At 65.4% G+C, this 55,251-nt stretch carries 57 protein-coding genes and 1 tRNA gene (2 of these 58 only partly in view); 23 read left to right on the forward strand and 35 right to left on the reverse strand.

Going from position 1 to position 55,251, the window contains the following annotated elements; genetic code table 11:
• The 3 genes in view from U7114_RS04220 to U7114_RS04230 are tightly spaced (at most 31 nt apart) and all read left to right on the forward strand, a layout consistent with a single transcriptional unit that may run on beyond the window.
• A protein-coding gene (locus U7114_RS04220) for a magnesium transporter MgtE N-terminal domain-containing protein (RefSeq protein WP_104998511.1) crosses the window boundary here: on the forward strand, positions 1 to 873 show its 3' portion. 411 nt of this gene lie to the left of the window's left edge; 873 of the gene's 1,284 nt are visible here — the last part of the coding sequence; the start codon falls outside the window, past its left edge; its stop codon occupies positions 871 to 873.
• 31 nt (positions 874 to 904) lie between these two features.
• On the forward strand, positions 905 to 1,555 hold the full coding sequence (locus U7114_RS04225) for a DUF1003 domain-containing protein (RefSeq protein ID WP_157243059.1): 651 nt from the start codon (positions 905 to 907) through the stop codon (positions 1,553 to 1,555).
• Positions 1,555 to 2,697 carry an Mrp/NBP35 family ATP-binding protein gene (locus U7114_RS04230; protein ID WP_323056617.1) on the forward strand — a complete coding sequence of 381 codons (1,143 nt, stop codon included), beginning with the start codon at positions 1,555 to 1,557 and terminating at the stop codon, positions 2,695 to 2,697. The genes U7114_RS04225 and U7114_RS04230 overlap by 1 nt, the downstream gene beginning before the upstream one ends.
• A 7-nt stretch (positions 2,698 to 2,704) precedes the next feature.
• Here the strand turns inward: U7114_RS04230 and U7114_RS04235 are convergent, their stop codons facing one another.
• The 3 genes from U7114_RS04235 to sigE all read right to left on the reverse strand — a co-directional run bounded on the left by U7114_RS04235 (position 2,705) and on the right by sigE (position 4,703).
• Positions 2,705 to 3,112 (reverse strand): Sec-independent protein translocase TatB, encoded by a 408-nt coding sequence (locus U7114_RS04235; RefSeq protein WP_104998514.1) that lies wholly within the window; start codon positions 3,110 to 3,112, stop codon positions 2,705 to 2,707.
• A gap of 69 nt (positions 3,113 to 3,181) precedes the next feature.
• Complete coding sequence (locus U7114_RS04240) at positions 3,182 to 4,000, reverse strand: anti-sigma factor (RefSeq protein ID WP_323056618.1); 819 nt, start codon at positions 3,998 to 4,000, stop codon at positions 3,182 to 3,184.
• Positions 4,001 to 4,088: 88 nt separating this feature from the next.
• On the reverse strand, positions 4,089 to 4,703 hold the full coding sequence (gene sigE / locus U7114_RS04245; RefSeq protein ID WP_139029816.1) for an RNA polymerase sigma factor SigE: 615 nt from the start codon (positions 4,701 to 4,703) through the stop codon (positions 4,089 to 4,091).
• A gap of 226 nt (positions 4,704 to 4,929) precedes the next feature.
• On the opposite strand from sigE, the gene U7114_RS04250 reads away from it, so the two are divergent.
• Entirely contained in the window at positions 4,930 to 5,562 is a 633-nt protein-coding gene (locus tag U7114_RS04250; RefSeq protein ID WP_157241704.1) for an O-methyltransferase, read from the forward strand.
• A 57-nt stretch (positions 5,563 to 5,619) separates the two neighbouring features.
• Here U7114_RS04250 and U7114_RS04255 read toward each other — a convergent pair whose 3' ends face one another.
• The 4 genes from U7114_RS04255 to U7114_RS04270 all read right to left on the reverse strand — a co-directional run bounded on the left by U7114_RS04255 (position 5,620) and on the right by U7114_RS04270 (position 8,498).
• Positions 5,620 to 5,787, reverse strand: a complete 168-nt coding sequence (locus U7114_RS04255) for a DUF3117 domain-containing protein (RefSeq protein WP_009357720.1) — start codon at positions 5,785 to 5,787, stop codon at positions 5,620 to 5,622.
• Between the two features lie 233 nt (positions 5,788 to 6,020).
• Positions 6,021 to 7,277, reverse strand: a complete 1,257-nt coding sequence (locus tag U7114_RS04260; protein ID WP_416235543.1) for a hypothetical protein — start codon at positions 7,275 to 7,277, stop codon at positions 6,021 to 6,023.
• Between the two features lie 5 nt (positions 7,278 to 7,282).
• A complete protein-coding gene (locus tag U7114_RS04265) occupies positions 7,283 to 7,666 on the reverse strand; it encodes a DivIVA domain-containing protein (RefSeq protein ID WP_321213991.1) in 384 nt (127 codons plus the stop codon).
• Positions 7,667 to 7,715: 49 nt separating this feature from the next.
• Positions 7,716 to 8,498 (reverse strand): TIGR00730 family Rossman fold protein, encoded by a 783-nt coding sequence (locus tag U7114_RS04270; RefSeq protein WP_104998519.1) that lies wholly within the window; start codon positions 8,496 to 8,498, stop codon positions 7,716 to 7,718.
• A gap of 104 nt (positions 8,499 to 8,602) precedes the next feature.
• On the opposite strand from U7114_RS04270, the gene U7114_RS04275 reads away from it, so the two are divergent.
• The 4 genes from U7114_RS04275 to U7114_RS04290 all read left to right on the forward strand — a co-directional run bounded on the left by U7114_RS04275 (position 8,603) and on the right by U7114_RS04290 (position 11,889).
• Positions 8,603 to 9,358 (forward strand): amino acid ABC transporter ATP-binding protein, encoded by a 756-nt coding sequence (locus U7114_RS04275; RefSeq protein ID WP_157241702.1) that lies wholly within the window; start codon positions 8,603 to 8,605, stop codon positions 9,356 to 9,358.
• Positions 9,359 to 9,428: 70 nt separating this feature from the next.
• On the forward strand, positions 9,429 to 10,316 hold the full coding sequence (locus U7114_RS04280) for a glutamate ABC transporter substrate-binding protein (protein WP_157241701.1): 888 nt from the start codon (positions 9,429 to 9,431) through the stop codon (positions 10,314 to 10,316).
• An 86-nt stretch (positions 10,317 to 10,402) separates the two neighbouring features.
• Positions 10,403 to 11,053, forward strand: a complete 651-nt coding sequence (locus U7114_RS04285) for an amino acid ABC transporter permease (protein ID WP_157241700.1) — start codon at positions 10,403 to 10,405, stop codon at positions 11,051 to 11,053.
• Entirely contained in the window at positions 11,050 to 11,889 is an 840-nt protein-coding gene (locus U7114_RS04290) for an amino acid ABC transporter permease (RefSeq protein ID WP_157241699.1), read from the forward strand. Before U7114_RS04285 ends, U7114_RS04290 begins: the two co-directional genes overlap by 4 nt.
• A gap of 78 nt (positions 11,890 to 11,967) precedes the next feature.
• On the opposite strand, the gene dapE is transcribed toward U7114_RS04290, so the two are convergent.
• Positions 11,968 to 13,104, reverse strand: coding sequence for a succinyl-diaminopimelate desuccinylase (gene dapE / locus U7114_RS04295; protein ID WP_323056620.1), 1,137 nt, complete (start codon positions 13,102 to 13,104; stop codon positions 11,968 to 11,970).
• A 50-nt stretch (positions 13,105 to 13,154) separates the two neighbouring features.
• On the opposite strand from dapE, the gene dapD reads away from it, so the two are divergent.
• Positions 13,155 to 14,177 carry a 2,3,4,5-tetrahydropyridine-2,6-dicarboxylate N-succinyltransferase gene (gene dapD, locus U7114_RS04300; RefSeq protein ID WP_321213993.1) on the forward strand — a complete coding sequence of 341 codons (1,023 nt, stop codon included), beginning with the start codon at positions 13,155 to 13,157 and terminating at the stop codon, positions 14,175 to 14,177.
• Positions 14,178 to 14,183: 6 nt separating this feature from the next.
• Positions 14,184 to 15,041: a hypothetical protein gene (locus U7114_RS04305; protein WP_323056621.1), complete on the forward strand. Its 858-nt coding sequence runs from the start codon at positions 14,184 to 14,186 to the stop codon at positions 15,039 to 15,041.
• 38 nt (positions 15,042 to 15,079) lie between these two features.
• Here U7114_RS04305 and U7114_RS04310 read toward each other — a convergent pair whose 3' ends face one another.
• The gene (locus U7114_RS04310; protein WP_157241696.1) at positions 15,080 to 15,691 is read right to left on the reverse strand and encodes a hypothetical protein; all 612 of its coding nucleotides are present in this window, start codon (positions 15,689 to 15,691) and stop codon (positions 15,080 to 15,082) included.
• 101 nt (positions 15,692 to 15,792) lie between these two features.
• On the reverse strand, positions 15,793 to 16,395 hold the full coding sequence (locus tag U7114_RS04315) for a TetR/AcrR family transcriptional regulator (RefSeq protein ID WP_323056622.1): 603 nt from the start codon (positions 16,393 to 16,395) through the stop codon (positions 15,793 to 15,795).
• Between the two features lie 134 nt (positions 16,396 to 16,529).
• On the opposite strand from U7114_RS04315, the gene galE reads away from it, so the two are divergent.
• Positions 16,530 to 17,543 carry a UDP-glucose 4-epimerase GalE gene (gene galE / locus U7114_RS04320; RefSeq protein WP_323056623.1) on the forward strand — a complete coding sequence of 338 codons (1,014 nt, stop codon included), beginning with the start codon at positions 16,530 to 16,532 and terminating at the stop codon, positions 17,541 to 17,543.
• A 162-nt stretch (positions 17,544 to 17,705) separates the two neighbouring features.
• Here galE and U7114_RS04325 read toward each other — a convergent pair whose 3' ends face one another.
• From U7114_RS04325 to fdxA, 3 genes are all read right to left on the reverse strand, one after another.
• On the reverse strand, positions 17,706 to 18,992 hold the full coding sequence (locus U7114_RS04325; protein ID WP_157241694.1) for a citrate synthase: 1,287 nt from the start codon (positions 18,990 to 18,992) through the stop codon (positions 17,706 to 17,708).
• A gap of 241 nt (positions 18,993 to 19,233) precedes the next feature.
• Positions 19,234 to 20,385, reverse strand: a complete 1,152-nt coding sequence (dapC, locus tag U7114_RS04330) for a succinyldiaminopimelate transaminase (protein ID WP_321213996.1) — start codon at positions 20,383 to 20,385, stop codon at positions 19,234 to 19,236.
• A gap of 14 nt (positions 20,386 to 20,399) precedes the next feature.
• Positions 20,400 to 20,726 (reverse strand): ferredoxin, encoded by a 327-nt coding sequence (gene fdxA, locus U7114_RS04335; RefSeq protein ID WP_013601705.1) that lies wholly within the window; start codon positions 20,724 to 20,726, stop codon positions 20,400 to 20,402.
• A 136-nt stretch (positions 20,727 to 20,862) separates the two neighbouring features.
• On the opposite strand from fdxA, the gene U7114_RS04340 reads away from it, so the two are divergent.
• Positions 20,863 to 21,102: a hypothetical protein gene (locus U7114_RS04340; RefSeq protein ID WP_323056624.1), complete on the forward strand. Its 240-nt coding sequence runs from the start codon at positions 20,863 to 20,865 to the stop codon at positions 21,100 to 21,102.
• A gap of 48 nt (positions 21,103 to 21,150) precedes the next feature.
• Here U7114_RS04340 and U7114_RS04345 read toward each other — a convergent pair whose 3' ends face one another.
• Entirely contained in the window at positions 21,151 to 21,960 is an 810-nt protein-coding gene (locus U7114_RS04345; protein WP_323056625.1) for a hypothetical protein, read from the reverse strand.
• Between the two features lie 197 nt (positions 21,961 to 22,157).
• Entirely contained in the window at positions 22,158 to 24,086 is a 1,929-nt protein-coding gene (typA, locus tag U7114_RS04350; RefSeq protein ID WP_157241690.1) for a translational GTPase TypA, read from the reverse strand.
• Between the two features lie 268 nt (positions 24,087 to 24,354).
• Between typA and U7114_RS04355 the strand changes: the two genes are divergently transcribed.
• Positions 24,355 to 25,197, forward strand: a complete 843-nt coding sequence (locus tag U7114_RS04355) for an SGNH/GDSL hydrolase family protein (protein ID WP_321213999.1) — start codon at positions 24,355 to 24,357, stop codon at positions 25,195 to 25,197.
• 67 nt (positions 25,198 to 25,264) lie between these two features.
• Here U7114_RS04355 and U7114_RS04360 read toward each other — a convergent pair whose 3' ends face one another.
• The 6 genes from U7114_RS04360 to ychF all read right to left on the reverse strand — a co-directional run bounded on the left by U7114_RS04360 (position 25,265) and on the right by ychF (position 33,864).
• Positions 25,265 to 26,971, reverse strand: coding sequence for an ABC transporter ATP-binding protein (locus U7114_RS04360; RefSeq protein ID WP_157241688.1), 1,707 nt, complete (start codon positions 26,969 to 26,971; stop codon positions 25,265 to 25,267).
• Between the two features lie 11 nt (positions 26,972 to 26,982).
• The gene (locus U7114_RS04365; RefSeq protein ID WP_157241687.1) at positions 26,983 to 27,927 is read right to left on the reverse strand and encodes an ABC transporter permease; all 945 of its coding nucleotides are present in this window, start codon (positions 27,925 to 27,927) and stop codon (positions 26,983 to 26,985) included.
• Positions 27,917 to 28,846 (reverse strand): ABC transporter permease, encoded by a 930-nt coding sequence (locus U7114_RS04370; protein WP_321214001.1) that lies wholly within the window; start codon positions 28,844 to 28,846, stop codon positions 27,917 to 27,919. The genes U7114_RS04365 and U7114_RS04370 overlap by 11 nt, the downstream gene beginning before the upstream one ends.
• Before the next feature lie 122 nt (positions 28,847 to 28,968).
• On the reverse strand, positions 28,969 to 30,654 hold the full coding sequence (locus U7114_RS04375; protein ID WP_157241686.1) for a peptide ABC transporter substrate-binding protein: 1,686 nt from the start codon (positions 30,652 to 30,654) through the stop codon (positions 28,969 to 28,971).
• Positions 30,655 to 30,921: 267 nt separating this feature from the next.
• Positions 30,922 to 32,694, reverse strand: a complete 1,773-nt coding sequence (locus U7114_RS04380; protein ID WP_321214002.1) for an ABC transporter family substrate-binding protein — start codon at positions 32,692 to 32,694, stop codon at positions 30,922 to 30,924.
• Between the two features lie 84 nt (positions 32,695 to 32,778).
• Positions 32,779 to 33,864 carry a redox-regulated ATPase YchF gene (gene ychF / locus U7114_RS04385; RefSeq protein ID WP_323056626.1) on the reverse strand — a complete coding sequence of 362 codons (1,086 nt, stop codon included), beginning with the start codon at positions 33,862 to 33,864 and terminating at the stop codon, positions 32,779 to 32,781.
• Between the two features lie 115 nt (positions 33,865 to 33,979).
• Between ychF and U7114_RS04390 the strand changes: the two genes are divergently transcribed.
• Positions 33,980 to 35,221, forward strand: a complete 1,242-nt coding sequence (locus U7114_RS04390; protein WP_157241684.1) for a DNA recombination protein RmuC — start codon at positions 33,980 to 33,982, stop codon at positions 35,219 to 35,221.
• Between the two features lie 19 nt (positions 35,222 to 35,240).
• Here U7114_RS04390 and U7114_RS04395 read toward each other — a convergent pair whose 3' ends face one another.
• The gene (locus U7114_RS04395; protein WP_157241683.1) at positions 35,241 to 36,320 is read right to left on the reverse strand and encodes a 4-hydroxy-3-methylbut-2-enyl diphosphate reductase; all 1,080 of its coding nucleotides are present in this window, start codon (positions 36,318 to 36,320) and stop codon (positions 35,241 to 35,243) included.
• Positions 36,321 to 36,329: 9 nt separating this feature from the next.
• Entirely contained in the window at positions 36,330 to 37,178 is an 849-nt protein-coding gene (locus tag U7114_RS04400; RefSeq protein WP_321214005.1) for a hypothetical protein, read from the reverse strand.
• Positions 37,179 to 37,372: 194 nt separating this feature from the next.
• Here U7114_RS04400 and xseA point away from each other — a divergent pair, with 194 nt between their 5' ends.
• Positions 37,373 to 38,713 carry an exodeoxyribonuclease VII large subunit gene (gene xseA / locus U7114_RS04405; protein WP_157241682.1) on the forward strand — a complete coding sequence of 447 codons (1,341 nt, stop codon included), beginning with the start codon at positions 37,373 to 37,375 and terminating at the stop codon, positions 38,711 to 38,713.
• Positions 38,706 to 38,924: an exodeoxyribonuclease VII small subunit gene (locus U7114_RS04410; RefSeq protein WP_321214006.1), complete on the forward strand. Its 219-nt coding sequence runs from the start codon at positions 38,706 to 38,708 to the stop codon at positions 38,922 to 38,924. The genes xseA and U7114_RS04410 overlap by 8 nt, the downstream gene beginning before the upstream one ends.
• Positions 38,925 to 38,934: 10 nt before the next feature.
• On the opposite strand, the gene U7114_RS04415 is transcribed toward U7114_RS04410, so the two are convergent.
• The 6 genes from U7114_RS04415 to U7114_RS04440 form a co-directional block, all read right to left on the reverse strand.
• Positions 38,935 to 39,789: a polyphosphate kinase 2 family protein gene (locus tag U7114_RS04415; RefSeq protein ID WP_157241680.1), complete on the reverse strand. Its 855-nt coding sequence runs from the start codon at positions 39,787 to 39,789 to the stop codon at positions 38,935 to 38,937.
• 51 nt (positions 39,790 to 39,840) lie between these two features.
• Positions 39,841 to 41,061 (reverse strand): pyridoxal phosphate-dependent aminotransferase, encoded by a 1,221-nt coding sequence (locus U7114_RS04420; protein WP_157241679.1) that lies wholly within the window; start codon positions 41,059 to 41,061, stop codon positions 39,841 to 39,843.
• A gap of 167 nt (positions 41,062 to 41,228) precedes the next feature.
• A complete protein-coding gene (locus U7114_RS04425; protein ID WP_157241678.1) occupies positions 41,229 to 42,191 on the reverse strand; it encodes an ABC transporter substrate-binding protein in 963 nt (320 codons plus the stop codon).
• The gene (locus U7114_RS04430; protein WP_157241677.1) at positions 42,188 to 42,934 is read right to left on the reverse strand and encodes an ABC transporter permease; all 747 of its coding nucleotides are present in this window, start codon (positions 42,932 to 42,934) and stop codon (positions 42,188 to 42,190) included. Before U7114_RS04430 ends, U7114_RS04425 begins: the two co-directional genes overlap by 4 nt.
• Positions 42,931 to 43,662: an ABC transporter permease gene (locus U7114_RS04435; protein ID WP_157241676.1), complete on the reverse strand. Its 732-nt coding sequence runs from the start codon at positions 43,660 to 43,662 to the stop codon at positions 42,931 to 42,933. The genes U7114_RS04430 and U7114_RS04435 overlap by 4 nt, the downstream gene beginning before the upstream one ends.
• Complete coding sequence (locus tag U7114_RS04440) at positions 43,662 to 44,759, reverse strand: ABC transporter ATP-binding protein (protein WP_157241675.1); 1,098 nt, start codon at positions 44,757 to 44,759, stop codon at positions 43,662 to 43,664. Before U7114_RS04440 ends, U7114_RS04435 begins: the two co-directional genes overlap by 1 nt.
• A gap of 249 nt (positions 44,760 to 45,008) precedes the next feature.
• Between U7114_RS04440 and U7114_RS04445 the strand changes: the two genes are divergently transcribed.
• Complete coding sequence (locus tag U7114_RS04445) at positions 45,009 to 46,031, forward strand: pirin family protein (RefSeq protein WP_321214008.1); 1,023 nt, start codon at positions 45,009 to 45,011, stop codon at positions 46,029 to 46,031.
• Between the two features lie 5 nt (positions 46,032 to 46,036).
• Here U7114_RS04445 and U7114_RS04450 read toward each other — a convergent pair whose 3' ends face one another.
• Both U7114_RS04450 and U7114_RS04455 read right to left on the reverse strand, forming a co-directional pair.
• Complete coding sequence (locus tag U7114_RS04450; RefSeq protein WP_323056627.1) at positions 46,037 to 46,966, reverse strand: N-acetylglucosamine kinase; 930 nt, start codon at positions 46,964 to 46,966, stop codon at positions 46,037 to 46,039.
• A gap of 66 nt (positions 46,967 to 47,032) precedes the next feature.
• Positions 47,033 to 48,007, reverse strand: a complete 975-nt coding sequence (locus U7114_RS04455; protein WP_323056628.1) for a LysR family transcriptional regulator — start codon at positions 48,005 to 48,007, stop codon at positions 47,033 to 47,035.
• Positions 48,008 to 48,180: 173 nt separating this feature from the next.
• Between U7114_RS04455 and U7114_RS04460 the strand changes: the two genes are divergently transcribed.
• Positions 48,181 to 49,422, forward strand: a complete 1,242-nt coding sequence (locus U7114_RS04460; RefSeq protein ID WP_321214011.1) for an MFS transporter — start codon at positions 48,181 to 48,183, stop codon at positions 49,420 to 49,422.
• A gap of 131 nt (positions 49,423 to 49,553) precedes the next feature.
• Positions 49,554 to 50,057 (forward strand): Lrp/AsnC family transcriptional regulator, encoded by a 504-nt coding sequence (locus U7114_RS04465; protein WP_321214012.1) that lies wholly within the window; start codon positions 49,554 to 49,556, stop codon positions 50,055 to 50,057.
• 17 nt (positions 50,058 to 50,074) lie between these two features.
• On the opposite strand, the gene U7114_RS04470 is transcribed toward U7114_RS04465, so the two are convergent.
• Positions 50,075 to 51,328, reverse strand: a complete 1,254-nt coding sequence (locus U7114_RS04470; RefSeq protein WP_323056629.1) for an MFS transporter — start codon at positions 51,326 to 51,328, stop codon at positions 50,075 to 50,077.
• Positions 51,329 to 51,500: 172 nt separating this feature from the next.
• Here U7114_RS04470 and U7114_RS04475 point away from each other — a divergent pair, with 172 nt between their 5' ends.
• From U7114_RS04475 to U7114_RS04490, 4 genes are read left to right on the forward strand one after another with little or no spacing between them, the layout of a single operon-like run.
• Entirely contained in the window at positions 51,501 to 51,980 is a 480-nt protein-coding gene (locus U7114_RS04475) for an Lrp/AsnC family transcriptional regulator (RefSeq protein WP_157241672.1), read from the forward strand.
• 31 nt (positions 51,981 to 52,011) lie between these two features.
• Entirely contained in the window at positions 52,012 to 52,437 is a 426-nt protein-coding gene (locus U7114_RS04480) for a DUF1761 domain-containing protein (RefSeq protein ID WP_323056630.1), read from the forward strand.
• A 37-nt stretch (positions 52,438 to 52,474) separates the two neighbouring features.
• Entirely contained in the window at positions 52,475 to 53,470 is a 996-nt protein-coding gene (gene corA, locus U7114_RS04485; protein ID WP_157241670.1) for a magnesium/cobalt transporter CorA, read from the forward strand.
• Positions 53,471 to 53,473: 3 nt separating this feature from the next.
• Entirely contained in the window at positions 53,474 to 53,998 is a 525-nt protein-coding gene (locus U7114_RS04490; RefSeq protein ID WP_323056631.1) for a hypothetical protein, read from the forward strand.
• Here U7114_RS04490 and U7114_RS04495 read toward each other — a convergent pair.
• From U7114_RS04495 to U7114_RS04505, 3 genes are all read right to left on the reverse strand, one after another.
• Entirely contained in the window at positions 53,987 to 54,787 is an 801-nt protein-coding gene (locus U7114_RS04495; RefSeq protein WP_323056632.1) for a PKD domain-containing protein, read from the reverse strand. The genes U7114_RS04490 and U7114_RS04495 overlap by 12 nt on opposite strands.
• A gap of 231 nt (positions 54,788 to 55,018) precedes the next feature.
• Positions 55,019 to 55,091: transfer RNA gene (locus U7114_RS04500), tRNA-Ala, on the reverse strand.
• A gap of 129 nt (positions 55,092 to 55,220) precedes the next feature.
• Positions 55,221 to 55,251, reverse strand: the final stretch of a protein-coding gene (locus tag U7114_RS04505) for a hypothetical protein (protein WP_323056693.1). 890 nt of this gene lie beyond the right edge of the window; the window shows 31 of its 921 coding nt (coding positions 891-921); its start codon lies beyond the right edge, outside the window; it ends in the stop codon at positions 55,221 to 55,223.

Below are 55,251 nucleotides of genomic sequence, written 5' to 3' on the forward strand. Positions count from 1 at the left end.
TCCCTTTCCCCCCTGAGCCGGCTCCGCCGCAACGAGACCCTGATCATCGATTGGGCTGACGCCCTCCAGGGCGCGCGTACCGAGCCGCAGGCTGCCACCCAGTTCGTGGCCAACCATGAAGACCTCAAACCCGCGGACTTCGCCGAGGCCCTGCAGGAAATGAGCGATAAACGCCGTTTCGAAGTGGCGAGCGAACTGCAGGATGAGCGCCTGGCAGACGTCCTGCAGGAACTTCCGGAGGACGACCAGGTGGAGATCCTGTCTGCCCTGGACGTCCAGCGCGCCGCCGACGTGCTGGAGGAGATGGATCCCGACGACGCCGCCGACCTCCTCGGCGAACTCCCTTCCGCCCAGGCCGAAGAGCTGCTCCAGCTGATGGAGCCCGAAGGCGCAGAGGACGTCCGGCGCCTGCTGGAATACGACGAAGACACCGCCGGCGGCCTCATGACCCCGGTGCCGGTCATCCTGCCGCCCGAAGCCACGGTGGCCGAGGCCCTGGCGCATGTCCGGCGCGAGGAACTCTCCCCTGCGCTGGCCTCCTCCATCTTCATTGCCAGGCCCCCGCTGGAGACCCCCACCGGCCGTTTCCTGGGCGTGGTCCACATCCAGCAGCTGCTCAGGTTCCCGCCGTTCGAACCTCTCGGCAACCTGGTGGACAAGAACCTCGAGCCGCTGTCGGACCAGGCGCACATCAGTGAAGTCGCCAGGACCCTGGCTACCTACAACCTGAACTCCCTCCCCGTGGTCAATGACGCCGGCCGGCTTGTGGGGGCGGTGACTGTTGATGACGTTTTGGATCATCTGTTGCCGGATGACTGGCGAGCCCATGACGGCGAAGCCCCGATAAGAAGGCTTGGTGGCCGTATTGGCTGACAGCAGCGCTCCCAAGAACCCCAACCAGCGGATGCCGGCCAAGACCGCATCGAAGGGCAGCCTCGACACGCCGCTCAGCGGCCGCCAGCGGATCCTGCCCAAGTTCTCCCCGGACCCCGATGCCTTCGGCCATGCCACGGAAGGCTTCGCCCGCTTCATGGGCACGCCGCAGTTCCTTGTCTACATGACCGTCTTCGTGGTGATCTGGCTGGCCTGGAACACCTGGGCGCCGCTCGAGTGGCAGTTCGATTCCCGCGCCCTCGGTTTCACCCTGCTGACGCTGATGTTGTCCCTGCAGGCCTCCTACGCCGCACCTCTGCTGCTCCTGGCACAGAACCGCCAGGACGACCGCGACCGCGTCTCGCTCCAGCAGGACCGCCAGCGGGCCGAACGCAACCTGTCAGACACCGAGTACCTGACCCGGGAGCTTGCGTCCCTGCGGATTGCGCTCCGCGAGGTTGCCACGCGCGACTACGTCCGTGCCGAACTGCGCTCCCTGCTGGAAGACATGCTGGAAGCCCAGGAAGAGCTTCGGACCCATGATCCCGCCGGGCAGGCGCAGCACGAATCCCCGCGCGACAAAATCAGGGAAAAACTGAAGGAACAGCGTGACCGCCAGCGGAATCCCCGCACCCAACAGATTCCCCGGGTTAAGCCCGGCCACTCCACCCAGGACCGCTAATGAACGCACCGATCGCCAACGCCGCGTTGGCTGACGCAGTCGCCGCTGCCCTGGCCACGGTCATTGACCCCGAGCTCCGCCGCCCCATCACGGAGCTGGGCATGGTTGAGTCCGTCGACATTTCCGACGACGGCAGGGTCAGCCTTGCTGTCCTGCTCACCATCGCCGGCTGCCCGCTCCGGGACACCATCACGGCCGATGCCACAAAGGCGCTGCTGGCCGTTCCGGGAGTGGCCGCCGTCGACGTCGAACTCAAAGTGATGACGCAGGAACAGCGCGATGCCCTCAAGGAGCTGCTCCGCGGCGCCGGCGGCCAGCGCGGCATCCCGTTCAACCAGCCGGATTCACTCACCAAGGTGTATGCGGTGGCGAGCGGCAAGGGCGGGGTGGGCAAATCCTCCGTGACGGTCAACCTTGCCTGCGCCCTCGCCGCCCAGGGCCTGCGGGTCGGGATCGTGGACGCGGACGTGTATGGCTTCTCGGTTCCTGGCCTCATGGGCATCACCCAGCCGCCCACCCGCGTGGATGACATGATCCTCCCCCCGGTGGCCTATGGGGTGAAGGTGATCTCCATCGGGATGTTCGTCAGCGGCAACCAGCCCGTGGCCTGGCGCGGACCCATGCTTCACCGCGCCCTTGAGCAGTTCCTGACGGACGTGTACTTCGGTGACCTGGACGCCCTTTTCCTGGACCTGCCGCCCGGCACCGGTGACATCGCGATCTCCGTGGCCCAGCTGTTGCCGAAAGCCGAAATCCTGGTGGTCACCACACCGCAGGCCGCCGCGGCCGACGTCGCGGAGCGCGCCGGCGCCATAGCCACGCAGACCGGCCAGAAAGTGGCCGGCGTCATCGAGAACATGTCCTACCTGGAAATGCCCGACGGCGGCAGGATGGAATTGTTCGGAAGCGGCGGCGGGTCAGTCCTCGCCGGCCGGCTGACGGCAACAGTAGGCGCAGAGGTGCCGCTGCTGGGGCAGATACCGCTTGATATCCAGCTGCGGGAAGGCGGCGATTCCGGGGTTCCGATAGTCCTCGGGCAGCCGGATACACCCGCTGCCGCGGCGCTGTCCGGCATCGCCGGCCGGCTGGCAGCAAAGCCGCGCGGCCTCGCGGGGATGAAACTGGGGCTGCAGCCCCGCTAAGAAGCGGCTAGGTGGCCTCGGTGTCGAAAGGCGCGGCCTCGCCGGGGGGCAAGGACTGGAGCACCCGTTCCGGCCGCCGCGGCGCCGCCTCCGCTGCCACGGCCGCTGCGCCGGAGACGGCAGCCACTGCAGCGGGCGCGCCGGCGCTCACCGGCTTGGAGTCGTCATCCAGGAGCGCTTCTTTGATAATGCGCCGCGGATCGTACTGGCGGGGATCGTACTTCTTCCAGTCGACATCGTCGATGTCGATCCCCACTTCTTCCTTGATCTGCTCACGGGCGCCGGATGCCATGCGCCGGACTTCCTTGACCAGATTAGCCAGTTTCTGGGTGTATTCGGGCAGCCGCTGGGGACCGATCACCAGAACCCCAATGATCAGCAGAAGAAAGAACTCCGGGCCGTTGATTCCAAACACTTTAGGAAGATTACCCTCTCCGGGCTGCCAGTGACGATTTCCGCCCGTGGTCCGGGAAGACTGTGCGTTCTACGGGGTGAAAAAGGCAACGATGCGGTTAACTCCACGTTGCAGCCGGGTGATGATTGGTTCCTCCGCCGCTTCCGGGGAGGCATCCGGGATTCGGGCCGCAACGCCTTCCTCAGCCTGGTTGCCGAGCCGCTGCAGGATAGGCAGGGCATCGTCAGCCTCCTCGGCGGGCAGGTCGGACTCGTAGAGAAAAGTGTGGCCGGGCGTCCGGTAGGTTGCCGACCACGGCGAGGACCGCCCCACCCGCAGGGGGCTGCTGTCCTGACTGGCCATGTCCGGCCCGGCACCTTCCTGTCCCGCAGCGCTTTGTCCGGCGACGGCCTGCAGGGCGGTCCGCTGTTCGGTCACCGTTGCCTGGTGGATGCCGTCGGTGAGCCGCAGCTCCACTGCCGGCTGGCCATTGAGCACGGTGGCCCTCGCCGACTCGAGACGGAAGCCCATCGCTTCAAGCTCCGGGCAGGCCCATCCTTCAGAACGCAGCTGGGTGAGCTGTTCCCCTGTCAGCAGCCTGCCGTCCGCGGGTGTCCGGGATGAGACGTGGGAGAGTGCGGCCTGGTTGCCTGCAGTGTCCCCCGGCGGGGGATCTCCTGCCGCGGCAAATGCGCCGACGGCCAGCACGCCGGCAGCTGCCATGCTGCCACCGGCAGCCAGGGCCAGGACGCGGACGGCGCTCCGGGACGATGCTGGCCGGTGCGCGCCTGCAGGCGGCATGGCGGCCAGTTCCTGCGTTCGGGCGAGCAGGCGGGCCGTCAGGTCATCGCTGGCCGGAGGGATGGGAGCATCACGGAGCCGCTCCAGGTACTGGCGCTCCCTCCGCACGGCTGAATGGCATTCCTGGCAGGACTGAAGGTGGCTGCCGGTGCGCTGATGCCTGCGTCCGAATGGACTACGGGACCTCATGCGCCGTTCAGAGGATACCGGCGATGCGCGGCATGGACAGTTTCCGGCGGGACTGCTGCGGACGCGGATCCCGGTGGGCCAGCTTTTCCCGCAGCATGGTCCGTCCGCGGTGGATCCGTGAACGGACGGTGCCCAGCTTCACGCCCAGGGCTTCCGCCACTTCGTCGTAGGACAGGCCTTCAAGGTCGCACAGAACGACGGCGGCACGGAAGTCCGGCGGCAGTTCCTCCAGCGCGGCCTGGACGTCCACATCGAGGTTGTTCAGCTCGAAGCTCTGCTCGGGGCCCGGTTCACGGCCGGGAAGCCGTGACTCTGCGTCCTCGGCAAGGGCATCGAACCTGATCCGCGTCTTTCTCCGTGCCTGGTCCAGGAAGAGGTTGGTGGTGATCCGGTGCAGCCAGCCGTCAAGGGTGCCAGGTTTGAAGTTTTCCAGCGAGCGGAAGACACGGACAAACACCTCCTGGGTGAGGTCCTCGGCGTCGTACTTGTTACCGGTCAGGCGGTAGGCGAGCCGGTAAACCTTCGCCGAGTGGTTGGTGACCACTTCTTCCCAAGTGGGACGGACCCACTCCGGATCAGGATGATTTGCTGCAGGGACAGGTGCCACTACTGAAGATGACATCGTCCACTCCCCTCGTGGAATGCTAACGCCCGGATACTGTTGACATCACTGATTCGGCGCCGGTCACCTTTCGGATGAGCGGATAATAATCATTTCAAACTTGTCTGGGAATTTCCTGATTGTTCGGAAGTTCAGCCGTGGGCGCAACCGCCCGCCTCCGCTGCTGTTGCCACCGGACACAGTAGGCTGTAAAGGACATTCCCCTGCCGCCCAGAAAGCGAAACCCATGAGCGCCGACAAGTCCACCAGCTGGTCCTATGCAGAAGATCTGCCCGCTGAGGATGAGGTCATGCTTCGGGCCCGGGAGCGCTCCTTCGAGCTGGGTGTTACACCGGTTGGACCAGGGGTGGGCGCAGTCCTGACCGTGCTGGCGGCGTCGTCCAAAGCCCAGACCGCCGTCGAAATCGGGACCGGCGCCGGGGTGTCCGGCGTCTGCCTGCTCCGCGGCCTCGGCCCGCAGTCCGTCCTCACCACCATCGATGTGGACGTGGAACACCTCAAGGCCGCCCGGGAGGCATTTTCCGAGGCAGGGAGCCCGGCCAACCGCACCCGCACGATTTCCGGACGGGCCGGCGACGTCCTGCCGCGCCTGACTGACAACGCTTATGACCTGGTGTTCATCGACGCCGACAAACCAGGGCTCCCGGGCTATGTGGAGCAGGCCATCCGGCTCCTGAAGCCCTCCGGGCTGCTGATCATCAATGATGCGTTGGACAAGGACAAGGTTGCCAACCCCGCCGGCCGTGAAGCCACCACGGTGGTCTTGCGCCAGGTCGGTAAGGCAATCCGCGACGACGAGAGGCTTGCGTCCGCCATGCTTCCCACCGGCGACGGACTGCTGGTGGCGGTCAAGAAGTAGCCACCAGGATACGGGCAGGGCCCGCAGCCTGCTGGCTGCGGGCCCTGCCCGTCACGATTATTCGGTAACGCCGACGAGGCATTCCTTGAGGTTTGCTGCCTCGGCAGCGTTCAGCTCGACCACCAGGCGCCCGCCGCCCTCGAGCGGGACGCGCATGATCAGGCTGCGGCCCTCCTTGGTGACTTCCATTGGGCCGTCGCCGGTGCGTGGTTTCATAGCCGCCATGAGGAATTCCCCTCCATTTTGTCCCAGGACTGATCAGCCCGGACGGGCTGTGTCCGCATGTCGATCAAGCCGCTATGGCGGAGTGGATGGACACCGCCAAGGCTGAGCGTATTCTGAATGCTTTTTGTCCTTGCTTACTTACCATTATCGCGGAATTACCCGCCCGTAGCTAATCGATGGACATTTCCAACGTCTTGCCATTTGAGTCCTGACCTGCGCGGAAGTCCCATTGGCTAGGGTGGATAATCCCCTCCCCCGGGCAATTGGGCCCAGGCCCACAACCAGACGATCCAGACGATCTGCAGCAGCAGGAACATGGTGACCACCGTCCACCGGTAGGCCCGCGAGCCGGACACCAAAACAGCACCCAGCGCAAGCGGAAACAGCGGCAGGAGCATGCGGAAGGTGCTGGTCTGCGGGTGCAGGAACACCACCAGGTAACCCATGTAGCAGGCGCACCACAGCCGGAGCTCCACGCCGAGTTGCCGTACCGGCGGCAGGAACAGCATGGCGCCGAAAAGCGCCACGAAAACGACCGGCGCCAGCAGGCCCAGGACGGGGCCAAAGAGGTCGACGCCGGTATCGAACCAGGGTTTGAAAGGCACCAGGTCGTGGCCCCGCCACACGGTTTCGGTCTTTGTGTACGCCTGGATATCGCCCGTTGCCGCCCAGGCGGCCGCCGGCCAGGCAAGCGCCATGGCCCCTCCGACGGCGGTGAGGGCAGCCAGCGCCGCGAGGTCGCCGTTCGAGTGCGTTCCTTCCCGCTGCCCGTTGCCGGCCTGCCGGGCACCGAGCCGCTCCCACAGGTGGCGCAGCAGAACCAGCCCGAGCATGGCCGCGAACGGGACGCCCACCGGACGGGACAGGCACAGGAGCACCACCACCGGGATGGCCCACAGGTACTGCCTGCGCACCACCAGCAGCAACGCCGCCGCGAGCAGCAGCAGCGACAGCGACTCGGCATAGGGCACCTGGAGGATGGCGGACACGGGGAAGGTGGCGAAGAAGGCCACTCCCCATAGGGCGGACGCAGGTGCGGCCTTGTGCCGGAAGAGGATGTATACAACCAGGGCGGCTCCCCACCCGGCCAGCATGGCGATGATGGTCAGTGAGGCGGCGGGGACAAGTCCGGTCAGTCTGCTGAGGCCTCCGGCCAGGGCAGGAAACAACGGATAGAAAGCCCACGCATTTTCCTGGACGTTGCCGGCGGCATCAGTCGGCAGGACGGAGGGGTAGCCACCGGCGATGACTTGGCCGTACCAGCGCGCATCCCAGATGTTGATGAAGTTCCAGTAATCGGGCTTGGCCGGGAACCAGGGGTTGGGACCCTGGTGCAGGGCGGCAGCCATGAAGATGCAGGCGCTGACCAGCCGGGCCGCGAAGTAGACGGCGGTGGCCTGCAGCCACCATGGCCAGCCTTGGACAGCCCGCCCGGCCTGTGCGGCCAACGCCTGAAGGGACGGGACAAGACCTGCCCGGCGCCGTGCCATTGTGCTCACAGCCGGTCCTCTTCAGGCGCAGTGCTCTTTTTGTCGGGTTCCGGTCCAAGAGGAGCTTCCATAGCCGCCAGCGCTGCCCGGAGCCCGTCGATTTCCTGCTGTTTGGAGGCGAGCTGGTCCCGCAGTTCATCCAGGACCTGGTCCACCTGGTCCATCCGGTAGCCACGGAGGCCAAGGGAGAAACGCACGCGGTCAACGTCCTCCGGGGCTGCCTGTGCGGGCAGCAGGACCGGAGGAAGGTTGGCTGGCGGCTGCTCGAAACCGCCGCCGGGCAAGCCGGGCAAGAGGCCGTCGCCCGTTTTGCCGGAACGCAGCCCCGGGCCAATCCAGAAGACCACCCCAATCAGCACGATGGCCAGGAAAACCAGAAAAAAGCTCACCGCTCCATCGTGCCAGACGGGATGGAGCGCCGCCGTCCGGACGCTCGGGCTACTCCGGCCGCTGCTCCCCGTTAAGCGAGGGGGTAATGGCCACGTGGAGCACCCTGTCCACCGCCTCTGCTGGATCATCAACCACCTGGATCAGGTCCAGGTCCTTTTCGGAGACCATGCCTTCCGCAACCAGGGTTCCCCTGATCCACTCGATCATGGGGCCCCAGAATTCGACGCCCAGCAGCACGATGGGGAACGAGGTCACCTTTCGCGTCTGCACCAGCACCATTGCCTCAAAAAGTTCGTCGAGCGTGCCCAGACCGCCCGGCAGGACGATGAACCCCTGCGCGTACTTGACGAACATGGTTTTGCGGGCAAAGAAATACCTGAAATTGATGCCCAGGTCCACCCACTGGTTCAGGCCCTGCTCAAAAGGAAGTTCGATGCCCAGGCCGACGGACACACCGTTGCCTTCAACGGTGCCGCGGTTGGCGGCTTCCATGGACCCGGGACCGCCGCCGGTGATGACGGCAACGCCGGCCTCGGCCAGTTTCCGCCCCACTTCCACACCCATTTCGTAGTAGGGGCTGCCGGGTTTGGTGCGCGCCGAGCCGAAGACGCTGACGGCCTTGCCGATGTCCGCCAGGGCGCCGAAGCCTTCAACGAACTCGCTCTGGATGCGCAGGACGCGCCAAGGATCGGTGTGGACAAACTGCCCGGGGCCCTTGGTGTCGAGCAGATGCTGGTCAGACATGTCCACGGCCGCCTGCTTGCGGCGCAGTTCAAGGGGGCCCTTACGGCGCGGCTGGGAATTTCTGGCCGGATCTGCGTTGATGCTCATTCACCAAGGCTAACCTCCCCCGGGAGGTATCTCTTGAATCACGATCCGCAGGAAGTTGCGGTGATTCGCGTCATAAACAGTTGTTGTTCGCTAGATTCTTTCCTATGACTACTCATGTGCCCGGAGATGCGCTTGTCTCCCTGAACGGCGTAAATAAGCACTACGGCCAGCTGCACGTTTTGAAGGACATCAACCTGCAGGTCCGCAAGGGCGAGGTTGTTGTGGTCATCGGGCCCTCCGGCTCCGGTAAGTCCACCCTCTGCCGTGCCATTAACCGCCTGGAGACCATCGAGGCCGGAACCATCAGCATCGACGGGAAAGTGCTTCCTGAGGAAGGCAAGGAACTCGCCCAGCTCCGCGCCGACGTCGGGATGGTTTTCCAGTCCTTCAACCTCTTTGCGCACAAAACCATCCTGGAGAATGTGACGCTCGGCCCCATTAAGGTCAAGGGCGTCGCCAAGGCCACGGCGGACAAGGACGCCATGGCCCTGCTTGAACGCGTCGGCGTAGGCCACCAGGCCCCCAAACTGCCGGCACAGCTCTCAGGCGGGCAGCAGCAGCGCGTGGCCATCGCACGGGCTTTGGCAATGAAGCCGAAGGTCATGCTGTTCGATGAGCCCACGTCAGCCCTGGACCCGGAAATGATCAACGAGGTTCTGGACGTCATGGTCCAACTGGCCAAAGAGGGCATGACCATGATTGTGGTCACGCACGAGATGGGCTTTGCCCGCAAGGCCGCGGACCGCGTCGTCTTTATGGCCGACGGCCAGATCGTCGAAGACGCAACCCCGGAAGAATTCTTCACCAACCCGAAGAGCGATCGTGCCAAGGACTTCCTTTCCAAGCTCCTGACGCACTGATTCACACCTGAACAAACACTCCCAGTTCGCACCGAGGCCGTGACCCACGGCCATCAATGAAAGGAATGTCATGAAGGCATTTATGACCCGGCGGAAATCATTCGTCGTGGCGGCCACCGCTGCCCTGGCCCTGTCCCTGAGCGCCTGCGGCGGAGGCGGCACGGGCACCACCACCAATCCCACTGTGGCCGAGAAGCCGTCCTTCGCTGCGGGCACCACCATGGAGAAGCTCTCCAAGGCAGGCAGCATCAAGATCGGCACCAAGTTCGACCAGCCGCTCTTCGGCCAGGTCGGCCTGGACGGCAAGCCCGTCGGATTCGACGTTGAAATCGGCAAGCTTATCGCTGCCAAGCTGGGCATCGCCGCGGACAAGATTGAATGGTCAGAGACCGTCTCCGCCAACCGCGAACCCTTCATCGAGCAGGGCAAGGTGGACCTGGTGATCGCCACGTACACCATCAACGACAAGCGCAAGCAGGTTGTCAGCTTCGCCGGACCGTACTACGAGGCCGGACAGGCCCTCATGGTGAACAAGGACAACGACTCCATCAAGAAGCCTGAAGACGTCAAGGGCAAGAAGGTCTGCTCGGTGACGGGTTCGACGCCGGCCGCCACCATCGTGGAGAAGTACGGAGCAGAGCTGGTCCCCGCCGCAACCTACTCCGCATGCCTGGAGCCGCTGCGCAACAAGCAGGTTGAAGCGGTCACCACCGACAACGTCATCCTCGCCGGCTTCGTGGACAAGGAACCGGACGCCTTCAAGCTGGCCTCCGACGAAACGTTCACCAAGGAGCCCTATGGCATCGGCCTGAAGAAGGACGACACCGAGTTCCGCAACTGGATCAATGACCAGCTGGAGTCCTTTGAAAAGGACGGAAGCTACAAGAAGGCCTGGGAGGCCACTGCCGGCGAGGTCATCAAGACTGCGCCCAGCCTGCCCGCAATCAACCGCTACTAGGCTGCCCGTACGTTGCCGGGACCGGCCCGCCGGTCCCGGCAACGCCACGCCTTCACTTCCGTCCACTCCCAGAGCCGAAGGATCCTATGGACGTCATTCTTGAAAACCTGCCCCTGTACTGGAACGGTTTTCTCCGTACCCTCTTTCTTTCAGCCGTATCCGGGATCATCGCGCTGGTGTTGGGCACGCTCCTTGCGGCTGCCAGGGTTTCCCCGGTTGCTGCCCTGCGCGGCTTCAGCACCGTCTACGTCGAGGTTCTCCGGAATACACCCTTGACCATCGCCTTCTTCTTCGCGGCCGTCGTGCTCCCCCGCCTCGGGGTCAAGTTTGAGCAGTTCGAGATTGCCGCGATCATTGCCCTCAGTACCTACACCGCAGCGTTCATCGCCGAAGCTGTCCGCTCTGGTGTCAACAGTGTCCCGGTGGGACAGGCTGAAGCCGCCCGCAGTATTGGCATGAAGTTCAGCCAGGTGCTGTCCCTCATCATCCTGCCGCAGGCCTTGAGGACGGTGATCCCGCCGCTGATCAACATCCTGATCGCCCTGGTGAAAAACTCGTCCGTGGCCGGTGCGTTCTTTGTGCTGGAACTTTTCGGCTACGGCCGGCAACTGGCCAACGCCAACGGTGACGCCGTCATCGCGGTGCTGCTGGGTACTGCGTTCTTCTATCTGCTCCTCACCGTTCCGCTGGGCATCCTCGCCAGCACGGTGGAACGAAAGGTGGCGATTGCCCGATGAGCTCAGTCCTTTATGACGTTCCCGGCCCCAAGGCCCGGCGCGTCTCCCTGATCGCTTCGATCGCCGGTTCCGTGCTGATCCTCGGCCTGCTGGCGTGGATTGTCATGACCCTCGCGCAGCAGGGAATTTTCGAAGGCCGACGCTGGCAGATCTTCACCCGCGGCGACGTGTGGACCCTCCTGGCCAACGGCCTCGGCGCCACCCTGAGCGCAGCAGCCCTGGCGGCGGTTATCGCCTTCCCCCTGGGCCTGCTCCTCTGCCTGCTGCGCATCTCTGATGCGGCCTTCATCAGGATCCCCACCCGGGTGGTGCTGGAGTTCCTCCGCGGCATGCCCGTGGTCCTGATGATGCTGTTCGTCCTGCTGGGCTTCGGTACCTCGCCGTTCATTGCCGTTGTCACCGGCCTGGTGCTCTACAACTCAGCCGTGTTCGCCGAAATCATCCGGGCCGGCATCCAGTCGCTGCCGAAGGGGCAGCGTGAGGCCGGGCTGGCCATTGGCCTGACGAGCTTCCAGTCCCGCATGCAGGTCGAGCTTCCGCAGGCGATCCGTCGCATGATGCCCTCCCTGGTGGCGCAGATGGTGGTCCTGCTGAAGGACACTTCGCTCGGCTACATCGTGGCGTACGGCGAGCTACTGCGCGCTGTGCAGGTGATGGCGGACTTCCTGGGCACCCAGTTCCTGTTCCCCATCTTCTTTGTCGCCGCCGCCATCTACATCGCCATCAACATCGGCGTTTCCCGCCTCGCGGTGTGGATCGAGCGCCGCGGATCCAAGAAGGCCGCGGGCGGAATGGCCAAGGCGGAGCCCGCCGCAGTTGAGGCCGGAGCGCCCTAGGCGGTCCCACCGAAAGCAGTGGCCCGGATCGTAGGATCCGGGCCACTGCTTTTTAACGGGGTGCGAGGCCTGGCGGACCTAGCCTGCCAGCCAGTCCTTCAGTGCCCGCAGGCACGTACGAATGGCTTCAGCATCGACGTGCTCGTTGTCCTTATGCGCCAGCAGCGGGTCGCCGGGGCCGAAGTTCACCGCCGGGATCCCCAGCTCGCTGAAGCGCGCGACGTCGGTCCAGCCGTACTTGGGCTTCGGCTCGGCCCCCACCGCCGCAACGAAGGATGCCGCGGCGGGGTGGTGGAGGCCGGGCCGGGCCCCGGCGGCGGCATCGGTACGGACCACGTCGAATCCCTCAAGGAGTTCCCGCACCACGGCTTCGGCCTGGTCCGGCGTCTTGTCCGGGGCGAAGCGGTAGTTGATCTCCACCACGCACCGGTCCGGAATGACGTTTCCGGCAGTGCCGCCGTTGATCCTTACCGCGTTGAGGCTCTCCCGGTACTCCAGCCCGTCCACGTTGACTGTTGCCGGCCGGTAGGCTGCGAGCCTCTCCAGGACGGGCGCCGCAGCGTGGATGGCGTTGCGGCCCATCCACGCGCGTGCTGAGTGGGCAGACTCCCCCACCGTCGTTACCTCAAACCGGCTGGTGCCGTTGCAGCCGCCTTCCACCGTCCCGTGGGTTGGTTCCAGCAGGATCGCGAAATCGCCGCCCAGCAGGTCGCCGTGGTTCCGCACCAGCCGCCCAAGGCCGCTCTTGACGGCCTCGACTTCCTCGTGGTCGTAAAAGACAAAGGTGACGTCCCGCTTCGGCGAGGCCCCGTCGTCGAACATTGTGGCGGCCAGCGCAAGCTGCACCGCGACGCCGCCCTTCATGTCCGTCGCGCCGCGGCCGTACAGGATCCCTTTGCCGGGAACACCGGATCCCCAGGTGGAGGGCACGGTCCCCTTCGCACCATCCGCCAGGGGCAGCGGGACGGTGTCCAGATGCCCCGCCAGGATGACCCGTTCCGCACAGCCCAACTCAGTCCGGGCGATCATCGAATCCCCGTCCCGGAGCACGCTCAATTGGGGAATCCCCTGCAGCGCGGCTTCTATGGCGTCCGCCAGTTCAGTTTCATTGCCGGACACACTGTTGATGTCCATGATGGCGGCTGTAAGGAGCGCAACGTCCTGGCGGAGGTCGAGCGTCAAGGTGGAAGGGTCCGGAGTGGTTTCGGCAGTCACGAAGCCAGTCTAGTTCGGACCCTGTCGCTGCCCCTCGATAGACTGGGGCCATGACTGAGACTGCTTCTTCCGCCGTGCCCGAAACCTCGAACGCAACCACCGACGAACGCTCTGCCTACGGGTTCGGCGTGGCCACCATTTCCACCGGTGACGCCACCGTACTGGACGTGTGGTTTCCGGCACCGGCCCTCGGTGTTGCCGCCGAAAACCTGCGTTCCGTTGAGAACGCTGATGAGTCCCTCACCCTGATCGCCAAGAACGGCGCCGATGAGGACCGCGGCACGGAACAGAAAGTGGTTTTTGTCCAGATCCACCTCGATGAGGCCCCGGCCGATACCGCCGATGCGTACCTGCGCCTGCACCTCCTCTCGCACCGCCTGGTCAAGCCCAACACCATCAACCTGGACGGCATCTTCGGCAACCTGCCCAACGTCGTGTGGACCAACTTCGGCCCCGCCCCGGTGGAGGGCTTCGAGCTCACCCGCGCGCGGCTGCGGCGCCGTGGCGCCGTCACTGTCTACGGCATTGACAAGTTCCCGCGGATGGTGGACTACGTGGTGCCCACCGGTGTAAGGATTGCCGACGCCGACCGCGTGCGCCTCGGTGCCCACCTGGCCGAAGGCACCACCGTGATGCACGAAGGTTTCGTCAACTTCAATGCCGGAACCCTGGGCACCTCCATGGTGGAAGGCCGCATCTCGGCCGGCGTAGTGACCGGCAACGGCAGTGACGTCGGCGGCGGCGCCTCCATCATGGGCACGCTGTCCGGCGGGGGCAAGGAAAAAATCACCATCGGCGAGCGGGTCCTGCTGGGCGCCAATTCAGGCGTCGGCATCAGCATCGGTGACGATTCGGTGGTTGAGGCCGGGCTGTATGTGACGGCGGGAACCCGCGTCCGCATCCCGGGACCAAAGGATGAGGTGGGTGAAGACACCACCAAGATCGTCAAGGCCGCGGAACTGTCCGGCGTGCCCAACCTGCTGTTCCGCCGCAACTCCACCACGGGCGCGGTGGAGGTCCTCCCCCGCCAGGGCCAGACCGTGGAGCTGAACGACGCCCTGCACGCCAACTGATCCTTCATGGCACGAAGACGCAGCCTGCGCACCCTCGCGGTACTGGTGCTCACCCTGGCACTCGTAGCCGGCGGCATCTACTCGGCCGTGTTCTTCCTGCAGCGTTCCGAAACCCTCGTTTCGGAACGCTGCAGGGCCGTCATTGACGAACGGACATCCGAGCTGGCCCCGGACCAGGCCGTCTATGCCTCGCTGATCACTGCTGTTGCCGTGCAGCGCGGACTTCCGCCGCGGGCAGCAAGCATAGCGCTGGCCACCGCCATGCAGGAGTCCAAGCTGCGGAACATTGAGCACGGAGACCAGGCCGGCCCGGATTCGCGCGGGCTGTTCCAGCAGCGTCCTTCCCAAGGGTGGGGAACCGAGGCGGAGATCATGGATCCGTACTATGCGGCGAACGCCTTCTACGACGCCCTGGTGAAAATCCCCGGGTATGAGTCACTGGAGATTACCGAGGCAGCCCAGCGTGTTCAGCGCTCCGCCTACCCCGCCGCCTACGCGCAGCACGAGGAAATGGGACGGACTTTTGCCTCCGGCCTGAGCGGCCAGACGCCCGAGGCCGTCCAATGCACCCTTCGGGCGGCCGGCACCGGCGGCGACGCCGCAACGGTGTCCGCCGAGCTGGACCAGGCGTACGGCCCGCTGGAAACAACTGTCGACGGTGAGACCCTGGTGGTCGAGGCCGCGGGAAGCCAGGCGTGGTCCGTGGCCCAATGGGCGGTTGCCAACGCCAAAGGCTTTGAGGTCACCCGGGTCGAGGTGGCGGGCAGAAGCTGGAACCGTGCATCGCGGGACGGCTGGCAGGAATCTGCGGGTCCGGAGGGCGGGGTCCGGATCACGGTGGCGGCGGGAGACGCCCGCAGCTGAGGACCGGCGGGCTGCGGGCAGGTGGAGGCGGAAGGTCCCTAGACCAGGATCTCCACCACTGGCTGGACGTAGCTGCGGAATAGCTCCGGCTCGCCCATCAGCTTGTTGCTCATGATGATTTTGTCCGGCTCCATGTACCAGGCCCGCTGTTCGTTCAACGGCAGCTCGATGATGGTCAGCTTGAAGTCACGGGAATCACGGCCCACCTCCATCAGCCTGTCATCCACCATGTCCTCAAGAATCTGGTCAGCTCCAGTGGCAGCACGCTCCGCCTCAATCTCGGCGTACTCACTCCTGCGCTCCCGCGCCCAGGTAAGGGCAGCACCGAAGTGTGCCTGCAGCACCCGCTGCAGCGCGGGCGAATTGCCGAAGGCCTCGAAGTTCGGCGGTGACAATTCAGGGGACGTCTGGGGGTGGGCTTTGAGCAGCTGTTCCCACCAGGCTTCCCACTCCGTCTTCAGGGCACTCAAACCACCAACGTCGGCGGTCAGGTGCGAATGGTCGGCGCGGCGGACCTTGGGCGCTGCATGCGACAACGATGGCTGACCTGCCCCGTCAAGCCCTGCAGTATCCCGGACGTACAGGGCTATCATCATGGGCCCTGACGTGTCCGTGGTGATTTGCCACCTGGTGCCGCTTGTCTGATGCATCCGACGTCCTTCCGTGGTGTGCCCGCACCGGGGTTGGGTGACCGGGCAGCGCCCCCTGCTAATCAGTGTATTCCCCTCAATGCCCACGTTAGTGGCTGGCATCACATCCCGTCGAGGTGCCGTTCCAGGACGTCAACGCACATTTCGCGGGTCATCCATCCGGGTTGCAGCAGCGCATGCATGCACAGCCCGTCGAGCGTCGCCAGGAGGCGCTCCGCCTCCAGCACGAGGCTGTCCTGCGGCTCGTCCTGCGGCATTAAGGCGCTAACCACCCGCCCCGCGATGACAGCCACCTCGCGGTGGCTCCGGTCTGCCTCAGTGGCAAGGAACGGCCTGATCCGTGCAGCATTCTTGAACGCCATCCAGGCGCACGCCTCCAGCGCCCGCTGCTCATCCAGAGGCAGGATTCCGCACAGCAGGGTTAACACTGCCTCGCGGTGCTCTGGGGAACCGGGCACTGCATCGTGTACCGCAGGCAGGGATGCTCCAAGGCGGCCCACGATGCGGTCCACTACCACTGCGAAGGAGAAGGAGAGCAGTTCCTCGCTCCCGGAGAAGTAGTGCCGGACGGAACCGACAGCCAGCCCGGCCTCATCGGCCACTTCCCGCAGCGAGGCCCGCTCCAGCCCGTCACCTGCGATGATCCGGAGAACGGCTTCGACCACGTCCTGGCGCCGGGCTTCGGCATCTACGATTTTGGGCACTACTTCTATTTAGCACGGATGTGTTCTTCCGCGGGGCGCGGCATGCCGTGCGGCCGCACTTCGGGCACTGTCCTTCTTGCCCGGCATCCGGGACGCAGCGGCGGCGGCACGTGTTGTTGGGATAGCGTTGAGGCATGAAAATTCTCGTCACCGGAGGCACCGGCTACATTGGTTCCCACACTGTTTTGTCCCTGCAGGAAGCCGGCCATGACGTCGTGGTCATCGACAACCTGGTCAACTCCAGTGAAGAGTCCCTCCGGCGGGTAGCCGAACTCAGCGGGAAGACTGCCGAGTTCCATAATGTCGACCTCGTGGACGAGGCCGCCGTCGAAAAGGTCTTCGCCGCCGGCGCCATTGACGCCGTGATCCACTTTGCAGGGCTGAAAGCCGTGGGCGAGTCCGTCCGTGAGCCGCTCAAGTACTACTACAACAACCTGGTAGGGACCCTGAACCTCATCCGGGTGATGGACCGCCACGATGTCCGGTCCATCGTCTTCAGCTCCTCAGCCACGGTCTACGGCGAGCACAACCCCATCCCCTATGTCGAAAAGATGGAGATCGGGGCCAACAACCCTTACGGCCGCACCAAGGAGCAGATCGAGGACATCCTCTCGGACCTCGGGTCAGCCGACACCCGCTGGCACATTGCCCTGTTGCGCTACTTCAACCCGGTGGGCGCCCACCCCTCCGGCCGGATCGGCGAGGACCCCCAAGGGATCCCCAACAACCTGGTTCCGTTCATCGCCCAGGTGGCCGTGGGCCGCCGCGAAAAGCTCATGGTGTTCGGCGGCGACTATGACACCCCCGACGGCACATGCCTGCGCGACTACATCCACGTCGTCGACCTTGCCGAGGGCCACGTGGCCGCACTGGACCACGTGGCGGACCGCGCCGGTGTGTTCCGCTGGAACCTGGGCTCCGGCAAGGGCTCCTCCGTCCTGGAAGTCCTCCGCTCGTTCGAAAAGGCTGTGGGCAGGCCCATCCCGTATGAGATCACCGGCCGCCGCGCCGGCGACCTCCCGGCATTCTGGGCCGACGCAACTTCCGCCCTGGCCGACCTCAGCTGGTCCACCACCAAGACAGTGGACCAGATGTGCGAGGACCACTGGCGCTGGCAGAAAAACAACCCCCAGGGCTACGCCTCCTGACCTGCCCACCGATTGCTCCGCAGTTGTCGTTTTGGGACGCCTAAACGACAACTGCGGAGCACTCGATGGGATTACCGCCGTCGGCCGCCCACCTCCGGACGGTGGGCGGCCGTCGTCGTAATGGAGCCGGTGGGCGGGCCCGCACCGGCGAGGGAGTGGGGACTAGCGGACCGGGTAGTCGCGCTCGGGCTCACCGATGTAGAGCTGGCGGGGGCGGCCGATCTTGGTGTTGGGGTCGCTGATCATTTCGCGCCACTGGGCAATCCAGCCCGGAAGGCGGCCGATGGCGAACAGGACCGTGAACATCTTCTCCGGGAACCCCATGGCCTTGTAGATCAGGCCGGTGTAGAAGTCCACGTTCGGGTAGAGCTTGCGCTGGATGAAGTAGTCATCGTTCAGCGCCTTCTCTTCCAGGCGGAGGGCGATGTCCAGCAGTTCGTCGTTGCCGCCGAGCTTGGTGAGGATCTCGTGTGCCGTGGCCTTGACGATCTTGGCGCGCGGATCGTAGTTCTTGTAGACGCGGTGCCCGAAGCCCATGAGGCGGACGCCGTCTTCCTTGTTCTTGACCTTCTCCATGTAGTCCTCGGGCTTGGTGCCGTCGGCCTGGATCTGTCGAAGCATCTTGAGCACGGCCTCGTTGGCGCCGCCGTGGGCGGGGCCAAAGAGCGCGTTGATGCCTGCGGACACTGAGGCGAAGAGGTTGGCGTTGGAGGAACCCACCAGCCGCACCGTGGAGGTGGAGCAGTTCTGCTCGTGGTCCGCGTGCAGGATGAGCAGCAGGTCCAGTGCCTTCGCGACGACCGGGTCCACCTCGTACTGCTCCGCCGGAAGCCCGAAGCTGAGGCGCAGGAAGTTCTCCACAAGGTTGTGGGAGTTGTCCGGGTACAGCATGGGCTGGCCGATGGACTTCTTGTGCGCGTACGCCGCGATGACCGGGAGCTTGGCCATGAGGCGGATTGTGGAAACTTCCACCTGTTCTGCATTGAACGGGTCCAGCGAGTCCTGGTAAAACGTGGACAGCGCGGATACGGCCGAGGACAGGACGGGCATGGGGTGCGCGTCGCGGGGGAAGCCGCCGAAGAAGCCCTTGAGCTCCTCATGCAGCAGGGTGTGCCGCCGGATCTTCTGGTCGAACGTGTCCAGTTCCGTGGGCGTGGGCAGGTTGCCGTAGATCAGCAGGTAGGACACTTCGAGGAAGCTGGAGTGCTGCGCCAGCTGCTCGATGGGGTATCCGCGGTACCGCAGGATGCCCGCATCGCCATCGATGTAGGTGATGGCCGAGGTGGTGGCTGCGGTATTCATGAAGCCGGGGTCGAAGGTGACTGCGCCCGTCTGCTTCAGCAGCTTGGAAACGTCGTAGCCTTCGTTCCCTTCAATAACCTGGATGCGCGGGAGCTTAAGCTCGCCTCCTGCGTGGAGCAGGGTCGCTGCGTTGTTGGTCTCAGTCATGGAGTCCCCTTCATGAGGCTTCTGGGCCTCTGTCGAAAGCTTGATCCAACATCAGGTGAGCCGCGCACTGACCCTGAGAACACAGGTTCCAACACCCGGGCTGCCTTCTTGTAGAGGGCCACCATTGATAGTCACTTAAAAAGTACCCGCTCCTTGGCGGGTGTCACTAATCCAAGACGTGGCTGAAGCCCCTAAAATAGGGCTCTTGTGGCGCGAGTCACACCATTGTTACGGTGCTGTTTTATTGTCGCGCCGCTGCCAGACGTGACACTGCGGCGTCGATGCGCTCGTCCGAACCCGTCAAAGCCACGCGGATGTAGCCGTTGCCCGCCTCGCCGTAGAAAACCCCGGGGCCCACAACGATGCCGCGCTCAGCCAGCCGTGCCACCGTGTCCCACGTGCTCTCCCCCGCCGTGGACCAAAGGTACAGTCCGGCGTCGGAATCCTTGATCTCCAGGCCGAAGTCCAGCAGGGCCGGGACCAGCCGATCGCGGCGTCCGCGGTACAGGTCCTTCTGCGCCTCAACGTGGGCGTCGTCGCCAAGCGCTACGCGCATGGCCTCCTGGACCGGGTACGGGACAATCATGCCTGCGTGCTTGCGGCTGTTGACCAGGTTGGGCATTAAGTCAGGATCTCCGGCCACAAACGCTGCACGGTAACCTGCCACGTTGGACTGCTTGCTGAGGGAGTAGACGGCCAGGAGCCCCCGATGGGAGCCTCCCGCGACCCGGGGGTCCAGGATACTGGGAACGGCCTGGCCGCCGCGCTGGACGTCCCAATCGCCCCATCCCAGCTCGGCGTAGCATTCGTCCGAGGCCACCACGGCGCCCAGCCCACGGGCCTGTTCCACGAGCGCTTTCAGGGATTCGACGCCCCGGACGCTGCCTGTGGGGTTGCCGGGCGAGTTGACCCAGATGAGCCGTACCCGCGCCCGCGTCTCGTCGTCGAGTTCATCCAGGTTGTCGGTCGCCACGGACGCGGCACCGGCGAGGGTGGCCCCGATGTCATAGGTAGGGTATGCCACCTTCGGGCGCACGACGACGTCTCCGGGCTTAAGCCCCAGCAGGAGCGGCAGCCATGCCACGAGTTCTTTGGAGCCCACGGTGGGCATGATGTTGCGGGGATCGAGGCCGGTAACGCCGCGGCGCCGCTCAAACCACCCGGCAATCGCTTCACGGAGGGCCGGGGTGCCATGGACGGTGGGGTACCCCGGGGCGTCGGCGGCCGCCTTCAGAGCATCCTGGATCAGGGCGGGGGTGGGGTCAACCGGGGTGCCAATGGACAGATTGACCGCCCCGTCCGGGTGCTGCCCGGCCTTGGCGACATACGGCGCCATGGCCTCCCACGGGTAGTCAGGCAGGTCCAGGCCAAAGGTTCTTGCTGCTGCGGTCACGGTCCCTGCCCGGGTCAGTGGTCTTGGTTCTGCGGCGGCAGCGCGGCGATCATCGGGTGGTCCTTGCCCGTGTTGCCGATCTTCGCGGCACCTCCGGGGGAACCGAGGTCATCAAAGAACTCGACGTTGGCCTTGTAGTAGTCCGCCCATTCCTCCGGGGTGTCATCCTCGTAGTAAATGGCTTCAACCGGGCAGACCGGTTCACAGGCGCCGCAGTCCACGCACTCGTCCGGATGGATGTACAGCGAACGCTCACCTTCGTAGATGCAGTCGACGGGGCATTCCTCAATACATGCCTTGTCCTTGACATCTACACACGGCTGCGCGATTACGTACGTCACGTCCCTGGCCTCTCCACGTTGGTTCCGGCAACCCGCCGGTTCTTGCATCCGGCAACTGCGGCCGGACTCTTGACATCTGAGCCTATTATCTCCCAGCCCGTTCCCGCGAACCTAGCCGGGCACCTAGTATGAACTGGTGAGTCAGCCTATACCCGCTCCTTCCGGGTTCCTCTCCACCGCAACGCCTGGAACGAGGGTTGTGGTGCGCTACCGCATCGAGGACGGGCTCACGGATGCCCTCGGGCACCTCCTGGCCTGCGACGCCGGTGCGTGCACCATCCGCACCCGGCTGGCCGACGTCGTCATTCCCTTGGACCTGGTGGTGGCTGCCAAAGAAGTGCCACCGGCGCCGGAGCGGCGCCGGCCGCGCGCCTAGGGCGACCCACGCTGCGCAGGGACAGTCCCTGCGCAGCGAACCCGGGCTTCACTGCGCAGGGCGGTACGTCGCGAGTGCCTGATGCACCATGTGCACGAACTCCGTGGGCTCGACGAGCAGCATCTCGAACGTCACGCGAAGGGTGGGAACGCCCCGGACAACGGTAACGTTCCAGCGCCGCCTGTCCTCCCGGTACGCTGCGCGGCTGCTGTGATGGGTGTAGCCATCCGTCTCGATGCCCAGCAGTCCGTCCACAAGAAGATCCAGGTGGCCCATCCCCGGAATATTGACCTGAAGTTCGACTGTCAGCCCCGCTTCTTCCAGCAGGTACCGGGCCATCGTTTCAATGATGGAACCCGATTGCGGCCGGATTCTGCCCACAAGTGCAAGAACGCTCTTCTCCCGCGCCGCTGGAAAGCGTTCCCTCAACGCCGGAAGTTGAACCACCCCCTTCTTCACCGCAGATTCCGCGATGGTCAGCGCCTCAAGCGGCGGCAGGCAGCGGAGGGATTGGCACACAAAATCCAAGGGCGTCAACGGAAGGCTGCTTCGATGGACCACGCAGCCCGGAACCGGCCTCCCGTGCCGGGCGGCCAGATGCGGTTTCTCCGGTTCCCTGACTACCCACAGCCCCGCTGCCAAGGCGGCCGTGACACAACCCGGAACCGCGTAATGGCGGCCGGCATGGATGAGCACGGGTTCTGCCTGCGGCAGCGCGTACATTCCCCTGGCAACCCTCTGGACGGAGGCGTCAAGCACACCGGCTTCAATGAGGCGGCGGGGAACTCCGGCTTGCCTGAGTGAGCTTGCGCTGGCGACTCCCCCCAATGCCGCCAATGCATCAATGACAGTTCGCATGGGTGCATGCTGCCCGGTCCGAGGAGTCCGACCCAGGGCCCGTGCCGGCCATGTGGAAAACCTCCGGGTGCGGTGAAGGCGCCGGTCAGTGTACGGGGACTGCCCCTGCGCGCCGAACCCGGATATGACTGCGCAGGGGGAACGCAGAATGCCACCGGCACGGGGCCGGTGGCATTCTGTGGAAGAAACTAGAGTTGCTAGACCTTGGCGCGGGCGCGGTTGGCCTTGGCACGCTCGTTGGTGTCCAGGATGACCTTGCGGATGCGGATGGCTTCCGGGGTGACCTCGACGCACTCGTCCTCGCGGGCAAATTCCAGGGACTCTTCGAGGGTGAGGTCGCGCGGCGGCGTCAGGTTCTCGAAGGTGTCGGAGGAGGCTGCACGCATGTTGGTGAGCTTCTTTTCCTTGGTGATGTTGACGTCCATGTCGTCGGCGCGGGAGTTCTCGCCCACGATCATGCCCTCGTAGACCTCGGACGTGGGCTTCACGAAGAAGGAGCCGCGTTCCTGCAGGTTGATCATGGCGAACGGAGTCACGACGCCGGCGCGGTCAGCGATCATCGAACCGTTGGTGCGGTACTCGATGGGGCCGGCCCACGGCTCGTAGCCCTCGGAAATGGAGGCTGCGATGCCGGCGCCGCGGGTGTCCGTGAGGAACTTGGTGCGGAAACCGATCAGGCCACGGGCCGGAACGATGAACTCCATCCGGCACCAGCCTGTGCCGTGGTTGGCCATGTTGGTCATACGGCCCTTGCGGGCTGCCATGAGCTGCGTGACGGCGCCGAGGTACTCTTCCGGTACGTCGATGGTCATGTGCTCCATCGGCTCGTGGACCTTGCCGTCGATGGTCTTGGTGACCACCTGCGGCTTGCCTACGGTCAGCTCGAAGCCTTCGCGGCGCATCTGCTCAACCAGGATTGCAAGGGCGAGCTCGCCACGGCCCTGGACTTCCCAGGCGTCGGGACGCTCGGTGGGCAGAACCTTGATGGAGACGTTACCGATCAGTTCCTTGTCCAGGCGGTCCTTCACCTGGCGGGCCGTGACCTTGGCGCCCTTGACCTTGCCGGCCAGCGGCGAGGTGTTGATACCGATGGTCATGGAGATGGCGGGATCGTCCACGGTGATCAGCGGCAGCGGCTGCGGGTTCTCGGCATCGGTCAGCGTCTCACCGATGGTGATTTCCTCGATGCCGGCGACGGCGACGATCTCGCCCGGTCCGGCGGATTCTGCCGGCACGCGGTCCAGCGCCTTGGTGGCCAGGAGCTCGGTGATCTTGACGTTCTTGAGTTCACCGTTGGCGCGGGCCCAGGCAACTGTCTGGCCCTTGCGCAGGGTGCCGTTGTAGATGCGCAGCAGCGCCAGGCGGCCCAGGAACGGGGACGCGTCCAGGTTGGTGACGTGCGCCTGCAGGACACCGTCGGGGTTGTAGGTGGGAGCCGGGATGTGCTCGATGATGGTCTTGAACAGCGGCTCAAGGTCCTCGTTGTCCGGGGCTGCACCGTTGGCGGGCTGCTCCAGCGACGCGCGGCCAACCTTGGCGGCAGCGTAGACAACCGGAACTTCCAGGACCTTGTCCAGGTCCAGGTCCGGCACTTCATCGGCAAGGTCGGAGGCCAGGCCCAGGAGCAGGTCCATGGACTCGTGGACCACTTCGTCGATGCGGGCATCGGGACGGTCGGTCTTGTTGACCAGCAGGATCACGGGAAGGTGTGCGGCGAGGGCCTTGCGCAGCACGAAGCGGGTCTGGGGCAGCGGGCCCTCAGAGGCATCAACGAGGAGGACGACGCCGTCAACCATGGACAGGCCGCGTTCCACCTCGCCGCCGAAGTCGGCGTGGCCCGGGGTGTCGATGACGTTGATGGTGATGGTTTCGCCGTGGGAGGACGGACCGTTGTAGGCCACCGTGGTGTTCTTGGCCAGGATGGTGATGCCCTTTTCGCGCTCCAGGTCACCGGAGTCCATGACGCGGTCTTCGAGGTGGTTGTGCTCGGCAAAGGAGTTGGTCTGCTTGAGCATGGCGTCGACCAGGGTGGTCTTGCCGTGGTCAACGTGGGCCACAATCGCGACGTTGCGCAGGTCACTGCGCGATGCAGTGGCTACCGCAATGTTGGTGGTGGTTTCAGACATGCGTTATTGCTCGATTCAGTGGGTCAGCTGTAATGTATCGCGACATTTCCAACTGGAACGCACGACGGATCAGGCCCTTAGCACAGGGCACCTTCCCCAAGTCTAGCCGGTGTGCCTTTTATTGGCCTAAATTTTTCCGCCGACCGCGGATCCGGTGGCCGGCCAACCGCCGCGCCACGATGCTTATTTGTGGGCAAAATCACTGGCGGATCCGGCGGCGATGCCACATGATTGCTCTGACATACAGCGCAAGCCCGAAAGACACCAGATGCGAAATGCCTTGGCCGCTGCGGCCCGGTACCGCCGCCGTACCGTCGCGGCCGCCGTTGCGGTTATCGCCGTGGCAGGCGCCCTTGTCCTCTCCGGCTGCGCCCTGCCCGCCACGTCGGGCGAGGGTCCGGCCCTGGTGGACGCGGCGCCTGCCGTTTCGCGTGTCCTCAACCCCGGCAACGGCCGGCTTGAGGCGGTGGTCCCGGAGATCGGCAGGACCGTCCTCCTGATCGGCGATTCACAATCGGAGCCGGCCGACGGCTGGCCGCGGCTGGGCCTGGCCGCCGCGGGATACCGGGTGTACTTCTGCGGCAGGGGCGGCACCGGTTTTGTCACGTCGAAGGGTGCCACGGGCAACTACATCGATGCGCTCCTGCGCGGCGACTGGCTGCTCCCGGCCGGCACGCCCGCGCTGATCGTGGTGCAGGGCGGCGGCAACGATGCCACCAGCGGAGCCAGTGACAGCGACATCGTTGCCAACGCTGAGCGGCTGATCGGGGAGCTCCAAAGGCGGTACCCGGGCACGCGCCTGGCGATGATCGGGACTCTGGCCCGCGGCGAAGGCCATGGCGGAGGCCGGCGAAGCGAGGTGGACGCCCTGCTGGGATCCGTGGCGGCGGACCACGGCCTGCCCTTCGTAGCCGTGGGTGACTGGCTGACCAAATACGGCCTGGTCCAGGATCTCGCGGACTCCGTGCACATGAACCCGGGGGGCCGCCGGGCGCTGGGTACGCTCCTTGAGCGCCGCCTCCGCGAACTGGGCCTGGAGCGAACGCCGACGGCGGACGTTGCCCCGCTCCTGGATGCCCGCACCGGAGGCGCAGGCGCGGGCCAGGACTGAAAACAGCAACGGCCGGCGCCGGAGTCCAATACCCCGGCGCCGGCCGTCGCGCGTTGGTGCCGCGTCGCTAGGCTACTTCCGGCGGCAACATCAGCTTGGCACCGGGAATGGCATTGAGCAGGGCCTTGGTGTACTCCTGCTGCGGCGATTCGAAGACGTCGTCCGTGGATCCGGTCTCCACCAGCCGCCCCTTTTCCATGACACAGACGTGGTCCGCGATCTGGCGCACCACCGCAAGGTCGTGCGTGATGAAGAGGTACGTCAGTCCGAGTTTGGATTGCAGGTCCGCCAGCAGGTTCAGCACCTGCGCCTGGACCAGGACGTCGAGGGCGGACACCGCTTCGTCACAGATGATCACTTCCGGATCCAGCGCCAGTGCACGGGCGATGGCCACGCGCTGCCGCTGGCCGCCGGACAGCTCGTTGGGGTAGCGCTGCATGGCCGACTGCGGAAGGGCCACCTGGTCCAGGAGTTCCCGGACCTTTTTCTCACGGCTGGCTTTGTCGCCGATCTTGTGGACGCGCAACGGTTCTTCAATAGTGCGGAAGATGTTGTACATGGGGTCCAGGGAACCGTATGGATCCTGGAAGATGGGCTGGACCCGGCGACGGAACTTGAAGAGTTCCGCCGGCTTCAGACCTGACGTGTCCACGCCATCGAACAGAATCCTGCCCTCGGTCGGCTTCTCCAGCTGGAGCACCATCTTGGCCACTGTGGACTTGCCGGAACCCGATTCCCCCACGATCGCCGTCGTGGTTCCGCGTTTGACGTCGAAGCTCACACCGTCAACGGCGGCGAAGTCCGAAGCTCTCCCGAAACCCTGCCGGAGCTTGTAGACCTTGCGCAGGTCCTGGATCTGCAAGACGTTGTCTGCCGTTGCCGCCTCTGCGGCCGGGGCCAGGAGATCGGCCGTTTCCACGCCCTGTTCCTTGGCAGCCTGGATCCGCCGGCTGGCGAGGGAAGGTGCAGATTCGACAAGCCTCTTGGTGTAAGGGTGCCGGGGGTTTCGCAGCAGTTCCAGGGAGGGCCCTGCTTCCACGACCTGTCCCTGGTACATCACCACGACCTTGTCCGCCCGTTCCGCAGCCAGGCCCAGGTCGTGCGTGATCAGCAGTACCGACGTGCCCAGTTCCGTGGTCATGGTGTCCAGATGGTCGAGGATCTGCCGCTGCACGGTCACATCCAGCGCCGAAGTCGGCTCGTCGGCAATGAGCAGCCGCGGCTGGCAGGAGAGGCCGATGGCAATGAGGGCGCGCTGCCGCATACCGCCGGAGAACTCATGCGGATACTGGTTGGCACGCCTGTGCGCATCCGGGAGGCCGGCTTCGGCAAGTACCTTGGCAATGTCCTCCGGCCCGCTCGGCCTGCCGTTGGCGCGCAGGGTCTCCTTGACCTGGTAGCCGATTTTCCAGACGGGGTTGAGGTTGGACATGGGATCCTGCGGCACCATGCCGATGGTGTTGCCGCGCAGTTCGATCATCCGCTGCTCGGTGGCGTGGGCAATGTCCTCACCGTCCAGCAGGATCTGGCCACCGGACACACGGCCGTTATTGGGCAGCAGCCCGATGGCCGCCAGCGCCGTCGTGGACTTGCCGGAACCCGACTCCCCCACGATGGCGACGGTCTCACCGGGCATGATGCTCAGGTGCGCATTCCGGACTGCCTGGATGTCCCCGCCGCCGGTCTTGAACGTAATGGCCAGGTCGCGGATTTCCAGCAGCGGCTGGACGCCGGTGGCGCCGGCCTCGTCGATGCGGATTTGTGGAGTGGTCATCTCGTTATCTCTCATCGCTGACGGCTCTTGGGATCGAGGGCGTCACGTACAGCATCGCCCAGCATGATGAAGCTCAGGACCGTGATGGACAGGGCCGCGGCCGGATACAGCATGATTTCCGGCCTGGTTCGAATGGACGCCTGGGCGCCGGCGATGTCATTGCCCCAGGACATGATGCTTTGCGGCAGGCCGATACCCAGGAAGGACAGCGTGGCTTCGGCCACGATGAACACGCCGAGTTCCAGCGTGGCAAGGACGATGATCGGCGCGAGGGCGTTCGGCAGTACGTGCCGCACAAGGGCCCCGAATTTGGAGACGCCCAGGGCCCGCGCCGCAGTGACGAAGTCAGCGTTGCGTACCTCAATGACGGCACCGCGCGTGATGCGTGCCATCTGCGGCCACGCCAGCAGCGAGATGACAAAGACCACCGTCCAGACGCCCCTGTTCTCGCGGAACATGGGAAGCTGGGTGATGACCAGCGCGCCAAGGATCAGCGGCAGGGCGAAGAAGATGTCACCCAGGCGTGCGAGCACGGCGTCGATCCAGCCGCCGTAGTAACCGGCCAGGGCACCGATGGTGACACCGATGACCAGGACGCACAGCACGGAGAGAAGGCCCACTGACAGCGAGGCCTGGGTCCCGTGGATGACGCGGGAGTACACGTCGCAGCCCTGGAAAGTGAAACCAAAGGGGTGGCCGGCCATGGGTCCGCCCTCGGAATTGGCCAGTTCGCAGCCCTCGTTGGGAGCCACGGAGGTAAAGAGTCCGGGGAACAGCGCTATCACGGTCAGCATCACGATCAGCAGCGCGGAAATGATGAACAGCGGACGACGGCGGAGCTTGCGCCAGGCGTCGGACCACAGGCTGAGCGGGGCCTGGTCAGTCTTTACGGCATCCGTTGCCAGCAACGGGGTTTCGTCGATGGGCGCCACAAAGTGGCTGTTATTACTGGTCATAGCGGATCCTCGGGTCAAGCCAGGCGTAAAGGAGATCGACAAGCAGGTTGGCCACTACGAAGACCAGCACCAGCACGCTGACGATGGAAACGATGGTGGGACCCTCGCTGCGGAGGACCGCCTGGTAGAGCTTGTTGCCGACGCCGGGCACGTTGAAGATACCCTCCGTCACGATCGCGCCACCCATGAGGCCGCCGAGGTTGGCACCGAGGTAGGTCACCACGGGAATCAGGGAGTTGCGCAGGATATGGGCCAGGACCACGCGGGGCCGCGACAGGCCCTTGGCAGTGGCAGTGCGCACGTAGTCGGCATTCATGTTTTCGCTGACCGAGGCGCGGGTGAGGCGGAGGACATAAGCGAAGGACACCAGGCCCAGGACAATGGCGGGCAGCAGCAGGCTCCCCCAGTCGGCGTTGGCGCCGACGGTGGGTTTCGCCCATCCGAGCTTGACGCCGAAGACGAGCTGGAAGACGAAGCCCAGGACGAATGTGGGCACGGCGATGACCACGAGCGACGCCACCAGGACGGTGGAGTCGAACCAGCCGCCGCGGCGCAGGCCTGCGAAAACACCGAATGCCACGCCGAAGATCGCCTGGATGGCCAAGGCCTCAACGGCCAGCATCGCGGTGACCGGGAAGACGCGGGCCAGGCTTGCCGCAATGGGCTGGCCGGTGAAGTCGTTGCCAAGGTTGAACGTAAAGAGGTTCTTGAGGAACAGGCCGTACTGGACCCAGAACGGCTCATCAAGGTGGTACTGGCTGCGCAGCGTGTCGATGACGGCCTGCGGAGGCTGACGGTCCCCGAAAAGCGCAGCGATAGGGTCACCCGGGAGGGCGAACACCATGTAATAGACCAAAAGGGTGGTGCCGATGAAGACGGGGATCACTTGAAGGAGTCGGCGCAGAATAAAGCGGACCACCGGATCACCAGCCTTCCGGTTGGGAAGAAAACAGGTTCATTGGTGCCTTCCTGCCGTGCAAGCCAATGGGGGCCCGGCGGTAGCCGGACCCCCATGTGCTTACCGACAAGTTAGTTCTGGGACTACTTTGCGGTGATGCCGTAGTAAAGGATGCTGCCGTTCCAGCCGGTTTCAGCCTTGGCGACGTTGTTGCTCCACACGATCGGCCGTGCCTGGTCCCAGAGCGGCAGGCCGGGAAGGTCCTCGAAGAGGATCTCCTGTGCCGCGTTGAACTTGGCGTTGGCCTCATCCGTGGTCTTGGCTGCCAGGCCCTCCTTGAGCAGCTTGTCGAACTCGGGGTTCGAGTACTTCTCGTAGTTGGAGGATGCGCCCGTGGCCCAGACCGGCCCCAGGAAGTTGTAGAGCGACGGGTAGTCGCCCTGCCAGCCGGCGCGGCTCAGGCCCGGGAGGGACTGGGACTTGCGCAGGTTCAGGACCTCAGCAAACTTGGCGAAGGGCTGGATTTCAGCCTGGATTCCCAGGTTGTTCTTGAAGCCGTTAGCTACGGCGTCGATCCATTCCTTGTTGCCGCCATCGGTGTTGGATGCGATCTGCAGCGGCTTGGAATTGTCGTACGGCTGGATCTTGTCAGCCTGTGCCCAGAGGTCCTTGGCCTTTGCGGCGTCGAACTTCAGGACTTCGCTGCCCTTGAGGCCTTCCTTGAATCCGTCAATGACCGGCGGGGCGAATGCCTTGGCCGGGGTGCGGGTGCCGTTGAAGACAACCTTGGCGATCTCCTCGCGGTTGATGGCGTAGGAGAGTGCCTGGCGGCGGAGCTTGCCGGCTTCACCCTGGAAGTTCGGGTTGTAACCCGGGATGTTCAGGGTGGAGTTGGTGGCAACGGGCTTGGTGGCATTGCGGTCCGGGAAGTCCGAAACGTACGTCTTAAGCGCATTCGACGGGAGGACGTCGGTTACGTCCAGGTTGTCCGACTGCAGGTCGGTGTACGCGGGGCCCGGATCCGTGTAGAACTTGAACGTCACGCCACCGTTCTTCGACTCGCGGGGACCGCTGTAGTCCGGGTTCTTCACGAGGGAGATGGACTGGTCGTGAACCCAGGCGCCTTCTTTCTCCATCTTGTACGGGCCGTTGCCTACCGGGTTCTCGCCGAATGCCTTCGGGTCTGCCAGCGCAGCGGAGGGAAGCGGGAAGAAGGCGGAGTAGCCGAGTCGCAAGGACCAGTCAGCTTCGGGCTGGGCCAGCTTGACGGTAAGGGTGGAGTCGTCCTTGGCTTCGAGGCCGGACATGGTTTCCGCGGTGGGTGCGGGAGTGGTGGTGGTCTTGCCGTCCGCAGACTTCTCTTTGGTAACCGCCGAGACTTCCTCATAGCCGGCGATGGATTCAAAGAAGAACCCGTTGTTCTGCAGGTTCTTCGAGTTCGCCGCGAAGTTCCAGGAATCCACGAACGTCTTGGCCGTGATCTCTTCACCGTTCGTGAACTTCTGGCCCTGCTTGATCTTGATGGTCCAGTTCTGGGCATCAGGCGACTCGATGGATTCTGCCAGCGCGTTCACCGGCTTGCCATCAGCGTCGTAGGTCCGCAGGCCTTCGAACAGAAGCTCGACGACGCGGCCGCCGTAGACTTCGTTCGTGTTCGCCGGCAGCAACGGATTTTGTGGTTCGTTGCTGTAGGCAGTGATGACCTTGTTCGGGTCGCCGGCGGCGTTGCTGGCTCCGTCAGTGCTGCCGCCTCCAGCGCCGCAGCCGGTCAGGGCAAGCGCGGCTATTGCCACTATGCCCAGTGCTTTGGAAGTGCGCGTAAAACGCATTCCGCCTCCTATGAGTTGTGGGAGATAACGAGGGGGAATCTTGTGCTCCCCCGCAGGCGAGACCCAGCTGTCCGCTGTGACGCAGCCTACATATACGAGTAGCCTAACTGCACGAAGTCCAGATACTGGTACTCCGTTGCCAAACCGTGACCGGCCAGCCCTGAACGCTTAGTCGGTCAACAGAAGTTGTGCACGTCACATGCTACTCGCCGGTAGCCGCGGCGGCGAATCGGGACAACCGGGAGCTGCCTCTCCCGCGCTCCGGCGTCATGACGGGTTGGCCAGCCGCCAATCCCACACGTTCCACCAGATGCCCAACGGACCTGAACTGGTCTTGACGCCGGCAACCCGGGCGTTGAAGGCAGTGGTACCAATCGTCTGGTACAGCGGGAGACCATAGGCGCTCTCCCAGATCTGCCTGTCGATCTCCGCCAGGAGTTCATCCTGCTTGCCCAGATCGGTTGTTCCGGCAAGCTGCTCCATCGCCTTGTCCGCGTCGCCGTCGGAGAAACCGTTGAAGTTGCTGCCCGCGCCGGTGCGGAAGATTTGGGGGACACGGCTGACGCCTGCACCCGTGCCGATCCATCCGAGCAGCGCGGCATCGTAGCCCCCGCCCCCGAGTGACCGTGCCCAGTCCGCACTTGCCTGCCCGCCGTCAACCACCTGGAACCCTGCCCGCGCTGCCGAGTCGCGGATCAGGGCAAACGCTTTGGCGCGGTTGGGGTTGTCGCGGTTGTACAGGATCCGGACGGTGGGGGTTTCGCCCTCCAGGAGCGCCTTCGCCCCTTCGATGTCGACTTCGGCGTAATCGGCCGAGCCGTTGTTCTTCACGGTGTCGTTGTACTTGGGCTGGGCAGGCAGGAAAACGTGGGAATCCAAGGGCTTCGCGTCCGGCAGCAGGTCCCCCACCACGGCGTCGACGATGGCCTGCCGGGGAACCGCTTTGAGAAACGCGCGGCGGACGTTGTCGTCCAGGAAAGGCCCGGAGAAGTTGAGGTCCAGGTGGTCGTAGCCGGACTGGTTGTACCGTTCAATGGTGATGCCCTGGCCAGCCAGTCCTGCAAGGAGCTCCTCGGTGTCGGCGGAAGGCTGCGGGGAAATGATGTCGGCCTGGCTGTTCCGGAGCGCATCGACTGCCGTAGGAACGGAGCCGGTGAAGCGCACGTTGATTTCATCCAGCCATGGTTCCTGCCCCCAGACGTAGTCACGGTTCCGGACGAGTTTCATGGAGACTTCCGGGATGATCTCACGCACGATGTACGGGCCGCTGGAAAGGAACACGGCAGGATCCCCGGGAAGGCCCTTGGAGTCGAATCCGGAGTTCCAGAAGTCGCTGACCTGCTTCAGCGGTGCGTTCAGGGCCGGCTTTTCCTCGTCCCCGCGGGGTGAGTTCCTGATCAGGTCGATCAGGTCTTCTTCGTCGTTGAGGCCACCTTTGGCTGCAACGACGTGCGCCGGCAGTCCGACGTCGAACGCCACTTCCCAGTCGGCGAAGGGCACGGTGTACTCCAGGGTGATGGACCGGCCGTCCGCCCCGATTTCGGGGAGCACGGTGCCGGCGAGGCCGCTGGTGTCGGAGGCAGTGGAAAAGTATTTGGTGCCCGTCCCCGCCAGGGGGTCGGCATCGTCAAAATACCCCGAACCCGCGGCCCAGCTGAGAAGGAGGTCGCCGGCGTCGATCGCTTCGCCGTCGGACCACGTGACGCCCTCGTTGACGGTATACCGCACCTTGAGCGGCTGGTCCGAAACCTTCTCGAAGCGCCCGAACTTTTCGTTCCGCACCACCTTGGCGGCATCATCGAGGTAGTAGAAGCCCGAATGGGTGATGTGGCCGATTTTGGAGTTGATATCGGTGTTCCCGTCCGCACTGTACGGGTTGAAGGACGAGAAGGCGTTGACCTCAGCGACGGTGACGCTGCCGCCGCGTTTGGCCTCCCCCACCACCACGGGTGCGCTGCCTTGACTGCCGGAGCAGCCCGACAGGACCATGGCAGCCGCGACCGCCGCGGTGATGTACTGCATCAGACGCCTGACCGGCATGCCGCCTCCTTGTTTGCTTCTGCGGGAGGGGCTCCTGGAATCGCCAGGATCACGCCCTTTATTCAGGATAAGGCGTCCGCCGGATCAGACGTTGAAGCGGAACTCCACAACGTCGCCGTCGGCCATGACGTATTCCTTGCCCTCAATCCTGACCTTACCGCGGGCCTTGGCCTCAGCCATGGATCCGGCCTCGATGAGGTCGTTGAAGGACACCACCTCGGCCTTGATGAATCCGCGCTGGAAGTCGGAGTGGATTACCCCTGCTGCCTGCGGTGCAGTATCCCCCTGACGGATGGTCCAGGCACGGGTTTCCTTGGGGCCTGCCGTGAGGTAGGTCTGCAATCCCAGGGTGTGGAACCCGACGCGCGCCAACTGGTCCAGGCCGGATTCGTCCTGGCCGTTCATCTCCAGCATTTCGCGGGCCTCTTCCTCATCGAGCTCCACGAGGTCGGCTTCGAGCTTGGCGTCAAGGAAAACGGCGTCGGCCGGGGCAACCATGGCCCGCAGTTCTTCCTGCTTTTCCGGGCTGCCCAGGATGGCTTCGTCGGCGTTGAAGACGTAAATGAACGGCTTGGCCGTCAGGAGGCCGAGCTCCTTGAGGTGTTCCATTTCCAGCGTGTCGCTCTCAATCGAAGAGAAAATGGTGTCGCCGCGCTCCAGGACCACCTGGGCTGCCTTGATGGCGGCAAGCTCGGCAGCCTCCCGCTTCTTGATCTTGACTTCCTTTTCGATCCGCGGAATGGCGTTCTCGATGGTCTGCAGATCGGCGAGGATCAGTTCGGTGTTGATGGTTTCCATGTCGGAACGGGGGTCCACCTTGCCGTCCACGTGGATGACATCCGGGTCATCGAACACGCGCACCACCTGGGCGATAGCTTCGGCCTCGCGGATGTTGGCCAGGAACTTGTTACCGAGGCCCTCACCCTCGGACGCGCCCTTGACGATGCCGGCAATGTCCACGAAGGACACCGGCGCGGGCAGCAGGCGCTGCGAGCCGAAGATATCGGCCAGCTTCTGAAGGCGGGGGTCGGGCAGGTTCACGACGCCGACGTTGGGTTCGATGGTGGCGAACGGGTAGTTCGCGGCCAGGACCTGGTTGCGGGTGAGTGCGTTGAAGAGAGTTGATTTGCCGACGTTGGGCAGTCCGACGATGCCAATAGTAAGAGCCACGAGTATTGATTCTACCCGCAGGGCGTCCACGCACAGTAACGGCCGGGGAGCCCTGTGCACGCCAGGGGAAATGTCGCTTCGGCAAAATGTCACAGCCCCGTGCGACAGTGAGGGCATGGATGCTTTCGCCTTAATTCTTGCTTTGTTTATGCTGCTGCTGGGCGCCTTCGCGGGTGCGGCGGCTGCGTTCTTTGTGCTTCGGAGAAGCGCCAAGGGCCTGGAGGAGGATTTCGACGCCGTATCGTCCCGGCTTTCAGAGGTCAGTGCGCAGTTCGCCGCGGCCGACGCCGAGCGGCGCCTTTTGGCGGCACAGAACAGGGAGTTGGGTGAAGCCAGGTCCCAGGACGGCAGCGTGCTGCGGGCGCTTGCCCCGGTGGCGGAGAAACTGACGGCCGTTCAGCAGCAGGTTGCGCTGCTTGAGCGTGACCGGGTGGAACAGTACGGCCAGCTTGCCCAGCAGCTTCAGGAAGCCCGGCTCTCGGATGAACAGCTGATCCGTTCCACCCATGCGCTGGAGTCCGCACTCCGGTCCAACAGCGCGCGGGGGCAGTGGGGCGAAGTCCAGCTGCGGCGCGTGGTGGAAGTGTCCGGGATGCTCCGGCACGTGGACTTCGTGGAACAGGTCCACAGTCCCGGGGGCGATTCCAGCGTGCGGCCGGACCTGGTGGTGCAGCTGCCCGGTGAAAAGCAGCTGGTGGTCGACGCCAAGGTTCCGCTGTCCTCCTACCTGGAAGCCCAGGAACTGGGCCCGGACGTCCGCACCGCGGGTGGTTCCAGCGCCTTCCCCGCCGGTCCGGCCCCAAGCAACGGCCACCGCAGCCAGCAGGCGCTGCTGCAGGCCCATGCCAAAGCGCTGCGGGCACACGTGGATTCCCTGGGCAATAAGAAGTACTGGGACATTCCCGGCAACTCCCCGGAACTGGTGATCTGCTTCATCCCGGCTGAGTCAATTCTCGCCGCGGCCCTCATGGCCGATGCCGGCCTCCTTGACCACGCACTCTCGAAGAACGTTGTCCTGGCCTCGCCCAGCACGCTCCTGGCCGTCTTGAAGTCGGTGGCATTCACGTGGCGTCAGGATGTCCTGACAGACAGTGCGCGGGAGCTGTTCGAACTGGCGCGGCAGCTGTACGACCGGATGGGAACCCTGGGCGAGAACGTCACCAAACTCGGGTCGTCGCTGAAGTCATCCGTGGACCGCTACAACGCCATGGTGGGGACGCTGGAAGCGCGTGTCCTTCCTACCGCCCGGAAACTGAACTCACTGGAAGAGTCCGGACTTGCCGCGCCGCCGGTGGTGGAAGCCACCCCGCGCGCCCTTGCTGCACCGGAACTCCAAAGCGATGACGAAGCCGCGTAAGCAGCGGGCTTCCCGGTGATCAGCTGCGCGCCCGGCGCCCGCCGAGCGCGCGGCTGACGTCGCCGGCCTGCTTGAGGGTGGCACGGAGTTCCTTGGGCAGCGAGAAGAGCAGGTCTTCCTCCGCCGTGACGACTTCCTCCACGGTTCCGTAGCCGTAGTCGGCCAGCAGGCGCAGCACCTCCTGCACCAGCACTTCCGGGACGGACGCTCCAGACGTCACGCCGACGGTGGCAACCCCTTCAAACCAGGTTTCGTCGACCTCGTTGGCGAAATCGACCCGGTACGACGCCTTCGCCCCGTACTCGAGGGCCACCTCCACCAGACGGACGGAGTTTGAGGAGTTGGCCGAGCCCACCACGATGACCAGGTCTGCCTGCGGCGAGATCTTCTTGATGGCCACCTGCCGGTTGGTGGTGGCATAGCAGATGTCGTCGCTGGGCGGATCCTGCAGGGTGGGAAACCGCTGCTTGAGCAACCGGACCGTCTCCATGGTTTCGTCAACGCTCAGGGTGGTCTGCGAGAGCCAGATGACCTTTTCCGGGTCCCGGACCGTCACCTTGTCCACCTCGTGGGGACCATTGATGATCTGGATGTGTTCCGGTGCTTCGCCGGCCGTGCCTTCCACTTCCTCATGGCCGTCATGGCCGATCAGCAGGATGTCGAAATCGTCCTTGGCAAACCGGACGGCCTCCTTATGCACCTTGGTAACGAGGGGGCAGGTGGCGTCGATCGTGCGCAGGCCGCGGTCCTCGGCAGACTGGACCACGGCCGGGGAGACGCCGTGGGCGGAGAAAATGACCAGGGCACCCTCGGGCACTTCGTCTGTCTCGTCGACGAAGATGGCTCCCTGTTCCTCCAAAGAGCTGACCACGTGCACGTTGTGGACGATCTGCTTCCGCACATAGACCGGCGGACCGTAGTGCTCCAGGGCCTTCTCCACGGCGATGACGGCGCGGTCAACGCCGGCGCAGTAACCGCGGGGAGCAGCGAGCAGCACCTTCTTGGTTCCCGGCACCGGGGCTGCGGCAGCTACTTCCTCAGGTGACCGGCGCCGACGCGGGATGGTGGGCATCGAAAGGGAAACAGCTGAGGGGGTCATTCCTCCATGCTACCGGTTTGCCCGCTGCGGCTTCCGCGAGGTGAACCCGGCCACGACGCCCAGCACCAGCAGCACGCCGCCGGTGACCGCCGCTGCCAGGGTCCAGGCCTGGAAATCCGCCGCGGAGGCGGCCACAAATTCGTCCCGGAACATGTTGGCAACTTCATTTCCGCTGTCCGCGGACACGACGGCGGCGGACGCCGCCTGTGAGCCCGCCGCCCAGGCAGCCGCCAGGAGCAGCGCGCCGGCGCCCGCCCCGGCCAGCACTGTCCAGCGGCGGCGTGCAGCCACCAGGGCAAGGAGCAGCGCTACGGCGGATCCACCAGCCAGCAGGTAGCCCGCAGGCGCATAGGTGGTGAGCCGTTCAGTCCACTCCTTGTACATAGGCTGGCCCACGTTGATCAGGGTTTGTTCAGGTGGGTCCAGGGGCAGCCTGGTAGTGCGCGAAATCTCCTCCGCGCCCAGCGCCACCAAGGGGGCGACGTCCAAAGTGAGGGACGAAGCCGAGGCCGCCCCGCCGTCGTCCGTTGCCGGGGCGAAGCTGAGCCGGTGGCTCCTGCGCAGCGTTTCCTCCCACGCGGCTGGATAGCCCGGCAGGCCTGTCAGTGACGAAGCCGCGTCTTCCAGCACCGGCTGGACGAGGTCGGAGAGGAAACCGGGAACGGCGCTGGTGTCGATGGTGCCCACCGCCGCTACAGCCAGCTCCTGCTGGAACGCTGAATTTGTTGCGAGCGGGGCCGCCAACTCCACGAAGCCCTGTTCCTGGACGATGTTGCGGTCCAGCCAGATGGCCGGAACTGCCACGGCTGCCAGCAGGACTGCCAGCACGGTGGCGGCAGCAGAAACAAAAGTTCGCACGGCGGTTCCTTCGTCGTTGGTGGGGTTATCCCATCCTAGGCAGGCTTGGCGGCGGTTCTTTGTCAGCCCCGGGTGGTACAGCTTATGGATAAGGTTGAATGACCGCCGACCTCAGCCCACAGCCCGACACCAGGCAGCCAAACACCGGACGAAGGACCCCATGCCCGCAGCTCCAGCCCCGCGAGGGCGTTCGCATGTCTGAACAGGCGTCACTCCCGGGCACCGGCCAGCAATCCACCGCGCCCACCACGCTGCCCGCCACGGCCGCCGAAACCACCCCTGACAATCCGTGGCCGCTCCAGTTGCTGTCGCAGAAGCTCAAGGCGCACATCGACCGCACGCCGTCAGCTTGGGTTGAGGGCCAGGTCATCGAGCTGAACCGCCGGGGCACCAATGCCTACCTCACGTTGCGGGACGTGGACGCCGAAGTTTCCCTGCCCGCCTCCGTTTGGACCAAGGTACTGGAACGCCAGGACCTGCCGCTGGAGCGCGGATCCCGTGTGGTTGCCCTGCTGAAGCCGGAGTTCTGGATCAAGACCGGACGGCTGAACATGCTGGTCCGTGACATCAGGCCGGTGGGCCTGGGCGATCTCCTTGCCCGGATTGAACGGCTGCGCCAGGCGCTCTCCGCCGAGGGCCTTTTCGCTGACTCCCGCAAGAAACCCCTTCCCCTGCTGCCGCACCGCATCGGGCTCATCACGGGGCGCGATTCGGATGCCAAAAAGGACATCCTGCGCAACGCCGCCCTGCGCTGGCCCGCGGTTGAGTTTGAAATCAGGGAGGTGGCCGTGCAGGGGAACACCGCCGTCGCCCAGGTGGTCCGTGCCCTGCGCGACCTGGACGCCCTGCCGGAGGTGGACGTCATTGTGATCGCCCGCGGCGGCGGCGCCCTGGAGGACCTCCTGCCGTTCAACAGTGAAGAACTGATCCGCGCCGTCGCAGCAGCCGTTACCCCGGTGGTGAGTGCCATCGGCCACGAGGCGGACAGGCCACTGCTCGACGACGTCGCAGACCTGCGTGCATCTACCCCCACGGATGCCGCCAAGCGGATTGTCCCGGAAGTTTCCGAGGAACTTGCGGGCGTCCGCCAGGCCCGGGAGCAGCTGCGCCGGTGCATCGAGCGGCTGGTGGACCGGGAATCGGACCGGCTGGCGTCCCTGCATTCACGGCCCGTGCTGGCTGCGCCGGAAGGACTGGTAACCGTCCGTTCAGAAGAAATCGAGCGGCTGCTGAGGAGGTCATCGGCCGCAGTCAGTTCCACCGTGGTCCGCGCGGCTGACCAACTGGACCACCTGAAGGCGCAGGTGCGGGCGCTGTCGCCGCAGAAAACCCTGGACCGGGGGTACGCCGTCGTCGAACTCGCCGCGAAGCGCGCTGCGCAGTCAGGCGCCGCGGGCCACGCTGTGGTCCGCCGCCCGGCTGAGGCTCCCGCCGGCGCCCCGCTGTCCATCCGCGTGGCGGAGGGCCGCTTCGGCGCAACCTCCACCGGAACACCTGAAGAGACCACTACCGAAACCGGAGAACTACATGACTGAGCAGACGGCAGGGGCCGGAATCGCGGCCCTGAGCTACGAAGAGGCCCGCGAGCAGCTCATCGCGGTGGTGGGGAAGCTCGAGGCCGGCGGGGCCAGCCTTGAGGAATCCCTGGCGCTCTGGGAACGGGGCGAAGCCCTGGCCGCCCGGTGCGAGGAATGGCTGGAAGGTGCCCGGAAGCGGCTGGCAGCCGCCCGCGACCAGCCGCTCTGACAGCAAGGGCTCAGGAGCGCGCGGCCAGTTCCCGTTCCATCGCTACATCAAACTCCGCTTTGGGCCACTCAAGGTTAAGGTCAGTGAGCGCGCCCAAGAGCAGCTGCTGGACGGCAATCCTGGCAAACCATTTCTTGTTCGCCGGGACAACATGCCAGGGAGCTGCAGCGGTGCTGGTCTCCTCGATTGCCGCCTGGTAGGCGCTCATGTAGTCGTCCCAGAAGGCGCGCTCCTCCAGGTCTCCCCGGCTGTACTTCCAGTGTTTGGCCGGGTTGTCCAGGCGGGCCAGCAGCCGCTGCTTCTGCTCCTCGCCGCTGATGTGCAGCATGACTTTGACCACCTTCGTCCCGGAGTCGGTCAGCCGCGTCTCGAACTCGTTGATGGCCACGTACCGCCGCTTGATTTCCGCGGGAGTCGCCCAGGCACGCACCCGGTGGATCAGAACGTCCTCGTAGTGTGAGCGGTCAAAAACACCCACCATCCCGGCGGCCGGCACCTCCTTTTCGATGCGCCACAGGAAGTCGTAGGACTTTTCCTCCTCCGTGGGCGCCTTGAAGGCTTTGAACTGGACGCCCTGGGGGTTCATGGCGGCCATGACGTGGTTGACGATCCCGCCCTTGCCGGCGGTGTCCATGGCCTGGAGGATCAGCAGGATCCGCTTCCGTCCGCCGAACCGCGACTCGGCGAACAGCTTTTCCTGCAGTTCCGTCAGTCCGTTGTCCATTTCGGCGAGCAGGGCCTGGCCGTCCTCCTTGGTGCCGCTGTAGCCGGGGGTGGCGTCAGGATCGACTTTGCTCAACAGGAACCCCTTCCCCGCCCGCAGGGTTTCAGAGGGGTGCTGGTCGAAGCCAACGGCGTCGGGCATGGGAATCCTTTCAGCGAAGTTCCACGGGTCCGGGGTGCCCGTGGACACAGGCTAGTTCCCCTGGTACCTGCTTAGGAAGTCCCCCATCCGGCCCACGGCTTCCTCGATGTCCTTGACGTTGGGCAAGGTCACCATGCGGAAGTGGTCCGGGCGCACCCAGTTGAACGCCCGGCCGTGGGAGACCAGGATTTTTTGCTCCCTGAGGAGGTCCAGGACGAACTTCTCGTCGTCACGGATGTGGTACACCTCGGGGTCGAGCTTCGGGAAGAGGTACAGGGCGCCCCGGGCCTGCTGGGTACTCACGCCCGGAATGGCGTTGAGCATGTCGTACGCCTTGTTGCGCTGCTCCAGCAGCCGCCCGCCCGGCAGGATCAGGTCGTTGATGCTCTGGTAGCCGCCCAGTGCTGTCTGGATCGCATGCTGGGCAGGCACGTTGGCGCAGAGGCGCATGTTGGCCAGGAGGCTAATGCCTTCCAGGTAGTCGGCTGCATCCTTCTTCGGCCCCGAAATGGCCATCCAGCCTGCCCGGTACCCGCACACCCGGTAGGCCTTGGACAGGCCGCTGAAGGTGAGGCACAGGACGTCGTCGCCGGTAAGCCCCGCAAGGTTTACGTGGACGGCGTCCTCGTAGAGGATCTTCTCGTAGATTTCGTCGGCAAAGAGGACCAGGCCGTGCTTCTCGGCGAGGGCCACGATCTTCTTCAGCGTCTCTTCCGGGTAGACGGCTCCGGTGGGGTTGTTCGGGTTGATCACCACAATGCCCTTGGTGCGGGGCGTGATCTTGGCTTCCATGTCCTCCAGGTCGGGCTGCCACCCGGACTCCTCGTCGCAGAGGTAGTGGACTGGCTTGCCGCTGGCCAGCGCCACCGAGGCCGTCCAGAGGGGGTAGTCCGGCGTGGGGATCAGGACCTCGTCGCCATCGTCAAGGAGGGCCATCAGGGACATAGTGATGAGCTCGCTGACGCCGTTGCCCAGATAGATGTCGTCCACATGGATGTTCTGGATGCCGCGGGTCTGGTAGTACTGCGACACTGCGGTCCGGGCGGAAAAGATGCCGCGGGAGTCACTGTAGCCCTGGGCATGCGGCAGGTGGCGGATCATGTCCACCAGGATGGCGTCCGGCGCTTCAAATCCGAACGGCGCCGGGTTTCCGATGTTCAGCTTGAGGATCCGGTGACCCTCCGCTTCCATCTGCTGGGCGGCCTGGAGGATCGGTCCACGGATGTCGTAAAGCACGTTGTTGAGTTTCGTGGACTGCCTGAATTCTGCCATCCCTCAAATATGCCACAGGAAGGATGGGCGGCAGCTGAGACGTCAGCCACACGGTGCGGCGGGTTCCGGCAGGCAGGACGGACGACGGCGGCTGCCGGACCTCCGAAGGTCCGGCAGCCGCCGTCGTACTGCTGAGCCATCGCACCGATGGCGGCGCGATGCAGTTGCTACTTCACGATGCCCTTTTCCTTCAGCCACGCCTGCGCGGCTTCCTTGGCACCCTGCTTCTGGCTGCCGCTGACGGCCCTGTTCAGGTTGATCAGGTCCTCGGTGGTCAGCACGCGGGACACCGAGTTGAGGGCTTCCTTCGCCTTGTCCGTCATCTTCGCCTCGTTGTACAGCGGAACCACCTGCTGGGCAATGAAGTTGTTCTTGGGGTCCTCGAGCACCACAAGATCGTTGTCCGCGATGGACGGGGTAGTGGTGTAGATGTCCGCCACCTGCACCTGGTCCTCCAGGAGTGCCTTCAGGGTCACGGGACCGCCGCCGTCACTGAACGGCTCCAGCTTCTTGGGCTCGCAGTTGTAGTTCTTCTTCAGGCCCGGCAGGCCGTAGGCGCGCTCAGCGAAGGTGGCCGGAGCTCCAACCACGATCTCGCTGCAGACCTTGGCCAGATCCTCAATGGACTTCAGCTGGTACTTTTCGGCGGTTGCCTTGGTGACCACCATGGCGTCCTTGTCTTCTGCCTTGGCCGGTTCCAGGATGGCCAGCCCGCCGGGCAGCTTGTCCGGCAGCGCCTTGGCGATGTCTTCCGCTGACACCTCGGAGGCTTCCTTGTCCACGTGCAGCAGCAGGTTGCCGGTGTAATCCGGAATGACGTCCACGGAACCGTCCTGGACTGCCTTGAAGTACACCTCGCGGGAGCCGATGTTGGGCTTGGTGGTGGCCGTGACGCCGGCCGCGTTCAGCGCCCCGGCGTACAGTTCGCCGATGATCTGGCTTTCGGTGAAGTCGGCTGAGCCAATCACCAGGGATGTTGCTCCCCCGGAGGCCGCTCCGCTGCTGGCCGGCGCCTTGCTCAGTGGATCCGAGGATCCGCCGCAGGCAGACAGCGCCATGGCCAGGCCGAGTCCTGCGGCGAGGCCGCCGAATGCCCGCCTGCCGGGATGGTATGGACGGCTTTCTTTCATGATTTACCTCCTGGTACCACAGCCTCCGTGAGGACGGGGTCTGTGAGATCGGCCGTAGCCTGCTGGCTGCGGCGGGACTGCCCCGAGGCGCCTGTTGCCAGGAACAGCCTCTGGAAAAGGGAGAGGACAAGGTCGACGGCGATCGCCAGCGCCGCGATGAGCAGGGAACCGCCGAGCATCTGGGGGAAGTCGCTGAGGACCAGTCCGTCGAAAAGGTACCGGCCCAGGCCGCCCAGGTTGATGTACGCCACCACGGAAACCGTGGCGATCACCTGCAGCACGCCGGTGCGGAAGCCGCCGAACATTACGGTGAGCGCGTTGGGCAGCTCCGCCCGGAAGAGGACCTGCAGTTCGGTCATGCCCATGGCACGCGCGGCGTCCACCACGTTGCGGTCCACGCTGGAGATGCCGGCATAGGTGCCCGCGAGCAGGGGCGGGACAGTGAGGATGACCAGCGCCCAGATGGGGGGCATCAGCCCGATCCCGGCAAGCAGCACAAAGAGCGTCAGCAGGCCCAGTGTGGGCAGCGCACGCAGCGCGCCGGCGAGCGCAACCACCGCAACCCGTCCCCTGCCGGTGTGGCCTACATACATGCCTACGGGGACGGCGATGGCGGCCGCGATCAGCATCACCAGGCCGGTGTACTGGAGGTGTTCGCCCAGCCGGGCGGGGATCCCGGCGCTTCCTGTCCAGTGCAGGGGGTCGGCCAGCCAGGCGAAGGTATCGGCGAAAACGTTGCTCATGCGTTTCCGCCTCCCGTCTTGGGCCGGGCCAGCCCGAGGGCCGGGTCAAGTGCCTCGCCAACGGTCCCCGCTTCCGGCTGCCGGTCCGGCCGCTTCCCCGCCCGCTCCCATGGAGTGAGGATGCGTTCCAGCAGGACCAGGACCGCATCCATCAGCAGCGCAAGGATGAGGATGGCGATGATGCCCACCACGATTTCGGTCACGAAGCCCCGCTGCAGTCCTGATGTGAACAGCATCCCCAGGTTTCCGATGCCCAGCAGGGCTGCCACGCTGACAAGGGAGATGTTGCTGACCGACACCACCCGGAGCCCTGCGAACAGGACCGGCAGGGACAGCGGAAGGTCCACGCGGAGGAACCGGGCCAACGGCTTGAACCCCATGGCGACGGCGGCCTGGCTCACGTCCTGGCTGACCGAATCGAAGGCGTCCAGGGCGGCCCGGACCAGCAGGGCAACGGCATAGATGGTCAGGGCCACCACCACGTTGACCGGATCCAGGATCCTGGTGCCCAGGACGGTGGGCAGGATGATGAACAGCGCCAGCGAAGGAATGGTGTACAGGAGCGAGGAGGCTGTGAGCAGCACCGAGCGGAGCGCCCGGTTCTGCCGCGCCAGCTGCGCGAGGGGGATGGAGATGACCAGCCCCAGGACCATGGGGACGAGGGCCAGCACCAGATGCTGGCCGGCGCGCTCCAGGACCATGCCGCTGTTGGCGAGGAACCACTCCATCAGAGTGCAGCCTGCCGGAGCTGGCGTGCCTCTTCAATGAGGGCCAGCACTTCTCCGCCGCGGATCACGCCCATCACCTTGCCCTCTCCATCCACTGCCACGCCCAGGCCCGACGGCGAGGAAAGCGCGGCATCAAGCGCGCGGCGCAGGCTTTCCCCCGGGCGGAACAGGGAACCGCCGGGGATGAGGCCTTCGTCAGTGCCGGGAGTGGACCAGCCGAGCGGGCGCATCTCCTCGTCCACCACCAGCTGCCAGCCGTCGGCGGCGCCCGGATCCGTGTTGACGCTGCGGCCGCGGACGAGCGTTGGCACCGGATGGATGGTGACGCCGTCGGACGGGGTGAAGCCCAGGTGCCGGAAGCCACGGTCCCGTCCCACGAATGAGGCCACGAAGTCATTTGCCGGCGCGCGGAGGATTTCCTCAGGGGTGGCGTATTGGGCGAGCTTCCCGCCCACCGCGAAGACCGCCACTTTGTCCCCCAGGACGGTGGCCTCGTCGATGTCGTGGGTGACGAACACGATGGTCTTGGCCAGGTCCTTCTGGAGCCGCAGCAGTTCCTGCTGGAGTTCATCGCGGACCACCGGGTCCACGGCGCTGAAAGGTTCGTCCATAAGCAGGACGGGAGGATCGGCGGCGAGCGCACGCGCTACCCCCACGCGCTGCTGCTGGCCGCCGGAGAGCTGCGACGGGTAGCGCCTGCCGAGCGGGCGGGCCAGGCCCACAACGTCCAGGAGTTCCTCGGCGCGCCGCCGGGCTTCGGACTTGGACACGCCGTTCAGCCGGGGAACGGTGGCGATGTTGTCCAGCACCGAGCGGTGCGGCAACAGCCCTGCTGACTGCATCACGTAGCCCATCGAGCGGCGCAGTTCAGCTGCCGGGACGGCGGTCACGTCCCTGCCGCCCACCGTGATGGTCCCGGAAGTGGGCTCCACCATCCTGTTGATCATGCGCAGCGTGGTCGTCTTGCCGCAGCCGGACGGACCAACCAGAACGGTGATGGAGCCTTTGCTGATGGACATGGAGAGGTTGTCCACGGCCGGCTGTCCGCCCTGGTACTGCTTGGTAACGCTCTCAAACTCGATCATCGCCTGGTCCATGGTGCGGACTTACCTGTTCTCTGGGACGGGCTCCTGGAAGCACCGCGACATTGTCATCAGGACGCTGATAGTTACGGTAACCCAATCCGGGGCCGGCAACACCCTGCAGCATCCCGAATCCGGGCAAAGGAATCCCTACTGTAACCATTCGGAGCCGGGAGCGGCCCGGATGGGAGCCCATTTTCCGGCCGGAACAACTGGAGACCTGGAACCGTGCCCGACGTGCTTCGTCCGGCCTAGAGTGGATTCGTGACCAACTTGGAAATAGCACCCCAGCAGGAAGTGTGCCCGCCGGCAGGCGCGGACGGTACATCCGGGCCTTGCCTGCAGCTGTGGCCGCAACGCGAAGTGCCGCTCGGCGGCGTCCGGGCCATGAACGTCCAGCGGACGCTGCCGCAGCGCGGCCTCCCCACCATCGGGGCGTGGTGTTTCCTGGACAGCTTCGGCCCTGACCGGACGGCGATGTCCGTGCTCCCGCATCCCCATATCGGCCTCCAGACCGTGACCTGGCCCCTCGCCGGCCATATCCGGCACCGCGACAGCGTGGGCAGCGACGTGGTGGTCCGGCCTGGCGAGCTGAACATCATGACGGCCGGCCACGGCGTCTCCCACTCGGAGTTCGCCGTGCTGCCGCCTGCCGGGGAGGCCCTGCCGGTTCAGCGTGGCCTGCAGCTCTGGGTGGCCCTGCCTGAGGGTGAACGGCACCGGCAGCCGGCCTTCGAGCAGCACCGAGAACTTCCCCGGGCCGGCGGCCAGGGGTTCACGGCCACCGTCATGGTGGGCGAACTCGCCGGCGTCACCTCGCCGGCAACGATGTACTCACCGATCGTGGGCGCGGACGTTTCGTGCAGCGGAGCGGCGGTGTTGCCGCTCAACGCCGGCTTCGAGCACGGAATCCTGGTGCTCGACGGCGGCCTGGCGGTGGACGGCCAGGAGGTTCCGCCCGGCCCGCTGGGCTACCTGGGCACCGGGCGTACGGAACTCCAGGTGCAGGCGCTCCCGGGGACGCGCTTCCTCCTCATTGGAGGCGAGCCGTTCCAGGAGGAACTGCTGATGTGGTGGAACTTCGTTGGCCGTACCCACGACGAAGTGGAGCAGGCACGGAGTGACTGGGAAGCCCAGGCCGGACTGCCCGAAACGGAGGAGGCAGCAGCCCGGTACGGCGTGGTTCACGGCCACGGTCCTGACGCTGGACCGGAGGCGGGCCGCATTCCTGCTCCGCCGCTGCCGGGCGTGCGGCTCACGCCCCGGAAACGGCTCCGGGGCGACTGATCCACTCAGGTCTGCTCGGCCACCAACTGCAGCACACCGAACACCGGTTCCTGGTCCAGCACCCGGATGTCGGTCACGCCCGCGTCCTTGAGGCGGCGGCGGAAGGAGTGCTGCAGCGGGGCAACATTCATGCCCAGTCCGCCGCCCAGGATCACCGGCCCGGTGATGCCAAGCAGGCCCAGCACCTGCAGGGCCAGCGCTGAAAGGTCTTCACCTGCCTGGTCCAGCAGGGCCTGGCTCTCCGGGTGGCCGCCGGCCGCCGCCTCCACTACCAGCCGGGCCTGCTGCGCCCAGAAGCGCCGGCCGGTTTTCGGTGAATGGAACAGCGCAATCAGCCGGTTGGGATCGTCCACCCCGCAGGACTGCAAAAGAGACGCAGTCAGGACGTCCACCGGCAGGCCCTGGTTCATCCGCCGGAGGCTGTGCCGCACCGCTTCGCGGCCCAGCCAGTATCCGCTGCCTTCATCGCCCAGAAGGTAGCCCCAGCCGCCAGCCCGCGCTTCGCCGCCGTCCGCATTCCTGCCCCAGGCTGCAGAGCCGGTGCCCGCAATCACCGCAACACCGGTGCTCGCGTAGCCTGCCGCGAGCAGCAGGCGCGAATCGTGGACCACGGTGACCCGGGCGCCGGGGACATGCGGCTGGATCAGGGACGCCAGGGCGGCGGCGTCGTCGTCGGTATCAATGCCGCCGGAACCGGCGTACACCTGCGACACCTGGCCCCCGCCGATGCGTGCAAACAGGTCGGCAAGGTTGGCGGCCGCCTCGTCGCGGCTGACGTTCTGCACATTGGAACTGCCGGCCGACTCATCCGCAACCGGAGCCCCGTCCTCAAAACGGACACCGTGGGTCTTCGTCCCGCCGATATCCAGCCCGATGATGGCGCCGCGGAGTGGACTGGGGGCCGGGAGTGCGGAGGAGTTTTCAGCGTTGGTCACGTCACAAGGGTAATGGTGCCGGAGCGGCGGGACACCCCGGCCGCCTCACTTTCGGGCGCTCGCGCTTCAGCGGGACCGCTGCCTGACCAGCCCGGCCAGGAGCCTGGGCCCTTCGGTCACCACCATGTCCCGGAACAACCGGACCGGCACGGGTTCGGACCCGGGCTTGCGCCGCCGCCAGGACAGGCCCACTTCGCGGAAAGCCAGGCCGGACTCCAGCGGGACCTCAACCCAGCCGAGGTTCCCGGTTTCGGGGCTGACCGTCCGTCCGGGGGCATCCCCGCCTGGCGGCAGGATGCTGACTCCGAGGCCCGCCGAGACCAGGCCGCGGACCGTGTGAGAATCCTGGCTTTCGAAGGCGATGCGGGGCCGGTAACCGGCCTCGCGGAACATGGCATCGGTGAGCGACCGCATCCCGTATCCGGGCCCGAGCGCCACAAAAGGCTCTCCCCTGATGTCGGCAAGCCGGGCTGCCGGCCGCGTGGCAAGGGGATGGCTGTGGTGCACAACCAGGCGGAGCGGCTCCCGGTACAGCGGCGCCGAGGACACGTTCCGGCCCGGCGGCGCCACCGGTGCGGTCAGGGCGAGATCGGACTCGCCCGACGCCAGTTCGTCAAGGCACGCGTTGCGGGCGCCCTGGCTCAGGGTGAAAACTGCGCCCGGGTGCCTGCTCCGGAAAGCACTGATCAGGAGCGGCAACGTCGCCTCACCGAAAGTGTGCTGGAACGACAGGGAGACCCTCCCCCGGGCCACGTCCGACTCGTCCCGCACAACGTCCAACCCTGCCTGGAACGCCGTCAGCGCCTGCTCAATGTAGGGCAGCAGGGTCCGTGCCGCGGGCGTCAGCCGGACTCCCCTGCCGTCCCTGACCAGGAGTTCGGTACCGACGACGGCGCTCGCCCGGGCCAGCGCCCGGCTCACCGTGGACTGGGGCACTCCAAGGAGTTCCGCGGTTTCCGTGACGTGCTCGGTCCGCCCCAGCTCGGCCAGCAGGGGCAGCAGCGGAAGCAACTGCACCAGCTGTTTCTGGTCCGGTTCCACGGGCCGGCCTCCTTCCTGCTCCGCGCGAGCCCAAGTAGGTAGCGCTAAGTGTCGTTTTCGGCGTTCAAAACGACACTTAGCGCTACCCAGTTGGGAAAGCATGCAAATCGGCTATCAGTTTTACACGAAGCATGCATTGGAGGCATCTATTGGGTGAAAGCTAGGCTGGCCGGATGGCACACATCGTCCGTTCCGCCGGCAGCAGCCCTTCCCCTCGTTGGGAAGGTCATGCCAAGGGGTCGACGGCGTACGCCAGGATCCTCGCGGGCCTTTCCTTTGCGGGTGTTGCCACCTTCGCGCAGCTCTATTCCACCCAGGCCGTCCTGCCGATCCTGGCCTCGGACCTGCAGGTGACGGCGGCCGAGGCGGCCCTGACCATCTCCCTGGCCACCGTGGGCCTTGCGGTGACGGTGATCCCGTGGTCCTTCCTGGCGGACCGCATAGGGCGGGTCCGGGCGATGACGTGGGGTATCTCATTGGCCACCGTCCTGGGGCTGCTGGTTCCCTTGTCCACCAGCTTTGGCATGCTGCTCACCCTCCGCCTTATAGAAGGCATGGCACTGGGCGGCATCCCGGCCATTGCCATCGCCTACCTCAACGAGGAGGTCACCAAAGCGCACACGGCCCTGGCGGCGGGAAGCTATGTTGCCGGCACCACGCTGGGCGGGCTTGCCGGCAGGCTGGTGGCCGGGCCGGCCGGTGAACTGTGGGGCTGGCGGGCCGCCGCACTGGCTGTTTCATTCCTTGCCACGCTGGCCGCGGTCGCCTTCCTGGTCCTGGTGCCGCGGGCCCGGGGCTTCGTCTCCGCCCCTGCATCCGGGCTGCGCGGCGCCATCCGGACCTTGGGCGGCCACCTGCGGAATGTCCGCTTGCTGGTCCTCTACGGCCAGGCCTTCCTGATGATGGGCGGGTTCGTGGCGGTCTACAACTACCTGGGGTTCCGGCTTTCGGGCGAACCGTTCGGCCTGCCGGCAACGTTGATCAGCCTGATCTTCCTGGCCTACCTGTCCGGGACCGTCACCTCACGCTGGTCCGCAGGGCTGACCCTGCGCTTCGGGCGTCGCAATGTCCTGCTCGCCGGCCTGGCACTTTCGACGGCGGGCCTTGCCCTGACGCTGACGCAGGCCCTCCCCCTGATACTCGCCGGCCTTGTGCTGTTTACCGGCGGCTTCTTCGCCGCCCACAGCATCGGGGCAGGCTGGACCGGCGCCCTCGCCAGCACCGGCCGGGCGCAGGCCGCCTCGCTGTACAACCTCGCCTACTACCTGGGGTCCAGCATCATCGGCTGGGCGGGCGGACTGGCCTTCCAGTCCCTCGGCTGGAACGCGCTCGCCGCGGCAGTCATGGTCCTGGCCTGCCTCACCGCGGCTGCTGTCGCCGTCGTCCATCCCCGGGCAGAAGGACCCCGCGCGTAACAGGCAGCGCCACGAATTATCTGCCCCTGCCAATCACGCGGCGGCGCAAAAATTCGGCTGCGCGGCCCGTACAAGCGCGAAAGCGCATATTCGCAGGTCTAGGATGAACAGAGGACCATTGAGGAGTTGCAGTGAGCACGAACGCCAGGAATCCCAGGCCGGGAGCGCACCTTGAGCCGCTGGATGCGATTGACGAACGGCTCCTGGCCGCGCTGGTGGCTGATGCCCGGATCTCCAACAAGCAGCTTGCGGAACTCGTCGGGATTGCCCCTTCCACTGCCCTGATGCGGACACGCGCCCTGTCCGAACGCGGGATCGTGCAGGGCTACGAGGCCAAGCTCAGCCTTTCTGCCATCGGGCGGTCCGTGCAGGCATTGGTTGCCGTGCGCCTCCGCGCCCACGACCGCGACCAGATTGACCGCTTCACTGCCCGGGTGCCGCACCTGCCCGCGGTGCTGTCCACGTTCCACACCTCAGGCTCCGTGGACTATCTGCTGCACATCGCCGTCGCCACTACCGAGGACCTGCGGGACTGGGTGCTGGACAACCTGGCAACTGATCCGGTGGTGGGGCACACGGAAACCACCCTGGTGTTCGAACACATCCAGGGCAATCACGGGCCGCTGCCTGAGTAAGTGCCCTGCGGAACGGACTAAGCGGCACCGCCGCGGCCGATGACCGCGAGGCGGAAAGTCACGGCGGAGAGGATTAGCGCCGCCGCGCCGCACAACAGAACGAAACCCGCTATGGCGGCCGGCACACCGACCACGCCGGAGGCCCAGCCCAGGCCAAGGACCGGCACAGCGCTTCCCAGGTACGTGATGACATAGACGGTGCTGACGATCTGGGCGTGCCGTGATGCCTCCACCTTGGCCGCCACCTCGTTGAAGACAGTGCGGAAGGCGATGCCCTGCCCTACCCCGGCCGCAAGGGCGGCTGCCACGAGCAGCAGCGGATTCCCCCAGGCGCCCGCGGCCCCCAGGAGAAGCACGGAAACCCCCAGGACGCCAAGCCCCGCCGGAACCACGTAGCGGCCCCGAAGGGTCAGCAGCTGGCTCAGCGCCGAGGACCCCAGGGCCAGGCCGGCCAGCACGCCGACCAGGGGGCGGGAGTCTGTGGCCAGGACCTGGGCAAAGTAGCCGGGTGCAAGCGATAGGCAGAAGCCGAAGACAGCGAAGCTGAGGAAGCCGACGCCGGCAGCGAGCCAGAAGGCGCCCCTCGCCTCCCGCGCTACGGAAGGGCGGCGGGGTGCCAGTGCCTGCAGCGGCCTGGCGGAGGCCGGAGGATTGATCGCCGGGCGGGCATGAAGCAGGTACAGCGGCACCAGGAGGCCGGCCAGGACCAGCGAATGGACGTAGTAGGGTGCGCTGGTCGGGCCAGGGAGGAGGGACAGCAGTCCGCCAATCACCGGTCCGGCCGCCACTCCGCCGGACGACGCCAGCAAGGTGAATCGGGATGCCCACTCGGGACGGGTCGGGAGGAGCTCGCGGAGGGCTGCGGCACTGGCCCCGGTTGCCAGCGCAACGGCTGCGCCCTGCAGCGCCCGCCCGGCGCACAGGGCAGCGAGCGTCTGTGCCTCGGCAAAGAGCCAGCCGCCTGCCAGCCCGATGACGACCGCGAGGATGAGCGCAGCCCGGCGCCCGATGTGGTCCGACCAGTGCCCGGCCAGCATGAGCGTGGCCACCAGGGACAGGACATAGCTGGCAAACGCGGCGGTCACGCCCAGCGTGGACAGCCCGAGTTCCGCCTGCAGGAGCGGATACAGCGGCGTCGCGAGGTTGGCGCCCACCAGCAGGACGAAAATGACCGCGCCGGCCATCACCAGGCGCGCCGTGGTGGACGCATCCCAACCCGCCCTGGCAGCAGCCGGGGCAGGACGCATCCGGAGTTCGCTGAAGACCGTCATGTGGCGCCGCCTTTTGGTTCTACCGCGGCAGGTGGACCTTGTGGGAGCCCGGCGCGGGATGGATATCCGATGGCACAAGAATGCGGTACTTCTGCTCCATTGCTCGAAGATCTGCGGACCTATTGCGCAAAAACGTCAAAATCTTCCCGGCCATGTGATGCAGAATGACAATATGAACAATCTGGATGCCACCGACCTGAAGATCCTGCTGGCCCTCATCCGGGACCCTCGGATCCAGGTCGGTGAACTAAGCGAGTCCCTGGGCATCGCCCGCAACACGGCCCAGACGCGGCTGCGCCGCCTCATCCGGGCAGGAGTACTGAGGCCGGGCGGCCGCGAAGTGGACCTGGAGGCTGTGGGCTATGACGTTGTGGCCTTCGTGACGATCGAGGTCTCGCACCGGGAGCTGGACGGCGTGGTGGCCGCACTCCGACTGATCCCGCAGGTACTGGAAGTTCATGAAATCTCCGGACGCGGCGACGTCTGGTGCCGGGTGGCAGCCACGGACACCCACAACCTCCAGTCCTCCCTGAGGCAGGTCCTGAGGATCAAGGGCGTGATCCGGACCGAAACCGTACTGGCCCTGCATACCCATATCCCCTACCGCACCGAGCCGCTGATCAGCGGCCTGGCCAAGGCGTCAAACACCTGACGTCCGCGCCCGGGCGGCTAGGATTTCCAGAATGGACTGGCTCTCGTACGTTTCACAGATCAACTGGCTCGCCGTGCTGCTGGCCTTCGTCGCGACCATGGCCATCGGCTTTGTCTGGTACATGCCCTCGGTCCTGGGCAACCGGTGGATGGCCGCCATCGGCAGGACGGAGGACGATCTCAAGAACATCAGCGGCGGGGCAGGCATCTGGGTCCCGATGATGGCGGCCGCGGCCCTGACGGCGGTCCTGCTCGCTGTCCTGATCACCAGGCTCGGACTGGACAGTGCCGTGGCGGGCGGCTTTTTCGCCTTGGTCGCGGGACTCGTCTTCAGGGCAGGCGGCCACGTCATCCACAACGGCTTCGCCGGGCGCCCGGCAGCCGTCACGCTGATCGACTCCGGCCATGACATCGTGGCCATGACGGTGGCCGGCGCCATCATCGGAGGAATGTCGTGATGGTGGCCGCTGTCCTCCCGGCGGAAGACCGGCGCCCATGACCATCATTGACAACGCCGTCTACGTCAACGGGGTCCGCCACGTGGAGCCCGAAAACCTGGAACAGACCTTCGAAACACTGGCCCGGCACGGAGGAATGGCCTGGATCGGCCTCTACCGGCCCACCGAGCAGGAAATGGCTGCCGTTGCCGCTGAATTCGGCCTGCACGCACTTGCGGTGGAGGACGCCATCTCGGCCCACCAGCGCCCGAAAATCGAGCGCTACGAAGACAACCTGTTCACTGTCCTCCGGCCTGCACGGTACCTGGACGCGACTGAAACGGTTGAATTCGGCGAGCTGCACATCTTCACGGGGAAGAACTTCGTGGTCACGGTCCGTCACGCCGAGACGGCCGGCGTGGCACAGGTGAGGCAGCGCCTCGAAGGCCGGCCCGACCTGCTCCGGCACGGCCCCGAGGCCGTGCTTTACGCCCTGCTCGACCGGGTTGTGGATGACTACGGGCCCGTGGTTGCCGGACTTGAAAACGACATCGACGAAATTGAAGACCAGCTTTTCAGCGGTGACACCGCCGTATCCCGGCGCATCTACGAGCTTGCCCGTGAAGTCATCCAGTTCCAGCGGGCCATCCATCCCCTGCCGGACATCATGCGCCAGCTCAAGCAGGGCTTTGAAAAGTACGACGTGGAGACCGATCTCCGGCACAGCCTGCGTGACGTGGAGGACCACGTGGAACGGGTCATCTCCCGGGCCGATTCCTTCCGCGACCTGCTGCAGAACGCCCTGACCCTGGACGGCACCCTCACCGCCAACCGGCAGAACGAGGCCAGCGCCGAGCAGAACGAACAGGTGAAGAAGATATCCTCCTGGGCTGCGATCCTCTTCGCACCGTCCTTCGTGGCCGGGATCTATGGCATGAATTTCGACCACATGCCCGAGCTCCACTGGGAGCTGGGATACCCGATGGCGATCGGACTGATGATCGGGACGGCGGCCCTTATGTACGGCATCTTCAAGAAGAAGGGCTGGCTGTAAGGCATGGAATCGCGGTCACAGCCTCCAGCCCTCCGGGAAGGCCGCATTATTGTTCCCGGCAGCAGCCGCCAGTTGGCTGCCTACGGCCTGTTCCGTCCGCAGCCCGACCGGCACCGGGCTCTCCCATCCGGTTCCCGTACGTTCGATGCCAAGGCCCTGGAGCCTGACCTGCTGTGGATCAGCTTTGACGAACTCTGCGCGCCGGGCACGTCGGCGGAGGACTACTCCGTCCTGGCGGCCGGTCCGGAGCTGTGCGTTATTGACGGCGTGCCAGCACCGGAACCTGCGGACGCAGGGTCCCGGGCTGAGGCCTGGGAGCAGTTCGCCGCCGTTCTTGCCGTCCTCGCGGCCAGGAATGCGACGCTTTTTGTTGTCGGCACCGGGCCCATGGACTGGGCGGCCGCCGCCTCTGGCGCCGCGGACGCCCGGCTGCGTGCCTCCCTTGCCGGCATCGACCGGCTCCTGGTGGGCCTTGGGAGGGTTGAATCGGACGAGGCCATCGCCGTTGAGGGCGTTTCAGGGAGTTAGGCAGGGGAACTCCCTGCCGGAGCCTGCTACTTTGCCGCCGGCAGCGTGGTGCCAGCGCGCCGCCCGACCTCCATGCCCGCGGTCAGGCCGAAGATTTCGACTCACGTCCTCGTCCCTTTGGATGTCTGTAACCGTGACGGAGCGTGCCGTCTTTTCGATCCGGCCGACCGGCATGCCGTTGATCGCGACAGCCCAAGAGTCTGCGGCCGGGTCATCGGACTCCCAGGTGACCTTGATTGTGCTGATTCCATTCACCGTGGTCAGGGCCTCGGCCTGGACATTTCCCGGCGGGGCCAGTTGCTGATGGAACGGCTTCGTGCTGACGTGAACGGGGACCCGGAGGACGTGGGTGCTGCCGATCGGGTTCGAGACCCGCAGCGCCAGTTCTCCCTCGAATTCATCCTCATAGGTGTGCTTGTAGGCCGGCCCGGTGGTCGTCGCATCGTAAGTGCCGTCGCCGTCGAAGTCCCACTCGTACTTGCTGATCGCACCGACGGACCCGGAGGCGTCGAAGGTGATCTCCATGCCTGGTGCGGCGTAGTAGCCGTTGATAGGAAACCTGGCCTCGACGCCGTTGTTCTTGCCCAGCGGGATGACGGTGACCTGCAGCGGAGAGTCCCCGCCCTGGCCGGTCGGCGGGCTGGCCTGGGGGGAGGCGGTGGCTGCAGGGGCCGGAGGAGGGGCTGCCGGGGTTACCTCCGGTCCGTACAGGGCACCGGGGCCTTCGGCACAGGCGCTGAGCATGAGCGCAAGCCCACTGGCCGCCAGAACGGCTGCGTTCCTGTTCATCGATCTCCCCATTGATCTTTTCCTTCAGGAAGAAGCATGCCCAGATAATGGCCGGTTGCGCTACGGGGGCGGCAACAAGATTGCCGCAATAAAGTCTGTGCCTACAGCCAGGCGCCCAAGGCGTGGCGTGCTCCAGCCTTGACCAGGCGTTCGGCGTCGTGTCCCAGGTCCAGGTTGAGCAAGAAAGTGCCTATCGAAACAGCACGATGGCCAGGAAACTCCTTCAAACGGTGGAGCTAAGGGGATTCGAACCCCTGACCTCTTCGATGCGAACGAAGCGCTCTACCAACTGAGCTATAGCCCCGGAACCATCCGCCCCTGCAGGTGCGGCACCGGTGACCCTAGGCTACAAATTTTCCGGGGAGAATGCCAAACCGCCATGCCGACCCCGGTTTACGGGAACCGCGCGGGTGGCCTGTCCGCACTGCCCGGGTCAGGCGCGGCGGCGCTGCAGGACGTCGTCG

This window comes from Pseudarthrobacter sp. C1, from assembly GCF_034720455.1.
Taxonomy (GTDB): Bacteria; Actinomycetota; Actinomycetes; order Actinomycetales; family Micrococcaceae; genus Arthrobacter.

Excerpts from the sequence above, each read along its gene's own strand:
- U7114_RS04225 (WP_157243059.1), top strand. The coding sequence starts at position 905 with ATGCCGGCCAAGACCGCATCGAAGGGCAGCCTCGACACGCCGCTCAGC.
- U7114_RS04230 (WP_323056617.1), top strand. The coding sequence starts at position 1,555 with ATGAACGCACCGATCGCCAACGCCGCGTTGGCTGACGCAGTCGCCGCT.
- sigE (WP_139029816.1), bottom strand. The coding sequence starts at position 4,703 with ATGTCATCTTCAGTAGTGGCACCTGTCCCTGCAGCAAATCATCCTGAT.
- U7114_RS04250 (WP_157241704.1), top strand. The coding sequence starts at position 4,930 with ATGAGCGCCGACAAGTCCACCAGCTGGTCCTATGCAGAAGATCTGCCC.
- U7114_RS04255 (WP_009357720.1), bottom strand. The coding sequence starts at position 5,787 with ATGGCGGCTATGAAACCACGCACCGGCGACGGCCCAATGGAAGTCACC.
- U7114_RS04260 (WP_416235543.1), bottom strand. The coding sequence starts at position 7,277 with ATGGCACGGCGCCGGGCAGGTCTTGTCCCGTCCCTTCAGGCGTTGGCC.
- U7114_RS04270 (WP_104998519.1), bottom strand. The coding sequence starts at position 8,498 with ATGAGCATCAACGCAGATCCGGCCAGAAATTCCCAGCCGCGCCGTAAG.
- U7114_RS04275 (WP_157241702.1), top strand. The coding sequence starts at position 8,603 with ATGACTACTCATGTGCCCGGAGATGCGCTTGTCTCCCTGAACGGCGTA.
- U7114_RS04280 (WP_157241701.1), top strand. The coding sequence starts at position 9,429 with ATGAAGGCATTTATGACCCGGCGGAAATCATTCGTCGTGGCGGCCACC.
- U7114_RS04285 (WP_157241700.1), top strand. The coding sequence starts at position 10,403 with ATGGACGTCATTCTTGAAAACCTGCCCCTGTACTGGAACGGTTTTCTC.
- U7114_RS04290 (WP_157241699.1), top strand. The coding sequence starts at position 11,050 with ATGAGCTCAGTCCTTTATGACGTTCCCGGCCCCAAGGCCCGGCGCGTC.
- dapD (WP_321213993.1), top strand. The coding sequence starts at position 13,155 with ATGACTGAGACTGCTTCTTCCGCCGTGCCCGAAACCTCGAACGCAACC.
- U7114_RS04305 (WP_323056621.1), top strand. The coding sequence starts at position 14,184 with ATGGCACGAAGACGCAGCCTGCGCACCCTCGCGGTACTGGTGCTCACC.
- U7114_RS04310 (WP_157241696.1), bottom strand. The coding sequence starts at position 15,691 with ATGCATCAGACAAGCGGCACCAGGTGGCAAATCACCACGGACACGTCA.
- galE (WP_323056623.1), top strand. The coding sequence starts at position 16,530 with ATGAAAATTCTCGTCACCGGAGGCACCGGCTACATTGGTTCCCACACT.
- U7114_RS04325 (WP_157241694.1), bottom strand. The coding sequence starts at position 18,992 with ATGACTGAGACCAACAACGCAGCGACCCTGCTCCACGCAGGAGGCGAG.
- U7114_RS04345 (WP_323056625.1), bottom strand. The coding sequence starts at position 21,960 with ATGCGAACTGTCATTGATGCATTGGCGGCATTGGGGGGAGTCGCCAGC.
- typA (WP_157241690.1), bottom strand. The coding sequence starts at position 24,086 with ATGTCTGAAACCACCACCAACATTGCGGTAGCCACTGCATCGCGCAGT.
- U7114_RS04355 (WP_321213999.1), top strand. The coding sequence starts at position 24,355 with ATGCGAAATGCCTTGGCCGCTGCGGCCCGGTACCGCCGCCGTACCGTC.
- U7114_RS04360 (WP_157241688.1), bottom strand. The coding sequence starts at position 26,971 with ATGACCACTCCACAAATCCGCATCGACGAGGCCGGCGCCACCGGCGTC.
- U7114_RS04365 (WP_157241687.1), bottom strand. The coding sequence starts at position 27,927 with ATGACCAGTAATAACAGCCACTTTGTGGCGCCCATCGACGAAACCCCG.
- U7114_RS04375 (WP_157241686.1), bottom strand. The coding sequence starts at position 30,654 with ATGCGTTTTACGCGCACTTCCAAAGCACTGGGCATAGTGGCAATAGCC.
- U7114_RS04380 (WP_321214002.1), bottom strand. The coding sequence starts at position 32,694 with ATGCCGGTCAGGCGTCTGATGCAGTACATCACCGCGGCGGTCGCGGCT.
- U7114_RS04390 (WP_157241684.1), top strand. The coding sequence starts at position 33,980 with ATGGATGCTTTCGCCTTAATTCTTGCTTTGTTTATGCTGCTGCTGGGC.
- U7114_RS04395 (WP_157241683.1), bottom strand. The coding sequence starts at position 36,320 with ATGACCCCCTCAGCTGTTTCCCTTTCGATGCCCACCATCCCGCGTCGG.
- xseA (WP_157241682.1), top strand. The coding sequence starts at position 37,373 with ATGTCTGAACAGGCGTCACTCCCGGGCACCGGCCAGCAATCCACCGCG.
- U7114_RS04410 (WP_321214006.1), top strand. The coding sequence starts at position 38,706 with ATGACTGAGCAGACGGCAGGGGCCGGAATCGCGGCCCTGAGCTACGAA.
- U7114_RS04415 (WP_157241680.1), bottom strand. The coding sequence starts at position 39,789 with ATGCCCGACGCCGTTGGCTTCGACCAGCACCCCTCTGAAACCCTGCGG.
- U7114_RS04420 (WP_157241679.1), bottom strand. The coding sequence starts at position 41,061 with ATGGCAGAATTCAGGCAGTCCACGAAACTCAACAACGTGCTTTACGAC.
- U7114_RS04425 (WP_157241678.1), bottom strand. The coding sequence starts at position 42,191 with ATGAAAGAAAGCCGTCCATACCATCCCGGCAGGCGGGCATTCGGCGGC.
- U7114_RS04430 (WP_157241677.1), bottom strand. The coding sequence starts at position 42,934 with ATGAGCAACGTTTTCGCCGATACCTTCGCCTGGCTGGCCGACCCCCTG.
- U7114_RS04435 (WP_157241676.1), bottom strand. The coding sequence starts at position 43,662 with ATGGAGTGGTTCCTCGCCAACAGCGGCATGGTCCTGGAGCGCGCCGGC.
- U7114_RS04440 (WP_157241675.1), bottom strand. The coding sequence starts at position 44,759 with ATGGACCAGGCGATGATCGAGTTTGAGAGCGTTACCAAGCAGTACCAG.
- U7114_RS04460 (WP_321214011.1), top strand. The coding sequence starts at position 48,181 with ATGGCACACATCGTCCGTTCCGCCGGCAGCAGCCCTTCCCCTCGTTGG.
- U7114_RS04470 (WP_323056629.1), bottom strand. The coding sequence starts at position 51,328 with ATGACGGTCTTCAGCGAACTCCGGATGCGTCCTGCCCCGGCTGCTGCC.
- U7114_RS04475 (WP_157241672.1), top strand. The coding sequence starts at position 51,501 with ATGAACAATCTGGATGCCACCGACCTGAAGATCCTGCTGGCCCTCATC.
- U7114_RS04480 (WP_323056630.1), top strand. The coding sequence starts at position 52,012 with ATGGACTGGCTCTCGTACGTTTCACAGATCAACTGGCTCGCCGTGCTG.
- corA (WP_157241670.1), top strand. The coding sequence starts at position 52,475 with ATGACCATCATTGACAACGCCGTCTACGTCAACGGGGTCCGCCACGTG.
- U7114_RS04490 (WP_323056631.1), top strand. The coding sequence starts at position 53,474 with ATGGAATCGCGGTCACAGCCTCCAGCCCTCCGGGAAGGCCGCATTATT.
- U7114_RS04495 (WP_323056632.1), bottom strand. The coding sequence starts at position 54,787 with ATGAACAGGAACGCAGCCGTTCTGGCGGCCAGTGGGCTTGCGCTCATG.